The organism is Kitasatospora sp. NPDC101447, assembly GCF_044767225.1.
In the GTDB taxonomy this organism is placed as follows: Bacteria; Actinomycetota; Actinomycetes; order Streptomycetales; family Streptomycetaceae; genus Kitasatospora.
On the sequence record NZ_JBIWNL010000050.1, the window covers coordinates 1 to 56,854 of the forward strand.

Genomic DNA, 56,854 nt, shown 5'->3' on the forward strand with positions numbered 1-56,854 from the left:
ACTGATCCACCCCGAAGGGCTTCACCGTTCGACTTGCATGTGTTAAGCACGCCGCCAGCGTTCGTCCTGAGCCAGGATCAAACTCTCCGTGAATGCTTTCCCGGCAGTACCCAATTAAGAGCGCCGGTCCACACCCGCGTTGAGCGGCACGGCAACCACCGGAATAGGGCGGCCCCGCGCACTGCGTCCTCGCTAGTGTTTATTTCAAAAGGAATCTCCAACCCCGATCAAACGATCGAGGCCGGGGATGTCAACATATCTGGCGTTGACTTTTGGCACGCTGTTGAGTTCTCAAGGAACGGACGCTTCCTTCGGACCGCCTTCCAGCGGACCCTCCGGGCTTCGTTCTTTCGTGTTTCCAGCTTATCAGACGTTTTCCGCTCCGTTTACCGGGGCTTTTCACATCTGAAATCTGGAGTTAACCGCCGAGTTGCGGCGACTCGACCAACCATAGCGGGTCGGTGTCCGGAGCGCGAATCGAGGCGCGCCCGGTGTCACCCGGGTGGCGGCATGATTTGTTGCTCTCGCGAGCATATACAGCAATGGTCCCGATTCGCCAAGATGCCTGTAGAGTGCGGCGCATCGGCCGAGAGGACTAGACCACTCGCGGGCCGGTGGGACGCCGGCCGGTAGGTGGGCGGAGGGCGGGTTGTTCGCCCTGGAATGTCGACAGATGTCCGAAGTTGACATGATTTAGGCTTCAGCTGATCGTCGTGCCGCTCCTCGCGGCCGCTCGCTGTACTGCGCACTTGGGAGGCACAACCATGACCACTGTGACGTCACCGCTGACCGGTCGGGTCGTCGGGCTCGCCGGCGTGCCCGACCCGGTGTTCTCGGGCGCGATGGTCGGTCCCGGTACCGCGATCGACCCGGTCCGTCGGCCCACCGAGGCGGTCGCGCCGGTGGACGGGGTCGTCGTCTCCATGCACCCGCACGCCTTCGTCGTCGTGGACGCCGAGGGCCACGGGGTGCTGACCCACCTCGGGATCGACACCGTCCAGCTCAACGGCGAGGGCTTCGAACTGCTCGTCAACAAGGGCGACACGGTGACCCGCGGCCAGGCCGTCATCAAGTGGGACCCGGCCGCCGTGGAGGCCGCCGGCAAGTCGCCGATCTCGCCGATCGTCGCACTGGAGGCCGCTCCGGACTCGCTCGGAGGCCTCCGGGAGGACGGCGAGGCCGCGTCCGGCGACGCCCTGTTCAGCTGGAGCTGACCTCTCGACCACGGACACACACCCGCCCCGCAGGAAGTGACGGGGCGGCCCGGCACTCAGCGGTTCCCGGCGGGGCCGCTCCTCTCAGCGGAGACAGGTAGATGGAGAAGACACTGCGCGGCGTGGGTGTCAGCCACGGGGTCGCGATCGGCCAGGTGCGGCACATGGGAACGGCGGTGCTGGAGCCCCCGGCCACGCGGATCCCGACCGAGGACGCCCCGCGGGAGCAGGCGCGTGCCCAGGCCGCCGTGGACGCGGTCGCCGCCGACCTGATCGCGCGCGGCAACCTGGCGGGCGGCGAGGCGCAGGCCGTTCTGGAGGCCCAGGCGCTGATGGCGCAGGACCCGGAGCTGATGGCCGACGTGTCCCGCCGGATCGCCGTCGGCAGCAGCGCCGAGCGCGGTGTCTACGACGCGTTCGCCGCCTACCGTGCGCTGCTCGCCTCCGCCGGGGAGTACCTGGCCGGTCGGGTCGCCGACCTGGACGACGTGCGGAACCGGATCGTGGCCCGGCTGCTCGGCGTGCCGATGCCGGGTGTGCCGGACAGCGACGAGCCGTACGTGCTGTTCGCGCGGGACCTCGCGCCGGCCGACACCGCGCTGCTGGACCCGACGCTGGTGCTCGGGTTCGTGACCGAAGAGGGCGGGCCGACCAGCCACAGCGCCATCCTGGCGCGGGCGATGGGCGTGCCGGCCGTCGTGGCGCTGCCCGGTGCCACCGATGTCGCCGAAGGCACCGTCGTCGCGGTGGACGGCAGCTCCGGTGACGTGCTGCTGGAGCCGTCGCAGGAGAAGCAGGACGAGCTGCGGGCGATCGCCGCCGAGCGCAAGGCCGCGCTGGCCGCCTCCTCCGGCCCGGGGCAGACCTCCGACGGGCACCGCGTCCCGCTGCTGGCCAACGTGGGTGGCCCGGCGGACGTGCCGGCCGCGCTGGAGAACGGTGCCGAGGGCGTCGGCCTGTTCCGTACCGAGTTCCTGTTCCTGGACGACTCGGCGAAGGCTCCCGGCGAGGAGAAGCAGATCGAGGCGTACCGCAAGGTGCTGGAGGCCTTCCCCGAGGGCCGGGTCGTGGTCCGGGTGCTCGACGCGGGCGCGGACAAGCCGCTGGACTTCCTGACCCCGGCGGACGAGCCGAACCCGGCGCTCGGCGTGCGCGGTCTGCGAACCCTCCTGGAGCACCCCGAGGTGCTGCGCACCCAGCTGCGGGCGCTGGCCACGGCGGCCGAGGGTCTGCCGGTGCACCTTGAGGTGATGGCCCCGATGGTGGCCGACCGCAAGGACGCCAGGGACTTCGCGACCGCGTGCCGCGAGGCCGGGCTGCAGGCCAAGTTCGGGGCGATGGTGGAGATCCCGTCGGCCGCGCTGCGGGCCCGGGCGATCCTGCAGGAGGTCGAGTTCCTGTCGCTGGGGACCAACGACCTGGCGCAGTACACCTTCGCGGCCGACCGCCAGGCCGGTGCGCTGGCGCGGCTGCAGGACCCGTGGCAGCCGGCGCTCCTGGACCTGATCGCCGCGGCGGCCGAGGCCGCGCGGGTGAGCGGCAAGAGCTGCGGCGTCTGCGGCGAGGCGGCCTCCGACCCGCTGCTGGCCGTGGTGCTGACCGGCCTGGGCGTCACCAGCCTCTCGATGGGCTCGGCGTCGATCCCGTACGTGCGGACCGCGCTGGCCAAGTACACGCTGGCGCAGTGCCGGCGGGCGGCCGAGGCGGCCCGGGCCGCGGACAGCGCCGACGAGGCGCGGGCCGCCGCGCAGCAGGTGCTGTCCGGCGAGTAGGCCGCGGCGACAGGACGGACGAGGAAGGGGCGCTCCCACCACGGCGGTGGGGGCGCCCCTTCCTCGTGTGCGTCGGGGTCAGGCCTGGCGGTCGAGGCGGAGCTGCTCGAAGTAGCGCAGGTGCTCGACGTTGTCGACGGAGCCGGGGTTGACGGCCTGCTCCAGCGGGGTGCCGGCGAGGATGCGCTTGACCGGGACCTCGATCCGCTTGCCGGTGAGGGTGTGCGGGAGGCCGCGGACGGTGATGACCTCGTCGGGGACGTGGCGCGGGGAGAGTTCGGTGCGCAGCGAGGTGCGGATGCGGCCGATGAGGTCGTCGTTCAGCTCGGCGCCGGGGGCGAGGACGACGAACAGCGGCATCCAGTAGCCGCCGTCGGGCTCCTCCAGGCCGATGACCAGGGACTCGGCGATCTCGGGGAGGCGCTCGACCACCTCGTAGATGTCCGAGGAGCCCATCCGGACGCCCTGGCGGTTGAGGGTGGAGTCGGAGCGGCCGTGGATGACGACGGTGCCCCGGGAGGTGACGGTGATCCAGTCGCCGTGGCGCCAGACGCCGGGGTAGGTGTCGAAGTAGCTGTCGTGGTAGCGGGTGCCCTCGGGGTCGTTCCAGAAGCCGGTGGGCATGGAGGGGATGGGCTTGGTGACGACGAGTTCGCCGACCGCGTCGGTGAGCGGCTTGCCCTGGACGTCCCAGGACTCGACGGCGGCGCCGAGGCAGGGGGCCTGGATCTCGCCGAGGTACACCGGGAGGGTGGGGACACCGCCGACGAAGCAGGAGCAGACGTCGGTGCCGCCGCTGACGGAGGCGAGCCAGACGTCCGCCTTGACCTCGTCGTAGATCCAGCGGAAGCCGTCCGGCGGAAGCGGGGAGCCGGTGGTGCCGATGCAGCGCACGGCGGAGAGGTCGAGGTCGCGGCCGGGGTGGAGTTCGGCCTTGCGGCTGGCGATCACGTAGGCGGCGGAGGTGCCGAGGACGGTCGCGCCGGTGCGGGCGGCGACGGACCAGAGGGCGCCGGTGTCGGGGTGGCCGGGGCTGCCGTCGTAGGTGACGATCGTGGACCCGACGAGGAGGCCGGCCAGCAGGAAGTTCCACATCATCCAGCCGGTCGAGGTGTACCAGAGGAAGCGGTCCTGGGGGCCGAGGTCGAGGTGGAGGCCGGCCTGCTTGAGGTGTTCGAGCAGGATGCCGCCCTGGCTCTGGACGATGGCCTTGGGCAGGCCGGTGGTGCCGGAGGAGTAGAGGACCCAGAGCGGGTGGTCGAAGGGGACCGGCTCGAAGACCGGCTCCACGTCGTCGGCGACCAGGTCGTCCCAGGTCAGCGCGCCCTCGGGGGCGGGGCCGCCGAGCAGCGGGACGTGGACGACGGTGCGCAGGCTCGGGAGTTCGCGCCGCAGTTCGGCGACGACCTCGGTGCGGTCGTGGTCCTTGCCGCCGTAGTGGTAGCCGTCGACGGCGAAGAGGACGGCGGGCTCGATCTGCTGGAGGCGGTCGAGGACGCTGCGGGCGCCGAAGTCGGGGGCGCAGCTGGTCCAGATCGCGCCGACGGCGGCGGTGGCGAGGAGGGCGACGGCGGCCTGCGGGATGTTGGGCAGGTAGGCGCCGACGCGGTCGCCGGGGCCGATGCCGCGGGCGCGCAGGGCGGCGGCGAGGGAGCCGACCTGGCGGCGGAGTTCGCCCCAGGTGAGAACGACGGGCTGCTCGGTGGTCTCGTCGAGGTGGAGGATCGCGGGGCGGTCGGCGTTGGGCCCCTTCGCTCCGTCGGGGCCGGGCTCGGCGGCGCGCAGGGCGTGCTCGGCGTAGTTGAGGCGGGCGCCGGGGAACCAGCGGGCGCCGGGCATGGCCGGGTCGGCGAGGACGGCCTCGGGGGCCTGGGCGAAGCGGACGTCGAACCACTGGGTGACCGCTGCCCAGAACCGGTCGAGGTCCTCGGTGGACCAGGCGTGCAGGTCGGCGTAGCGCTCGGCGGCCTGCCGGTCGTCGGCGGCGGGGGCGAGCGGGGCGGCCGGGGCGCCGTGGTGTTCGGCGGCCCAGGCCTGGAAGGCCACCAGGCTGGTGGCGGCGGCGCGAGCGGGGGCGGGGCGCCAGAGCGGCTGGTCCTGGGGTGGGGTGCTCACGGTGGTGGTCTCCCGGCCGGTGGTGGGGACGGGAGGGCTTGTGGCAGACCCGTCCGGTTGGGCTGTCGGTGCAGACCATGCCATGTGAGCGGCCGTCGCGCCAGGGTCGGCCGGCGGGCGGTCGGGTGGTCAGCGGGGGGTGAACTCCCCGCTGAACCAGCGGCGCAGGATGCCGTTGTGGAAGTCCCAGACCAGCGGCGTGTCGGCGGTGGCGAGCAGCCAGCCTTCGGTCTCGTCGGTGGGGCGCGAGGGCGGGAGCTCGGCGAGCGGGCGGGCGGGGAGCAGGCCGCAGAGCATCACGAAGCGTCCGTTGGGGTCGGAGGCGGTGTGGATCAGGGTGACCTCGGTGGGGTCGGCCGCGATGCCGGTCTCTTCGTGCAGTTCGCGGACGCAGGCCTGCTGCCAGCTCTCGCCGTAGTCCATGTAGCCGCCGGGGAAGGCGAGTTCGCCGTAGCCGGGTTCGATGGTGCGGCGGATGACGACGAGGGCCGGGTCGGCGTCGGGCCGGGTGACGGGGAGGACGGTGACCGCGACCGGCAGCGGGTTGCGGTAGCTGATCTCGGCGCAGCCGGGGCAGGTGCGGGGCCAGGCGCGGGTGTCGGGCGGGTAGGGCGTGCCGCAGAAGTGGCAGTGGGAGAAGGGCCGGTGGACGGTCTGGGTCGCTTCGTCGGTGGTCATGGCCGGATGGTAGCCCGGTGGCCGACGGGGATCCGGGGGTGTCCGGTGAATCAGTGCGGTGGGATCGCCCCGGTCGGGCTCTCACCGGTGGGGCCCTCGCCGGTCGGGCCCTCGCCGGAGGGGCTCTCGCCGGACGGCCCGTCGCCGGGCTGGTCCTCGCGGGTGGGACGGAGCAGGGCGGGGTGCAGCAGGGCGGCGCCGCCGGCGTGGTAGGTGCGGGCGCGGGGGCCGCCGCGGGTGCCGCCGCGCTGGGTGGTGCTGCCGGTGCTCTCGACGAAGCCGGGGACGGAGAGGACCTTGCGGTGGAAGTTGCCGGGGTGCAGCTTCTCGTCCCAGACCGCCTCGTAGACGGCGCGGAGGTCGGGGATGGTGAAGTCGTGGGGCAGGAAGGCCGTGGCCAGCGGGCTGTATTCGAGTTTGGCGCGGACCCGGTCGAGCCCGTCGGCGAGGATCCGGGCGTGGTCGAACGCCAGCGTGAGCGCAGTGGTGGCGGGGGGGCCCCCGCCCCCCCCCCCCCCGGGGGGGGGGGGGGGGCGCGCCGCGGGGGGCCCCCCCCCGGGGCCGGGGGGCCCGGGGGGGGCGGGGGGGGGGGGGGGGGGGCCGGCGCGCCCCCCCCGCCCCCCCCCCCGGGGGGGGCGCCCCCCCCCCCCCCCCCGGCGGCTCGGGACCGGCCGCTGGGCCGGAGGTCCAGGTCGCGGACGGGGTGCCAGGCGGCGGCCGCGGCGTCCGTCCCGGCCCGGGGGTCGGGGAGGTCCGGTGCGAAGGCGAGGTAGGCGACGGAGACGACGTGCATCCGCGGGTCCCGCTCGGGCGCGCCGTAGGTGCCGAGCTGCTCCAGGTGGAGCCGGCAGAGCCTGGCCTCGGCGTCGGCGGCGCCCTGCAGGCCCGTCTCCTCGGCGAGTTCGCGGGCCGCGGCCTCGTCCAGGCCCTCCTCGCCGGCCCGCAGGAAGCCGCCGGGCAGCGCCCAGCAGCCCTGGTGGGGCGGGGCGCCGCGCTCGACGAGCAGGACGTGCAGGAGGCCGTCGCGCAGGGTCAGGGCGACGACGTCGACGGTGACGGCGATGGGGGCGTAGGCGCGCGGGTCGTACGCGGCGAGCCATTCCTGCTCGGCCGCGGGCCCGCTGCCGGGCCGGTCGTCCGCTGCCATCGCCCTGCCCTCTCCGTGCTCGCTCCGCTGATCGGTCGTGTCGTTCTCGGAATGAGCACAACGTAGCGATTGCGTTCCCCGGCGGCAAATGGTTTTCCCGGTCGGCCGGGGCGTCCGCCTTCTAGGCTGTGACCAGCAACGACCGCGCCCGAGGAGGCCGACATGCCCACTGCTCCCCCGCCGGACTTCGCCGCGGCGCTGGCCGCCGGTCCGTTGGTGCTGGACGGCGGGATGTCGAACCAGCTGGCGGCGGCGGGGCACGACCTCTCGGACGAGCTGTGGTCGGCGCGGCTGCTGGCGGACGAACCGGCGGCGGTGGTGGCGGCGCACCGGGCGTACTTCGAGGCCGGCGCGGACGTCGCCATCACGGCGAGCTACCAGGCGAGCTTCGAGGGCTTCGCGCACCGCGGCATCGGCCGGGCGGAGGCGGCCCGCCTGCTGGCGAGCAGTGTGGAGCTGGCCCGGGAGGCGGCGCGGGCCGAGCCGGGCGGGCGGCGGCGCTTCGTGGCGGCGTCGGTGGGCCCGTACGGGGCGGTGCTGGCGGACGGTTCGGAGTACCGGGGCCGCTACGGGCTGGGCGTCGCCGAGCTGGTGGCCTTCCACCGGCCCCGGCTGGAGGTGCTGGCGGCGGCTCGGCCGGACGTGCTGGCGCTGGAGACGGTGCCGGACGCGGACGAGGCGCGGGCGCTGCTGGAGCTGGTGCGCGGGCTGGGGGTGCCGGCCTGGCTGTCGTACAGCGTCGAGGGCGGCCGGACCCGGGCCGGGCAGCCGCTGGCGGAGGCGTTCGCGCTCGCGGCGGAGGTGGACGAGGTGCTGGCGGTGGGCGTCAACTGCTGCACGCCGCGGGACGCGGACCGGGCGGTGGCGGTGGCCGCCGACGTGACCGGGAAGCCGGTGGTGGTCTACCCCAACAGCGGGGAGCAGTGGGACGCCGCGTGCCGGGGCTGGCGCGGCGAGGCGACCTTCCGCTCGGCCCGGGTGGGCGGCTGGCTCGCGGACGGGGCCCGGTTGGTGGGCGGCTGCTGCCGGGTCGGACCGGACGGGATCGCGGCGCTCGCGGCGGAGGTGGCGGTGCGCCGGGGGCCGTCGAGCGGCGCGGAAGGTTAACACCCGGCCGAGGGCGGGTTACCGAGGGGGAAGGTGCACGGAGTCAGCACGGCCTGGCAGACTCGTGCCGTCACCACTGTGGTCGACATTGTCGACCGCCTGTCAGCGCGGAGGTTCTCATGCCCGGCCCGATCCAGTCGCTTTCCCGGGCCGCCGCGATCATGCGACTGCTGGCCGGCGGTGAGCGCCGCCTGGGCCTGTCCGAGGTCGCGACGGCACTGGACCTGGCCAAGGGCACGGCGCACGGCATCCTGCGCACGCTGCAGCAGGAGGGGTTCGTCGAGCAGGACCCGGAGAGCGGCAAGTACCAGCTGGGCGCCGAGCTGCTGCGGCTGGGGCAGAGCTACCTGGACGTGCACGAGCTGCGGGCGCGGGCCCTGGTGTGGGCCGACGACCTGGCCCGGGCGGCCGGGGAGACGGTCTACCTGGGGGTGCTGCACCAGCAGGGCGTGCTGATCGTGCACCACGTGTTCCGGCCGGACGACACCCGGCAAGTGCTGGAGGTCGGCTCGATGCAGCCGCTGCACAGCACCGCGCTGGGCAAGATGCTGGTGGCCTACGACCCCGTCGCGCGGGGGGAGTTGGGCGACGGTCCGTACGAGTCGTACACCGTGCGCACGCTCACCGAGGCGGCGGACGTGGACGCCGAGTGCGCGCTGATCCGCGAGCGCGGCTGGGCGGACTCGATCGAGGAGACCTGGGAGGGCGTGGCCTCGATCGGCGCGCTGATCCAGGACCGGCGGCGCAATCCGGTGGGTGCGGTGTGCATCAGCGGGCCGGTCGAACGGGTCTGCGAGGACGGCTTCGTGAAGCCCTCGCTGGTGGCCTCGGTGCGCAGTGCGGCGCGCGCGATCTCGCGCGACCTGGGCGCCGGCCGGTTCTGAGGGACACATTCATTTCGTCACGCTGAGGCGCGGACGGGCGGTCGGCCTGTCCGCGCCTTGGCGTTTTGCCCCGTTTCGGGGCGCTCCGCTCGGTAACTTCTGGGGACGGGCGGGGACAAGGGTCACAGCTGCGTAACCCTGCCTTGACGTGGAGGCGACCTGGGGAGGAAGCTTCCGCATGACGGTCGACATTGTCGAACGATGGCCGGGAGATCACTCCCACAGCGCGCTCACCCGCACAGCGATCGACCCGGCCGCCCACCCCCACCCGCACCTCCGGGCCATATGGACAAGGGAGTCTTTGTGTCCGCGTTCTCCAACGGCGACGTCTTCGTCGGCGAAACCCTCGGCACCGCCGCCCTGATACTTCTCGGCGGCGGCGTCTGCGCCGCCGTGACCCTCAAGAAGTCGAAGGCGATCAACGCCGGCTGGCTGGCGATCACCTTCGGCTGGGGATTCGCGGTCCTCATCGCCGCTTACATGTCGGCTCCGAAGTCCGGCGCGCACCTCAACCCCGCCGTCACCCTCGCGCTCGCGGTCAAGAGCGGCGAGTGGAGCCAGGTGCCGCTCTACATCGGCTCGCAGATGCTCGGCGCGATCATCGGCGCCGTCCTCGTCTGGGCGACCTACCTCGGCCAGTTCAACGCCAACGAGGAGCCCACCCTCGGCATCTTCTCGACCGGGCCCGAGATCCGGAACCCGTTCCAGAACGTGCTCACCGAAGTCATCGGCACCTTCGTGCTCTGCTTCGCGATCCTCACCATCGGCACCAACGCCGGCCTCTCGCAGTCCGGCACCGGCACCCTGATGGTCGCCTTCACCGTCGTCGGCATCGGCCTCTCGCTGGGCGGCCCGACCGGCTACGCGATCAACCCGGCCCGTGACCTCGGCCCGCGCATCGCCCACGCCCTGCTGCCGATCCCGAAGAAGGGCGGCTCCGACTGGTCGTACGCCTGGGTCCCGGTCGTCGGCCCGGTCATCGGCGGCCTCGCGGCCGGCGGCGTCTACAACGCCCTCTTCTAAGCGGCACGACGCCCTCTTCTGAAGGCTCCCCGCCGAACAGCAGAGTGGACCCCGCCGAACACGGGGACTGACCGAGAAGCGTGTCAGGCCCACCCACCCCGTACCCCTCAACCCGAGCCGAGGACCCTCCCCATGACCTCCACCGGTAACTACATCGCCGCGATCGACCAGGGCACCACCTCCAGCCGCTGCATCATCTTCGGCGCCGACGGCCGGATCGTCTCCGTCGACCAGCAGGAGCACCGCCAGATCTTCCCCCAGCCGGGCTACGTCGAGCACGACGCCGCCGAGATCTGGACCCGGGTGCAGTCGGTCGTGCGCGGTGCGCTGGAGAAGGCCGGCCTGACCAAGGACGACATCCGCGCCATCGGCATCACCAACCAGCGCGAGACCACCGTCCTGTGGGACAAGAACACCGGTGAGCCGGTGCACAACGCGCTGGTGTGGCAGGACACCCGTACCGAGGGGCTGTGCCGCGAGCTCGGCCGCAACGTCGGCCAGGACCGCTTCCGCCGCGAGACCGGCCTCCCGCTGGCCAGCTACTTCGCCGGCCCGAAGATCCGCTGGCTGCTGGACAACGTCGAGGGCCTGCGCGAGCGCGCCGAGGCCGGCGACATCCTGTTCGGCACCATGGACACCTGGGTGATCTGGAACCTCACCGGCGGTGTCGACGGCGGCAAGCACGTCACCGACGTGACCAACGCCAGCCGCACCATGCTGATGAACCTCAAGACCCTCGCCTGGGACGAGAGCATCGCCGAGTCCATGGGCGTGCCGATGGCCGTCCTGCCGGAGATCCGCTCCTCCGCCGAGGTGTACGGCGAGGCCGTCGGCGACCTGGCCGGCGTCCCGGTCGCCTCCGCGCTCGGCGACCAGCAGGCCGCGCTGTTCGGCCAGACCTGCTTCAACGAGGGCGAGGCCAAGTCCACCTACGGCACCGGCACCTTCCTGCTGCTGAACACCGGCGAGAAGATCGTCAACTCGTACCACGGCCTGCTGACCACCGTCGGCTACCGGATCGGCGACCAGGCCCCGGTGTACGCCCTGGAAGGCTCGATCGCCGTCACCGGCTCGCTCGTCCAGTGGCTGCGCGACCAGCTCGGCATCATCTCCACCGCCGCCGAGATCGAGACCCTCGCCAACACGGTCGAGGACAACGGCGGCGCCTACTTCGTCCCGGCCTTCTCCGGCCTGTTCGCCCCGTACTGGCGCTCCGACGCCCGCGGTGTGATCGCCGGTCTGACCCGGTACGTCACCAAGGGCCACCTGGCCCGGGCCGTCCTGGAGGCCACCGCCTGGCAGACCCGCGAGGTCGTCGACGCCATGCAGAAGGACTCCGGGGTCGAGCTCACCGCCCTCAAGGTCGACGGCGGCATGACCAGCAACAACCTGCTCATGCAGAACATCGCCGACGTCCTGGACGCCCCGGTCGAGCGCCCGTACGTGGCCGAGACCACCGCCCTCGGCGCCGCCTACGCGGCGGGTCTCGCCGTCGGCTTCTGGAACGACCTCGACACCCTGCGGGCCAACTGGCACCGCGCCGCCGAGTGGACCCCGCGCATGGACGAGGCCACCCGGGAGCGCGAGTACAAGAAGTGGCTCAAGGCCGTGGAGCGCACCATGGGCTGGGTGGAGGAGGAAGAGAACAACTGACCGACGAGCCGGTCGGGGCCGCTGGCCCCGGCCGGCCGCCCGCTGTTCCGGCAGCGGGTGTCACCGCGTTTCACCGGCCCGCCGCACCGGGCCGACCGGTCCCTCCCGCAGGGGCCGCACCGCACACGAGAGGAGTAACGGCGCGCCCGACCCGCGCGCCGTACACAATCACCATGGCAACCATCCCGACCCTGGGCGCCGAGCGCACCGCCGGCCGCACCGCCTCCCGCGCCGAGACCCGCGAACTGCTCGGCAAGGCCACCTACGACCTGCTGGTGATCGGGGGCGGCATCCTCGGCACGGCCGTCGCCTGGACCGCGTCCCAGGCCGGCCTGAAGGTCGCCATGGTCGACGCCGGCGACTTCGCCGGCGCCACCTCCAGCGCCTCCTCCAAGCTCGTCCACGGCGGTCTGCGCTACCTGCAGACCGGCGCGGTCAAGCTCGTCGCGGAGAACCACAAGGAGCGCCGCGCGCTCTCCACCGACGTCGCCCCGCACCTGGTCAACCCGCTGACCTTCTTCGTGCCGGTCTACAAGGGCGGCCCGCACGGCGCCGCCAAGCTCGGCGCCGGCGTCTTCCTGTACTCGGCGCTGTCCGCCTTCCGCGACGGCATGGGCCGGGTCTCCACCGCCGCGCACGCCGCCCAGCAGGTGCCCGCGCTGCGCACCGAGGGCCTGCGCTCGGTGGCCGTCTACGGCGACCACCAGATGAACGACTCGCGCGTCGCGGTGATGACCGTGCGCGCCGCGGTCGACGCCGGCGCCGTGGTGCTCAACCACGCCGAGGTCACCGGCCTGCGCTTCACCGGCAGCCGGGTCACCGGCGCCGAGCTGCGCGACCGCCTGGACGGCACCGAGTTCGGCGTCGACGCCCGCCTGGTGCTCAACGCCACCGGCCCGTGGGTCGACCACCTGCGCAAGATGGAGGACGCCGGCGCCGCGCCGTCGATCCGCCTCTCCAAGGGCGCCCACGTCGTGGTCAAGCGCCGCTCGCCGTGGCGCGCCGCGCTGACCATCCCGATCGACAAGTACCGCGTCTCCTTCGCCATCCCGTGGGAGGACCACGTCCTCCTCGGCACCACCGACGAGGAGTACACCGGCGACCCGCAGGACGTCCGGGCCACCGACGCGGACATCGACCAGATCATGGGCGAGGCCGCGCACGCGATCCGCGACGAGCACCTCGACCGCGACCTGGTCACCTACTCCTTCGCCGGCCTGCGCGTGCTGCCGGGCGGCCCGGGCGACACCGCCGCCGCCAAGCGCGAGACCGTCGTCACCGAGGGCCGCGGCGGCATGCTGTCGGTCTCCGGCGGCAAGTGGACCACCTACCGGCACATCGGCCGCGCGGTGCTGGAGAAGCTGGCCCACGTGCCCGGCACCGGCCTCGCCGAGGACATGTCCCCGATCGCCCCGACCGTCCCGCTGCCGGGCGTCGGCGCGCCGAACGCGGTGGCCCACCGCCTGCTGATCGACCGCGAGCCGGGCTCCCGGATGGAGCCGCTGGTCGCCAAGCACCTGGCCAGCCACTACGGCACGCTGTCCTTCGACATCGCCCGCATGATCGACGAGAACCCGGAGCTCGGCAGGCCGATCCACCAGGACGGGCCGGACGTCTGGGCGCAGGTCGCGTACGCGGCCGACAACGAGTGGGCGTACACGGCGGACGACGTGCTGCGCCGCCGCACCACGATGACGGTGCGCGGTCTGGACACCCCGGAGATCCGGGACGAGGTCGACGCCTTCCTCGCGAAGCGGGCCGGCAAGTAACGACTGTCGTACGAAGGGCGGGCGTTCGGGGTTTCCCCGGGCGCCCGCCCGTCGTCGTTCCTGCCGGACATTGCGCGGGCGTGGGGTCAGATCGGCGCGCCGGCCTTCACCACGTGCCTGAGGTGCCGCTCCGGGCGGGTGAGGACGGAGAGGTCGGCCAGCGGGTCGCCGTCGACGACGAGCAGGTCGGCGTGGGCGCCGGGCGCGAGGGTGCCGATCTCCCCCGCCATGCCGAGCAGCCGGGCCGCCGTGGTGGTCGCCGAGCGCAGCACGTCCGCGGCCGGCTGGACCTGCGCGCGGAGGGTGAACTCCTCCAGCTGGGCGGGGTGCAGCGGACCGAGCAGGTCACTGCCGTAGACGAGGTTGACGCCCGCCCGGTGGGCGCGCTCCAGGGCGTCGAGGCCCCGGTCGCGGACCTCGGCGAGCTTGCCGACGGAGGCGGGCGGCAGGCCGGAGGCCGCGCCCAGCTTGGCGGTCTGCTCGTAGGCGACGAGGGTCGGGACGAGGAAGGCGTCCTTCTCCAGCAGCAGGGCGATCGTGGCGTCGTCCAGCAGGTTGCCGTGCTCGACGCAGCGCACCCCGGCCCGCAGGGCGCGGTCGATCGCGCGCGGGTGGTAGGCGTGCACGGTGACGTAGCGGTTGTGGTTCTCCGCCTCCTCGACGGCGGCGCGGATCTCCTCCTCGCTGTACTGGACGGCGGCGATCTCGTCGTGCGGGGAGGCGACGCCGCCGGAGAGCAGCACCTTGAGGTGGCGCGCGCCCTTGCGGAACTCGTCCCGGGCGGCGGCCCGGACGGCGTCCACGCCGTCGGCGATCCGGCCGAAGTTCGGCCGGGACTCGCAACAGGGCAGGGCGTCGTCGCCGAGCGGGCGCAGGTCCCCGTGGCCGCCGGTCTGGGACAGCGCCTTGCCGCCGTGCAGCAGCCGGGGGCCGAGCGCCAGGCCCTCGGCCAGGGCTCGGGCCATGCCGTGGTCGGCGCCGCCGACGTCGCGGACGGTGGTGAAGCCGCGGCGCAGCATGCGCTCGGCCTCGGCGAGGGCGCGGACGGTCGCGTAGCCCGGGGTCCAGTCGGCGACGTCGTGCAGGTCGAGCGTGGTGACCAGCAGGTGGACGTGGGCGTCGATCAGGCCCGGCAGCACGGTGGCGCCGCCGGCGTCGACCACCCGGACGCCCTCGCTCGCGGCGGGTGGGCGGCCGGTTCCGGTGGCGGCGATCCGGCCGTCGGCGGCCTCCAGCCAGCCGAGGTCGGTGCGGGTTCCGTCCTCGGGGTGGAGCAGGTGGGCGTTGGTGATCAGCAGTCGGCTCACGGCGGTGGTCCCCCTCGGGTACGGCGACAGGTTCAGTACGGGTCGTATTGAATACGACTCGTACTGAATACACCATGTATCGTTCTCCTGTGAACCCACCCCCCGCCGATACCACCGCTCCCCGACCGCCCCGCCGCCGCGTCCACACCCGGGCCCGACTGCTGGCCGCGGCGAGCGAGCTGTTCCTCACCGTCGGCTTCGCGCGGACGAGCATCGAGGACGTCTGCGCCGCCGCCGGCTACACCCGCGGCGCCTTCTACTCGAACTTCGGCAGCAAGGAGGACCTGCTGCTGGCGCTCTTCGACGACCAGGCGGCACTGCGGATGGCCGAGCTGGAGCAACTCGCCACCGCCTGCGAGGAGTTGGCTCCGCAGGAACGGGCCCGGCGGCTGGTCGGGGCGCTGCTGCGGGTCGAGCCCGCGGAGAGCGGATGGATCCTGCTGTTCCTGGAGTTCCGCCTGGTCGCGGCCCGGACGGAGGCGCTGGCCGAGCAGGTCGCCGCGCACGACCGGGCGGTCGCCGGGGCGCTGGCCGACGTCCTGGAGCGGGCGCTGCCGGAGCTGGTGCCCCCGGGCGTGAGCGCCGGGCAGGCCGCGCTGGTGATCCTGGCCGCCCGGGAGGGGCTGCTGGCCCGTACGGCGGCGGGCGGGGTGGTCGCGGAGGACCTGCTGGAGGCGACGGCGGCGGTGCTGTCGGGACTGCTGGGCTGAGGAACGCCGAGGGGCGGCACCCGTACGGTCACGGGTGCCGCCCCTCGGCGGTGCTGCGGCGGCTGCGGCGCGCGGGCGCGGCCTGTGGCCTGCGGCTGTGGTGGAACCGGACCGGCCGCTAGACGACCAGGCTCAACGGCAGGATCAGGGCGATGGCGACGACCGAGATCACCGTCTCCATGACCGACCAGGACTTCAGCGTCTGCCCGACGCTCATCCCGAAGTACTCCTTCACCAGCCAGAAGCCGGCGTCGTTGACGTGCGAGAAGAACAGCGAGCCGGCCCCGATCGCGAGCACCAGCAGGGCCGCGTGGGTCGAGGACAGGTTCGCCGCGAGCGGGGAGACGATGCCCGCCGCGGTGATCGTGGCGACCGTCGCCGAGCCGGTGGCCAGGCGGATCAGCACGGCGATCAGCCAGCCCAGCAGCAGTGCCGAGATGTGCCACTCGCTCGACCACTCGCTCACCGCGTTGCCGACGCCCACGTCGATCAGGGTCTGCTTGAACCCGCCGCCCGCGCCGACGATGAACACGATGCCCGCGATCGGGCCGAGGGACTTGCCGACGGTCTCGGAGATCCGGGCCTTGTCGAAGCCGGCCGCCCGGCCGAGGGTCAGCATGCCGAGCAGGGTCGCGGCGAGCAGGGCGATCAGCGGGGAGCCGATGAAGTCGAACACCCGCTGGGCCATGGCCTTCGGGTCGTCGATCACCACGTCGGCCAGCGCCTTGCCGAGCATCAGGACGACCGGCAGCAGGATGGTCGCCAGCACCGCGCCGAAGGACGGGGTGCGGTCGTGCTCGGCCGTCTCCTCGGGGGCGGTGGCGGCCGGGATCTCCAGCGGGCCGACCCAGCGCTCGGCGACCCGCGCGAACAGCGGGCCGGCGATGACCAGCGTCGGCACGGCGATCAGCAGGCCGAGGGCCAGGGTGATGCCGAGGTCGGCCTTCAGGGCGTCGACGGCGACCAGCGGACCGGGGTGCGGGGGCACCAGGCCGTGCAGCACCGAGAGGCCGGCCAGGGCCGGTATGCCGACCCGCATCAGCGGCACGTTGCCGCGGCGGGCGACCAGCAGCGCGATCGGGATCAGCAGGACGACGCCGACCTCGAAGAACAGCGGCAGGCCGAGTACGGCCGCGATCAGCGCCATCGCCCAGGGCAGCGCCTTGGCGCCGGTGCGGGAGAGCACGGTGTCCGCGATGATGTTCGCGCCGCCGGAGTCGGCGAGCAGCTTGCCGAGCATCGCGCCGAGGCCGATCAGCAGGCCGACGCCGGCCACGGTGGCGCCGAAGCCCGTGGAGAAGCTGTTGAGCAGCTTGTCGAACGGAGCGCCCGCGACGGCGGCCAGCAGGCCGGAGCCGAGCGTGAGGGCGAGGAACGGGTGCAGCTTCAGCTTGGTGATCAGTACGACGATCGCACCGATGCTGAGCAGCACCGCGACCAGCAACTGGGAGTCGCTACTGGTGTGCGCCAGGGCCGGTGGGGCGGCCGCCAGCAGGGTGGGGGCAGTTCTCACGCGAGGTCTCCATTGACGGGCCGCAGCAGCGCCGCAGCCATCTCGACGAGTTCTTCGGGGGACGGGCCGACGTCCAGGACCGCGCCGCGCTCGTCCGCCCCCAGGGGCTCCAGGGTGGCGTACTGCGAGTCGAGCAGCGACGACGGCATGAAGTGGCCGGTGCGGTGGTTGAGCCGGCCCTCGACCAGCCCGTGGCCACCGCTGAGGTGCAGGAAGAAGGCGCCCGGGCAGGCCGCGCGCAGGTTGTCGCGATAGCGGTGCTTCAGCGCCGAGCAGGTGACCACGCCGCCGGTGCCGTCCTCGGTCCGCTCCTTGAGCCAGGCGCCGATGGCGCGCAGCCAGGGGGCGCGGTCCTCGTCGTCCAGCGGGATGCCGGCCGACATCTTGGCGATGTTGGCCGCCGGATGGAAGTCGTCCGCCTCGGCGAAGGGGAGGCCGAGGCGGTCCGCCAGCATGCGGGCCAGGGTGGTCTTGCCGACGCCCGAGACGCCCATCACCACGACGGTGAGGGGAGCCGTGGGGCGGTCGTGGTTCTCGACGCTGAGAGCCATGGTGGTGCTCCTTCGTTTCCTGGCCGCCACTATCGCCTCAAAGATATGACGTATTCAAGTGGCGGAAACCAAATCGTCATACTTTTACGGTGTGGGCTGGGTCGCAGGGCGGCGCGGCCGCCCTCGGGTCGAACGTCTAGGCTGGGCGGATGGAGATCCAGGGGCTGCCCGGGCGGCTGCTTGACGAGCTCGGGCCGGCGATCGCGTCCGGGGAGCTTCCCGAGGGTTCGGTGCTGCGCGGCGAGGAACTGGAGCAGCGGTTCGGGGTGTCCCGCACGGTCGTCCGGGAGGCGGTGCGGGTCCTGGAGGGCATGCGCATGGTGGCGTCCCGGCGACGGGTCGGGATCACTGTGCTGCCGAAGTCGCTCTGGGACGTCTTCGATCCGATCGTGATCCGCTGGCGCCTGGCCGGGGCCGACCGACCCGCCCAGCTGCGCTCGCTCGGTTCGCTGCGGATGGCCGTCGAACCCGCTGCGGCGGCACTCGCCGCGACCCACGCCACCGATGACGACCGGCGTGAACTCAGCTCGCTGGCCGTGGAGTTGACGGTCGCCGCGCGCGACGCCGACCTGACCACCTTCCTCCGGCACGACATCGCCTTCCACGCCCTGGTGCTGCGCGCCTCCGGCAACGAGATGTTCGCCCACCTCGGGGACACCGTGGGGGCGGTGCTCACCGGGCGGACCGAGTACCATCTGATGCCCCATCAGCCGGAGCCGTACGCGATCCGGCTGCACCGCGAGGTCGCCGACGCGATCTGTTCGGGCCACGCCGAGGAGGCCGAGCAGGCGATGCGGACGATCGTCACGGGCGCGCTGGAGGAGCTCAACCAGCAGCTGGGCTGAGCGCGCGGGTGGGCCGGGCCCCCTCGCGGCCGTTTCCCGGATGGCATGTTTTGAGGCCAGTTCGGTGGTTTCGGACGCATAGTCCCGGTTCGGCGGGGCAGAGTGAGCCTCGGGGGGCGCATTTCGTGTGCGCCCGGTCCGCACCCGTCATCGATGTCCGCGCCTGGGGGTCGCCCGATGTCCGTGCCACGCCGCCGTCGCCGCCTGCCCGACGAGGTGCGCGCCGCCGCAGTCCGGGCGGTGCTGTCCCTCGCCTTCACCCTGGTGGGCGTGGTCGTCGCGACGTTGGCCTCGTACGCGGGCAGTTGGATGCTGACACCCGCGCTGATGGCCATGGGGCTCGGGGTGTTCGCCACCATGTGGTGCCTGCTGGAGATCCTGATCTCCCGTCAGGTCGCCTCGCAGCGGATGCGGACGCCCGGATCCGCGCACCCGATGGCGGGCAGCAGGGTGCCGCCCGAGCCGTTGGCCGCCCGGCCGTTCCCCCGGCCCGGCTCGTCGGCCCCGCCGCAGCCGAGCCAGTCGGTCTACCAGCAGCCTTACCAGCAGCCCCACCAGTCGGTGTACCAGCAGCCCTACCAGCAGCGGCCGCAACAACCGCCGCACCAGCCACGGGTGTCGGCACCGCGGCCGTGACTCAGTCGACCGGGACGACCCGGTAGTGGGTGGTGATCCTGGCGTCCTCGTCCAGGACGTGGAAGGCGAGCATCGGCGGGTGGTCGAAGGAGATGCCGCGCCCGCCCTCGCAGGGCAGGGTGATGGTGGAGACCACGCCGGGCGCGACCAGCAGCGGCAGCCCGGCGAAGGTGGTCGCGGCGGGGGTGTGGGAGTGACCGCAGAGCAGGGCGGCCACCCGGGGGTGCCGGCGCAGCACCCGTGCCAGGCGCACCTCGCCGAACTGCCGGATCCCGTCGACCATCGGCATGTGCAGCTCGACCGGCGGGTGGTGGAAGGCCACCAGGGCGGGCAACCCGGTGCGCCCCTCCGCGAGTCGGGTGTCCAGCCAGTCCAGCGTCTCGTCGTCCAGCAGGCCGTCGTGCTGCCCGGGTATCGACGAGTCGAGCATCAGCACGTCGGCGCCGGGGAGTTCGTGCAGCCGGTTGACCGGGCCCGCCCCGCGCCCCTCCCCCGGCGCCTCGCCGAGCAGCACCTCCCGGTACGGCGCCCGTGAGTCGTGGTTGCCCGGGCAGGTGAGCACCGGGTGCCGGGAGCTCAGCACCTCGGCCACCTGCTCGTACTCGGCGGGCAGGCCGTGGTCGGCGAGGTCCCCGGTGGCCAGCACCGCGTCCAGCGGGCCGGGCAGGGCGTCGAGGTACGCCATCACCTGCTCGGCCCGCCGCCGGGCCCGCTTGCCGCGGTCCCGGCGGTGGTCCTGTCCGAGGTGGATGTCACTGAGGTGCGCGATCGTCAGCATGCCGATCACGCTAGCCAGTTCACGGCTGGGCGGGAACCTCCGCAGGGCGCTTGAACATCCGGGTGGCGGTGATCTCGCCGTGGATGGTCGGGCCGTCCGGGTCCTGGGCGGCGGGCAGGCCGGGGCGCAGGTGCTCCTCGACCGAGATGTACTTGAGGCCGGCCCGCAGGTCGGCGTCGTTGCGCAGGCGGATCACCAGGGGGAACTCGGCGAGCGCGGTGGTGTCGAACAGGCCGGTGGTGTAGATGAGCTGGACGCCGAGCGCGTCGGCGACGGCGCGCTGGAGCTCCAGCAGGTAGGTGGCGTTGGCACGGCCGATCGGGTTGTCCAGGAACAGCGTGCCGGCGTGCCGCAGCTGGGACTGGCCGCGGTCGTTGGCGCGCAGCGCGGCCATCGTGCAGTACAGCGCGATGGCGGCGGTGAGCAGCTGCCCACCGGAGAACACGTCGGACATCTGGCCGACGCCGACCCGCTCGGCGCGCAGTACCGCGTCCGGCTTGAGGATCTCGACGCTGACGCCCTTGGGGCCGATCGCGGCGGCGACCCCGCGCAGCAGCAGGGACATGCCGTCGCGGCGCAGATCGCTGTTCTTCCTGACGGCGGCGCGGGTGGCCTCGTCGATGACCTCGCCGAGGCGCTCGACCAGGGTGGCGTGGTCCGGGTCCTCGAAGCGGATCCGGAGGAACTCCTGGCCGGACCACTCCCCCAGGCCCTCGGGCAGCCGGGACAGCCGCTGGGCGGCGCGCAGGGTGGTGAGCGAGGACTCGACCAGGCCGCGCAGGCGGTCCACGATCGAGCCGCGGTTCTTCTCCAGCTGGGCGAGTTCGTCGGTGAGCACGCGCAGTCGGGGCGCGAAGGCGGCGGCCCAGGCGGCGGCGTGCTCCGGCAGCGCCGAGGCGGGCAGTTCGCGGATCTGCTGGCGGGCGGGGGTGCGGACGGCCTCGTAGCGGGCGGCGTTGGCGTGCCGGACGAGGGCGTCGGCGGCGTCGCGTACGGCGAGTTCGGCGCTGGACAGCTCGCCGGAGGCGGTGCGCAGGCCGCGGCGGGCGTCGGCGGCGCCGTTGCGCGCCTCGGCGAGGGAGCCGAGGTACGGCTCGACCGGGTCGTCCGGGTCCTCCTGGTGGTCGCGCAGGCCGTCGCGCAGCTGGCCGGCCAGCTCGTCGAAGTCGGCGGCGGCGGACTGGGCGGTGTCGAAGGTGCGCTGCAGGTCGGCGTGCGCGGTGCGGGCGGCGTCCAGGGCCTCCCGGCGTTCGGCGAGGCGGCTGGTGGCGGTGCGCAGCAGGGCCTGGGCGTGCTCCGGGTCGGCGGGGACGAGGTCCTCGGGCAGCTCGGTGTGCGCCTCGCCGTCGCCGGGCGCGGAACGCTCGGCGTCGCCGCGCAGGCGGCCGAGCTGCTCGCTGGCGGCGGCGGAGCGGGCCTCGATGGTGGCGACCAGTTCCTCGGCGCGGGCGGCGGCGGCCTGGCGGGCCGGGCCGTCGGCGCCGTCGGGGCTGCCGAGGAGCTCCTCGGCGCGGGTGCGCACCTTGTTGGTGAGGCGGTCGAGTTCGGCCGCGGCGGCGGCCTCGTCGCCCTCGGCGCGGGCCTGTTCGGCGCGCAGGTCGGCGCCGACGCCGACCTTCTCGTACAGCTGGGAGGCGGCGCGGTAGGCCTCGCGCAGGGCGGGCAGCGCGGCGGGGGCGGTGTCGGCCGGGTCGTCGGTCTGCTCGGCGGCGGGGATCTCGGCGCGTTCGGCGCGCAGCGCGCGGGTCGTGCGGCGGGCGTCGTCGGCGGCGCGCTGGGCGGCGCGGCGGTCCTCGTCGCAGGTGCGGGCGCGGTCGGCGCACAGGGCCTGGCGGCGGTCGCACTCGGCGGCGTCCTCGGCGAGTTCGCGCTGGCGGCGGGCCCAGTTGGAGCGCTCGCGCAGGCGGAAGGCGAGGCCGGAGAGCGCGTCGGCGCGGCGGCGGGCGCGCTGGGCGGCCTCGCGGTGCTCCTCGTGGGCGGAGGCCGCGGCGACGTGGTCGGTCTCGGCCTCGTCGTGGTCGGCGCGCAGGGTGGCCAGGGCGGCGGCGGACTGCTCGGCGTGCTCGCGGGCGGCCTCCGCGGCGGCGGCGAGTTCGGCGAGGGTGCCGGGCGGGCAGCTGGCGTGCCAGGAGGCGAGGCGGGCGGCGAGGGCGCGGTCGGCGCCGAGGCGGCCGGCGAGTTCGCGGATGTGCTCCTCGCGGGCGCTCGCCCGGGCGCGCAGCTCACGGCGCTCGCCGTCGGCGGCGGACTCGTCGTGCATGGCCGGGTTCGGCGGCACGAGGAAGAACGCGGGCTCGTCGGTGATGGGCGCGATCAGGGAGGCGGCGGCGCCGACGGCCACGGTGGAGCGCGGCAGCAGGGCGGCGGACTGCAGGGCCTCGCGGGCGCGCTCCAGCGAGGACGGGTCGGTGACCACGACGCCGTCGACGAGTTCGGGCCGGGCGGCGAGGATCGCGTCGTGGTCGGCCGGGTCGACGGACTGGGCGAGGTAGCGCCAGCCGGGCAGGGCCGGGATGCCGTGCTCGGCGAGGTACTCGACGGTGGCGAGGACGTCCGGGCCGGGCGGCAGCAGGCCGCCGTCGCCGAGGGCGGCGAGGATGCGGGAGTCGTCGGCGGCGGCCGTCCGCAGGTCGAACAGGGTGCGCTCGGCGGTGGCGATGGCCTCGTCGAGGAGTTCGCGCAGGTACTCGGCGTTGCGGTCGAGGAGCGCGGGGGTGAGGAAGCCGGCGTCCTCCTCGGCGTCCTCCTGGTAGGGGGTGAGGGAGAGCAGGTCGGCGAGGCGCTGCTCGGTGGCGAGCAGGGCGGCGGTGCGCTGCTCGCCGGCCAGGGCCCGGGCGGCGGCCTTGCGGGCGTCGCCCGCGCGCTCGGCGGCGAGTTCGGCGCGCGAGGTGGCGGCGGCGGCCTCGCGCAGCCGGGCGGCGCAGGCTTCGGCGGCCGTACGGGCCTGGGCGAGCGCGGCGGTGGCGGCCTTCTCGACGTCGGCGGCGTGCAGCGCGGCGCGGGCCGGGTCCACATCGCCGTCGGCGTCGATGAAGCCGGCCGTGACGGCGGCTTCGGTCTCCTGCTCGACCTCGGCGAGGCGCTGGCGCAGGTGCTCGGCCTCGCTGCGGGCCTTCTGGGCGGCGGTGGCGGCCTCGGTGGCGCCGGACTGCGCCTTGGCGCCGTCCTCCTGGAGTTCGCCCGCGCGCTGCTCCTCGGTGTCGGCGCGGGACTCGGCGGCCGCGGCGGCGGCCTCCAGGGCGCGGGCGAGGGCGGTCGCGGCGAGGGCGCGGGCGGCGAGCGCCGGTGCGGCGTCCAGCTCGGCCTCGCGGATGGCGGCGGCGACCCGGGTGACCCGGTCGGCGGCGGCGCGCTGGCGCAGCACCGCTTCGGCGGCCTGCCAGGCGGCGTGCAGGGTGCGGGCGTCGATCAGCTCGCGGCGCAGCGCGGCGGCTTCGGCGGTGGCCGCGGCGAGGCTGAGGGTGGCGTGCCGGTAGGTGAGTTCCTCGGTGATGAGGGTGTGCCGGGTGCGGTCGGACTCGGCGGCGGTGACGGCGCTCGCGGCGGCGGCGACCTCGATGGCGAGGTCCTGGGCGCGGTCGCGTTCGGCGCCGGCCCGGGAGGCGAGCGCGTGGGCGAGGCGGCGGGTGCGGCGCTCGGCGGTGCGGTGGGCCTCGCGGACGGTCTCGCGGGCGGTGGTGGCCTCGGCGATGCGCTCCAGCAGGTCGAGCGAGCCGGCGGTGAAGTCGCGTTCGGCGGTGAGTTCGGCGCGGCGGCCGAGCTTGGCGGCGAAGCCGTGGACGAGGTCGGCGAGGCCGTCGGTGTCCCGGGTGTCGGTGACGGCGCGCAGCAGGAGGTCGGTGAAGTCGCTGTCGTGCTTGACCGCGAAGAGGCCGGCGGCTTCGCCCTCGTCGGCGTTCATCTCGCGCTGGTAGCGGAAGAGTTCGGGGTCGAGGCCGAGTTCGCCGAGGTGCTCGGTCCAGCGGTCGTGGCCGTCCTCGAAGACCAGGTCGAGGTGCGGGTGGGCCTTGCCGGCCTCGGTGAGGGCGTCGCGGAAGCCCTTCATGGTGCGGCGGCGGCCGCGGGCCTTCTGGTCGCCGGCCAGGCTGACCCGCTCGGCGACCGGCAGGGAGTCGAGGGTGAGGCCGGGGCCGGGGCGGAAGGAGTACCAGGTCTCGGCGAACTTGCGCGGGTCGGAGGAGACCTGGCGGCCGCGCCACTCGCTGACCTTGCCGACCACGATCAGTTCGCCGGTGACGGTGTGCTGCCACTCCAGGGCGACGTGGCCGCAGTCGTCGGCGAGCAGGAACTTGCGCAGCACGCCGGAGCTGGCGCCGCCGAGGGTGTTGCGGTGGCCGGGGAGCATGACCGAGAAGATCAGCTTGAGCAGGACGGACTTGCCGCCGCCGTTCTCCAGGAAGAGCACGCCAGCGGGGGCGGGGCGGCGGACCGGGCCGTCGATGTCCTCGCCGAACAGGCCGATCTGCTGCGGGGCGGGGTCGGCGACGGGCTCGCCGACGCCGCGCAGGTCGAGCACCGTGTCGGCGTAGCGGGCGCCGGCCGGTCCGATCGAGTAGAGGCGGACCCGGTTGAGCTCGTACATGTGCGGCGGTTCTCCGTGCGTCTGTGGGGTGCGTCTATGGGGTTGTCAGAGCGAGTGGAACGGCAGGCCTGCGTCGGCGACCAGCTCGTCGGAGGTGTCCGGCGGCAGCAGGGTGGCGGTGCCGTCGGAGACCGGGACGACACCCAGGTCGAGCAGTTCGGCCATGGCCGCGCTGCCGGCCAGGTCGCGGACCTGGAGCTGGTAGCGGGCGGTGGTGCGGTAGGTGCCGCCGGAGTCGTCGGAGACCTTCTGCAGGAAGCCGGAGTCGACCAGGAACATCACGGCCTTGGCGACGATGCCGATGGTGGAGCCGGAGAGCCGGCGGGCGTCCTTGGTGGCGCCGGTGGCGGTGCGCCGGGCCCAGACCCGCCAGGCGGCCTCCAGGCCGGGGGCGTCGGACTGCGGGTCGGTGTTGGCGCCCTCGACGTCGGCCTGCTCCTCCAGGCGGCGGCAGGCCTGGCGGACGAAGGAGTCGACGCCGTTGACGGTGATCCGGCCGAGGTAGGCGTCGTCGGCGAGGTCCTCGGGGCGGGGGAAGGCCATCGCGGCGACGGCCAGGTGGGCCAGGCCGTGCAGGAAGCGGTCGGTGGACTCGGAGGCGGCGCGGCGCGAGTAGTCGCCCATCCGGACGGCGAACAGCGAGTCCTCGGCGGCGGCCACGGCCATGCCTGCGCGCGGCGAGACCTCCAGGACGACCAGGCCCATGCCGGTGGCGATGGCGTCGGCGAGCCGGGCGAACGGCGGGTCCTCGCGGTGGCGGCGCACGAGTTCGGCGTACTCGACGTCCCGGGCGGGCAGCAGCTTGGCCTGGAGGCCGAAGGAGACCAGCCGGGCGGCGTCGGCGACGTCGGCCGGGGTGATCGGCGCGGGGGCGGCCGGTTCGGTCTCGGTCGCCCAGGACGTGTCGTGGTGGGTCGTCACGGGCGGTGCTCCTCGGGGCTGTCGCTGCAGGTGTTCGGGGTGTCGCTGCGGGTGTTCGGGTGGTGCGTCACGTTCGGGGTTCGGGCGGTGCGTCACGGCGGGCGTTCCGGCGGTGCGTCCCGGCCGGTCAGCCGGCGTCCTTGCGGTCGGCGGCCATGCCGACCGCGTCGAGCAGGGCGCTGCCGACGATCAGGTCGGCGCCGCCGAACTCCGGGTCGCGCAGCGGGGTGCCGTCGTCCACCGCGAAGAGCAGCCGCTCCTCGCCCTGGCGGTAGGCGGTGCCGACCGGCGGGCTGGCGGCGTGCACGGCGAGCAGCGCGACCAGGTACGGCAGGTCCGGGTCCTGCTTGCGGGCGTCGGCGAGCAGGCCGGAGAGCCGGCGGGGGGCGTCCGCGGGCAGGTCGAGCAGGACCAGCGCGGCCTCCAGCTGGGCCTCGGAGAACCGGCTGTCGTCCGGGGTGGCGACGAGGTCCGGGTCGGGCAGCTCGGCGCCGAGGTGCTCGCGCTCGACCGGCGGGGTGAGCAGGAGGTCGACCAGGTCGGCGACCCGGACCGAGACCGGGGTGCGCAGACCGACGCCGCGGGCGAAGAAGGCGCCGGTCGGGCGGACGGCCTGCTCCACCGGCAGCCGCAGCACCGGGGCGAGCAGCTGCCCGTACAGGTCGATGCCGCTGCGGGCGCCGGGGGTGGCGAAGGCCTGGCGGTCCTGCTCGGCGCGGAACAGCGGGCCGGCTTCGAGCAGGCGGGTCTGCAGCTGGGTGTGGCGGCGGATGCAGTCCTTGACGATGTCGACCAGCTCGGCGGCACGGCGCTTGTGCTCCGGGTCCTCGGCCTCGTCGCGGGCCTTGCGGATGTTGGTGAGAATCGCGTTCTCGTGCCGGTAGCGGTCGGCGATGTGGTCCAGCGCCTCCTCGATGAGGTCCGGGACGGCGCGCATCCAGTCGACGGCCCGGACGTTGCGGCGGGTCGCGTCGAGGGCGCGGCGCAGCGTCTCGGCGTACTGGACGGTGCGGTAGCGGGCCTGCTCGGCGGCGAGCTGGGCGTCGGCCAGGCGGCCGCGGCGGATCAGCACCTCCAGCTTGACCTCGGCGGCGATCTGGGCCGAGGTGACGTCGGTGTCGAGCGCGCCGACCAGGACGTTGACCGCCTCGTCGGTGGTGCGCAGGTAGACGCCGCCGTCGGGGCCGGGGACCTCTTCGATCAGCTTGAAGTCGTAGTCGCGGCGCACGTACGCGCCGTCCGCGCCGAAGGTGCCGTAGACGGCGCGGAAGCCGCGGTCGACGCTGCCGACGTTGATCAGCGACTCCAGCACCCAGCGGGCGACCCGCTCGTGCTCGGCGGCGGGACGGCCGGCGGCCTGGGCGGCGACCCTCGGCAGCAGGCGGGCGAGGACGGTGTCGCGGTCGGCCCCGGTGTCGAAGTCCATGTTCAGGGTGACCAGGTCGATCGCGGCGAGGCCGACCTCGGCCATCGCGTAGCCGCCGTACTCGCCGGCCAGGTTGACCTTGCGGTTGTCCAGGTCGTGCAGCGGGGCGGTGCAGGCCAGCGCCTTGAGCCGGCGGGCCAGTCCTTCGTCGGCGGCGGGGCCGGGCGCGGGGCGCGCGACGGCCGGGCCGGCGGACGGACGGATGCCGGGCTCGGTGGACGGGTCTGCGATGGCGGTCACGGAGGACAAGGTTAGAGGTTCGCACCGACATCGACCGAAACGGACCTTGCGGCCGGACGCAGCGGCAGGTGGGCGGCGGTCCGGGGATCGTTTTCAGAACGAGGTTTCGACGGTATTCCGCCATTCTCGAACCGACATTCGAGAAACCCGTGGGGGCCGCGCAATGGTTCGGTGATGATCGACCTATGATCACCCGACTGGCCAAAGCCGGCCTCGCCGTCGCGCTGTCCGTGACCACGCTCACCACCGGTGCCGTCCTCACCGCCGGCGCCGCCGCGGCCGCGCCGGCAGCCAAGGCACCGACCACCAAGACGCCGGTCACCAAGACGCCGACCGCCGCGGCTTCGACCTCCGCGCAGCACGTGACCGTGTCGCAGAGCGGGAACTACCCCGGCGGCTTCTTCAAGACCGGCAACATGTCGGCGAGCTGGGTGTCCGCCGGCACCGCCGACCTCACCGGCCCGACGCACTTCACCGTCGACCTGCCGCCCGGCGTCACCACCGACGGCGCGATGTTCTACTCCACGCCGTACGACTACACCTTCACCACGACCCTCTCGCCCGACCACCGTCACCTGGAGGCCGTCCTCACCGGCACCCGGGTGGTCGGCAAGAGCGAGTTCATGAAGCTCAACCTGAGCACCACGCCCGGCGTCCCGATCACCGGCGTGATCACGGTGACGGCCGCCAACCCGAACGACACCGGCCCGACCGGCCACGTCTCCCGCTACGACCTCGGCACCGGCGGCTACCTGCCGGCGACCGTCCAGGCCGCCCCGGCCGTCACCGGCCTCGACACCACCACCGGCCCGGGCACCGGCGGCACCGCGGTGACCGTCAGCGGCAGCAACCTCGCCCACGGCATGGTGCTGGTCGGCGGCGTCCCCGCGCCCGGCACCTGCACCGACACCGCCTGCACGGTGACCACGCCGGGCGGCTCGGGCAGCGCTCCCGTCAGCGTGGTGACGCCCGGCGGCACCGCCGCCGCGCCGGCCGGCTTCGACTACACCGGGGCCGCTCCCCCGGCGCCGCCCGCGCCGGCGGTCACCAGCCTGAGCCCGGCCACCGGCCCGGTCGCCGGCGGCACCCGGGTGAACGTGATCGGCAGCAACCTGACGTACGGGACGGTCGCGTTCGGCGGGGTGCCGGCCACGCACGTGTCCTGCGGCCCGTCCTTCTGCACGGCCACCGCTCCGGCGGGCTCCCTGCCGGGGGCGGCGAACGTCACGGTCACCACGGCGGGCGGGACCAGCGCGCCGGTGACGTACACCTACACGGCGTAGCGACCACCGTCGGTGCCCGGGTGCCTCGGCACCCGGGCACCTTCGCGTTTCCGGACACTTCGCGGGCCTCCCGGGGGCGCCGGGCGCCCAGGGCCCGACCGGGGTCCGCCGGAGGTCCGCCAGGGGCCGCCGGAAGAGAGTTGAACATGTTCAAAAGGAGGGTCTAGAGTCGGTTCCGCGCAGACGGGACAAGGCTCCGCCTGCAGTTCGGAGGTGCAGAGGTGTACGAGACGGACGACGACCCCGCGGTCGTCCTTCGCAAGGTCCGGCGTTGGCTGTGGTTCTTCCTGGTCTGCCTGGTGCTCAGCGGTCTGACCGCCTTCCCGCTGGAGACCGAGACCCGCCTGCTGGTCGACTTCGTGACCGGCCCGGCCGCCCCGCTGGCCGAGCACTTCCCCGCCGCGACGGCCTGGTTCGTGCGGGTCCACACGGGCATCGTCGAGACCGACGAGCGCTACCCCTTCCTGGCCTACGGCACCGACTGGCTGGCCTTCGCCCACCTGGTGATCGGCGCCGCCTTCTGGGGGCCGCTGAAGGACCCGGTCCGCAACATCTGGGTGATCCGCTGGGCCGCACTGGCCTGCGGAGCCGTCATCCCACTGGCCCTGATCTGCGGGCCGCTGCGGGGCATCCCGCTGGTGTGGAGATTCATCGACATGTCGTTCGGAGTCTTCGGCGTCATCCCGCTGCTGCTCGTGCTGCGCGCCCTGCGTCCGCTGGAACGTTCCTTCGAGGAACCGGCGCCCGCGCGCTGAGCCGACCCGGCCCGCAGGCCCCGTGTGGCGCCGCCCCGGGGCGTGCGGGCCCGGTCGCACGCCGAGGGCCCGGTGGGGCCCGGGTCACGGACAACGGCCTTCACCCGCAGGCCCTACCATCTGGCTCAACAGCTGCTGGGAGGCGGACGGGCGTGGCCGATGCGGTGATCGATCTCAATGCGGACCTCGGCGAGGGGTTCGGACGCTGGACGCTGACCGACGACGAGGCCCTGCTGTCGGTGGTGACCAGCGCCAACGTCGCCTGCGGCTTCCACGCCGGAGACCCCTCGACGATGCGCCGGGTCTGCGCACTGGCCGCCGAGCGCGGCGTCCGGATCGGCGCCCAGGTCTCCTACCGCGACCTCGCCGGCTTCGGCCGCCGCGCGATGGACGTCCCCCCGGAGGAACTCGCCGACGAGATCGCGTACCAGATCGGTGCCCTCCAGGTCTTCGCCCGCGCCGCCGGCTCGAAGGTCTCCTACGTCAAGCCGCACGGCGCCCTCTACAACCGGGTGGTCGCCGACTCGGACCAGGCCGAGGCCGTGGTGGCCGGCGTGCTGCGGGCCGGCGCGGTCTGCGACGGTCCGCTGCCCGTCCTCGGACTGCCCGGCTCCCGGCTGCTCCAGGTCGCCGAGGGCGTCGGACTGCCCGTGGTCGCCGAGGCCTTCGCCGACCGGGCCTACACCCGCACCGGCACCCTCGTCCCGCGCCGCGAACCCGGCGCGGTGGTGCACGACCCCGAGTCGGTGATCACCCGCGCGGTCGACATCGCCCGGGACGGCGCGGTGGAGGCCGTCGGCGGCGACCGGATCACGGTCGAGGCCCGGTCGCTCTGCGTCCACGGCGACACCCCCGGCGCCGCCCAGCTCGCCTGGCGGGTGCGCGGCGCCCTGGCCTCGGCCGGGGTCCGGGTGGAGGCGTTCACGTGACGGCCGACGGCGACGCCGGCCCCGGCGACAGCGGCGACAGCGACAGCGACAGCGGCGGCAGCAGCGCCGAACCACGGCCTGACGCTGCGCGGCCGGGTGGATCGGGGCAGCCGCTCGGGCCGGTACGGCGGGTCGGCGAGCGGGCACTGCTGATCGAGCTGCCCGGCACGGCCGAGGTCACGTCCCTGTACGGCTGGCTGCGCGAGCAGCGGGAGGCGGGCGCGCTCGGCGCGGTCGAGGAGCTGGTGCCGGCCGCCCGCACGGTACTGCTGGACGGCGTCGCGGACGTCGACGCCGTGGCACGGCTGCTGCGCACCGCCCGTCCGACGGCGGCCGCGGCGGCCGGGGCGGAGCGCGGGCCGGCGCTGGAGGTCCCGACCGTGTACGACGGCGCCGACCTGGCCGAGGTCGCCGCACTGTGGGGGGTCTCCGAGGAGGCGGCCGTCCGGATCCACACCGAGCCCGAGTACGTGGTCGCCTTCTGCGGCTTCGCCCCCGGCTTCGGCTACCTCACCGGGCTGCCCGGCCGGTACGAGGTCCCGCGCCGGGCCACTCCGCGCAGCTCCGTGCCGACCGGCTCGGTCGCCCTGGCCGGCCCGTACACCGGGGTCTACCCGCACCCCTCCCCCGGCGGCTGGCAGCTCGTCGGCCGCACCGCGCTCCCGCTCTGGGACACCGACCGGGACCCTCCGGCCCTGCTGGCGCCGGGCGTCCGGGTCCGCTTCACGGCGCAGCGCGGGTGAGCGGGCCGGGCCGATGAGCGGGCCGGGCGGGCGGCGCCGGCTCGGCCCGCTGACGCGGCACCGCATCGGACCGACGGCCGGGAGGATGGGCGAAGGGCCGTTCGGAGCTCCGGCGGCCGACGGGAGGAGACGGCGATGAGCGAACTCGTGGTGGTGCGGCCCGGACCGCTGACCACGGTTCAGGACCTCGGGCGGCGCGGGGTCGCCCACCTCGGCGTGCCCAGGGCCGGAGCGCTGGACGAGCCGGCCCTGCGGGCGGCGAACCGGCTGGTCGGCAACGAGCCCGGGGCCGCCGGGCTGGAGACCACCCTCGGCGGGGTCGCACTGCGGGCCGTCGGGACGGTGGTCGTCGCGGTCACCGGCGCACCCGCGCCCGTCCGGGTGGACGGGCGACCGGCGGCGTGGGGCGCGCCGGTCGTGGTGCCGGACGGCGCCGTGGTCGAGGTGGGACCGGCGACGGACGGGGTGCGCGGCTACCTGGCGGTGGCCGGCGGGATCGCCGTCCCCCCGGTGCTCGGCAGCCGCTCGGCGGACCTGCTCTCCGGCCTCGGGCCTGCCCCGCTGGCCGCCGCGGACCGGTTGCCGGTCGGCGCCGCGCCACCGTACCGGGCCCGGGCCGAACTGGTGCCGCTGCCCGCTCCCCCGGCCGAACTGGTGCTGCGGCTGCGGCTCGGGCCGCGCGCGGACTGGTTCACGGCGGAGGCGGTGGCCAGGCTGGGCCGCGACGGGTACCGGGTCTCCTCGACGAGCAACCGGGTCGGGCTGCGCACCGAGGGCCCGGCGGTCGCCCGGGCCCGGGACGGTGAACTGCCCAGCGAGGGCATGGTGTCGGGCGCGGTGCAGATCCCGCCGGACGGGCAGCCGGTGGTCTTCCTGGCCGATCACCCGACCACCGGGGGCTATCCGGTGATCGGTGTCGTCCCGGCCGCCGACCTCGCGGCCGCCGCGCAGGCCCGGCCGGGGACGCCGGTGCGGTTCGTGCCGCTGCGGGAGCGCTGACGGCGCTCCTCGGTGCGGTTCGTGCCGCCGCGGGCGCGTCGACGGCACGCCTCGGTGCGGTCCGGTGCGGCTCAGCGTCCCAACAGCACCTCGGCGATGGCCCGTTGGGCCGGATCCAGCGCGGTCTCACCCTCCTCGGCCGCCCAGGCCGCGTTCTGCAGCACCCGAGCGAGCGTCCAGGCCTCCGCGACCTCGCGGTCCAGCTCCAGCGCCTCCGTCAGGAGGTCGAAGCGCCGCCGCAGCGCCCCTGCGAGGTCTCCGGTGGCCACCGCGTCGTCCCAGCGGTTGCGCAGCGCCGGAAGCAGCTCGAAGCCGGGGTGCCCGGCGAGCGGCTTGGGGTCGATGGCCAGCCAGGGGGCGCGGCCGCTGCCCGGGAGCGGGGCGAGGACGTTGCCGTAGTGGAGGTCCCAGTGGAGCAGCCGGTCGCCGGGTTCGGCGCGCACCTCGCGGAGGGCGGCCACGCAGTCGGCGAGCAGGCGGCGCTCCTCCGGGTGGTCGAGGGCGGCGACGGCCGCCGCGGCACGGTCCGACAACCGAGCCGCCAGGTCGGTCAACGTCCTCAGTTCCGGGGGCGCTTGACGTTTCGTCAATTCGCTGAGCAGATCGGCGATCACGCGCACGGCCGCGAGATCGTCGGGCAGCGCGAGGAGCGAGCGCGTCGGGTCCAGGCGCTCCAACAGCATGGAGCCCGAGTCGGGTTCGTGGTCCAGCAGTCGCACGGCGCCGCGCCCGCCCCAGGCCCGGAGGGCGAGCGGTTCGCCGGCCGTCTCCTCGTCCACGGGCTGGAGCTTGAGCACGGCACGCCTCCCGTCGGCGCACCGTACGGGCAGCACCAGACCGACGACGCCGTGCGAGGCCGGCCCGTCCGGGCGCAACTCCCACCGGTCGAGCAACTCGCGGGCCAGGGCGGGCAGTCGGAGCGCCCAGGCGCGGCCCGTCGCACCGAGGAACTCCGTCAGGGACGCGGCCAGGGCGGGCGGGACCTCGACGGTCATCGGACGGTCTCCTCTCGGGCGGTCTCACGGGACGGTCCGGTCAGCCTAGAACGGCCCGGCCGAGGCGGCGTGGTCGGCACGGGGCGGCCGGGGCGGCGTCCATCGCCCCCGGCCGACCAGGGTCAGGCCCCGAGCCCCTCCGCCGCGGCGGCGGCGAAGCCGTCCGGGTTGTCGAGCATGATGTTGTGCCCGCAGTCCGGGACGGCGACCACCCGTACGCCCGCCGCGCGGAGCCCGTCCGCACCCGCCGGCTCGCCGTCCGCCGCCGGGTGGAGGAAGGTGCGCGGGAGGTCGAGGCCGAGCAGCAGCTCGCGCATGGTCGGGACCGTCGCGCGGGCGACGTAGCGGGCGCTGCGGTAGAGCGCTTCCGGGCCGGCCAGCCGCATCGTGGACCACCAGAACCGGCCGACCCGCTCGGCGACCTCGGCCCGGCCGCCGGCCAGGAACTCCTCCTCGGTGTAGCCCGCGATGCCGCTGCTGCCGAGCCGCTGCCGGTCGGGCGCGATCGGGTCCAGGTTGGCGTCCACCAGGACGAGCCGCGAGACCAGACCGGGGTGCCGGTGCGCGAGGACGATCGCGACGGCGCCGCCCATGCTGTGGCCGACCACCTCGACCCGACTCGGCCCGGCCGCCCGCACCGCCGCCGCGACCGCGTCGGCGTGCTCCTCCAGCGTGTACCCGAAGTCCGTCGGGCGGTCGCTGATGCCGAAGCCGAGCAGGTCCATCAGCAGCGAGCGGCGCCCGGCCAGCAGCGGGTGGGCGGCGGCCGCGGCGAAGTAGACGGGCGATGTGGCGCCCAGACCGTGCAGGTAGAGCCGGGCCGGCTCGGCGCCGGGCAGTTCGACCCAGCGGATCAGGTCGCCGCCGGGGGTGACGGGGGCATGGCGCATCGCACGGACTCCTCTTCCGGAAGGGGAACACCGGGGGCTCCCGGGAACGTCGAGACCATACCTCGCCATCGAGGTACCCCGCATTCGATATACCCGCGGATCGAGGAATGGCCGTGAGAGGGTGGCCCCATGTTCAAGCTCGCGATCCTCGGGTTCCTGTACGACCGGCCCTTGCACGGCTACGAGCTGCGCCGCCACCTCTCCGCGCTCTCCGGGCACGTCCAGCCGATCAGCGACGGAACGCTCTACCCCGCGATCAAGCGCCTGGAGACCGCCGGACTCCTGACCCGCCGGACCGAGCCCGGCAGCGCCGCCGCACCCCGGCACACCCTGCACCTCACCGAGGCCGGCCGAGCCGCACTGCTCGACCAGTTGCGCGAGCCCGAGCAGTTGGACATCAGCGACGAGAACCGCTGGTTCACCCTGCTCGCCTTCCTGCGCCACCTCGACGACCCCACCGCCCAGGCGGCCGTGCTCCGCCGCCGGCTGGCGTTCCTGTCCGAGCCGGCGAGCTTCTTCTACGACGGCGACCGCCCGATGGGCGCCGAGGAGTTCCCCGACCCGTTCCGGCGCGGCCAGCTGCTGATCGCCCGCGCCACCACCGAGGCCGAACTCGGCTGGCTGCACGCGACATTGGCGGAGCTTGAGGGCCGCGAGGGATAACTGGGCGCACCGGAAGGCGCCGCTGCCCGCACCGGCCGGCGAGCGGTCGGTACGGGCAGCGGGCGGAGATCTCCGGCACGTATTCCGGAGTGCGATCGGCACCGGCTGGTGCGCAATCGGTGCCGGTGGATGGCCGACGGGTGCGCGATCGGCACCGGCGGGTGGCCGATCAGTGCTGGTGGTAGGCGTGGACCACGGCGTGCCCGCGCCCCCGGCCGATCATCCACCTGTTGACCGGCACGGTCAGCCCGAAGGCCAGGACGAGCGAACCCGCCAGTGACACCCAGAACAACAGGTCGCCGAGGCCCGCGTCCATCGCCCCGGGGACGGTGACCATCACGGTGTTGTCGATGAGCTCCATCACCAGGATCGACACCGTGTCGGCGGCCAGCGCGACCTTCACCGCGGCCCCGACGTCCAGACCGGCCTTCAGCACGCCGCGCATGGTCAGCGCGTAGCCGAAGACGAAGGCCAGCAGGATCGAGACCACCACGGTCGCGCCGTTGTGCAGGCCGAAGGCGGTGCCGAGGACCATGCCGAGGATCTCGCCGATGGCGCACCCGGTGAGGCAGTGCAGGGTCGCCTGCGCGGCCGTCCGCCAGCTCGTTCCGCCCCCGGCGGCGGCGTGGTGGTCGTGCCCGCCCTGCCCCTGGTGACCGTGCCCGCGATGGTCCTGCCCGGGCCGGCCGTCCTGTCCATGGTGGCCGTGCTGCTCGTGCTGCTCATGGTGACCGTGGTGCTCGTGCTGTGCGGGGTGTGCCATGTCGTCCTCCGCTTGCCCTGACGCCCGTCCGGCGCCGCTTCCCTCGCTCCGTCGGTGATCGAAGTTATACCCCCTAGGGGTATCTCGCAAGCCCCGGAGACGCCCCCTTCCCCCGCCCGCCCATCCGTGTTCGGATGAGGGGCATGACTGACGACCGCCGCACGGGCTACGACGGAACGGGCGAGGGCGCGATCACGCCGGACGGCTGCGCCGTCGAAGTGTGGAGCCGACTCCCCGCGGGCAACGCCCCGGACGTCATCGAGGCGGCGGTGCCGCCCGGCGCACACATCCTCGAACTGGGCTGCGGCGTGGGCCGGATGACGCACCCGCTGACCGACCGCGGCTTCACCGTGACGGCCGTGGACGAGTCCGCCGAGATGCTGGCCCGGGTCCGCGGGGACGTCCGCACGGTGCGCAGCCCGATCGAGCAACTGGACCTCGGCGAACGCTTCGACGTCGTCATGCTCGCCTCCTTCCTGGTGCACGCCGGTGATGTGACGGTCCGTCAGAGATTGCTGGAGACGTGCCGCCGCCACGTCGCCGAGGACGGCTGTGTGCTGGTGCAACGCGAGGGCGAGGACTGGCACCTGAACGTGCCGCGCGAGACCGCGATCGGCCCCGGCGCGTGGTCCCGGCTCGTCTCCGCCACTCCGGTCGGCGACGGCGTGAACTCCGTCCGCTGCGAGTACGAGTTCCCGGACGGCGTCTGGACGCAGACCTTCCTGTCCCGCCCGCTCAGCACCGAGGTGTTCGAGCAGGCCCTGGCCGAGGCCGGCCTGACGGTCGAGCACTACCTGACGGAGGACCGCACCTGGGTCCGGGCGCGCCCCTCGGAGCGGGTCCCGGCGCAGGCTTCCGAGCAGGCCGGGGAGCGGGCGTCGGAGTAGGAGCGGCCCGAATGTAGCCCCGGACGTAGCCCCGGATGCAGGCCCCGGACGGAGCCGCGGACCGGGGCGCCCCCGCTGCGCGGCCGGAAAGGGCCCTGCACGCAAAGGCCGAACAAAGGGTGAACAAAGAACTGTCACTTTCACCCCGTACCATCAGCCGCGCGCCGGGCGCGCGCGGCCTGCGGGCCGGGCGGGTCGCGGTCGTCCGCACGCCCCTTCCGACCCGCAAGGACCCGCCCATGCCGCCCCTGCCCACTACCCGACGGATACCCCCGGCGGGTGCCCGGTGATCGACTGGTTCCACGGGGCCGTCCTCGGCCTGATCCAGGGGCTCACCGAGTTCCTGCCGATCTCCTCCAGCGCCCATCTGCGGGTCTTCTCCGCGCTGCTGGGCTGGGACGACCCGGGCGCGGCCTTCACGGCCGTGACCCAGCTCGGCACCGAGACGGCGGTGCTGATCTACTTTCGCAAGGACATCGCCGCGATCGTGAAGACCTGGGCGCGGTCGCTGGTCCGCCCGGCACTGCGCTCGGACCCGGACGCCCGGATGGGCTGGTTCGTGATCATCGGCACCCTGCCGATCGGCATCCTCGGCAAGCTGTTCCAGGACACCATCGAGACCCACCTGCGCGACCTGCGGATCATCGGCACCACGCTGATCGTCTTCGGCCTGATCCTGGCCTTCGCCGACCGCACCCGCGCGGTCCGCCACGCCCGTCCGATCAGTGACCTCACGCTGCCGCACGCGGGCATCTACGGCTTCGCCCAGGCGCTGGCGCTGATCCCGGGCGTCTCCCGCTCCGGCGGCACGATCAGCGCGGGCCTGCTGCTCGGCTACAGCCGGGAGGCGGCGGCCCGCTACTCGTTCCTGCTGGCCATCCCGGCGGTGCTCGCCTCGGGGACGCTGGAACTGTTCAAGATCGGCGAGGGCCCGGCACCCGCCTGGGGTCCGACCGTGCTTGCCACCCTGATCGCCTTCGCGGTCGGCTACGCGGCGATCGCCTGGTTCCTCAAGTACATCTCGACGCACAGCTTCATGCCGTTCGTGGTGTACCGGGTGCTGCTCGGCGTCCTGATCGTCGGACTGGTGGCCGGCGGCGTCCTGACCCCGGACGCGGGCTCGGTGAAGTAGAACCGCGTTTCAGAACCAGCGCGCCGCAGGATCACCGCGGCTCGGAACCGCCACCTCCGAGGAGCGGCGCGGATCCGGCCGGACGGCTCCGGAGAAAGCAGTGGGCCGGGACACCCGACGGTGTCCCGGCCCACTGAAACGTCGAGGACCTAACGCCCGAACTCCCGGGCTGCGGTCAATCGGCCGCGCACGGCGGCGTGGACCTCGGCCTCCTCGGCCGGGTCGGCGGCGAGCCTGCGCAACCGCTCCAGCACACGCGCGTCGCCCGTGGTGGCGACATGGCGCGCGGCGAGCTCACGCGTGGACTCCTCGCAGTCCCAGAGGCACTCGACGGCGGGCCCCTCGGGGAAGTGCACGTCGGTGGTGGCGAGCGCCCGGGCGGCACGTCCGCGCAGCTCGGAGGAGGCCGCCTCCCCGTAGATGTGGCGCAGGACCGGTACGGCGTCGGCGGCGGCCAGCCGCCCCGCACCGTCCACCAACGATCCGAGCCCGGTACCGGAGACCCCCCGCACGGAGACCCAGCGGCGCAGCCCGGCGACCACCAGCGGCGCGTCCTGCGGCTCCCCGGCGTCGGCCAGCAGCTGGGCGGCGGCCTCGCCGAGCGCGCTGTCCGCGCCCCCGGTGGCCGGGTCGGCCCAGCGGCGGGCCTGCGCCAGCACCTCGGGACCGCGCATCCGGCCGAGCAGCTCCAGGGCGGCCCGGACGATCCGGTCGTCCACGTCGGCGGCGGCCGCCTCGATCAGCTCGACGGCGGCCGGGTCGCGTTGCTCGACGAGGTGACGCAGGGCCGCGCGGCGGGCGCCGGGCAGGCCGCTGCGGGCGGCCTCCAGCAGCAGCGGACGGTCCTCGGGCCGCACGACGGCGGTCAGGCAGCGGGCGGCCGCGGCGGCGCGGCGGTCCACTGCGTCGGGGCCGCTCGGGGAGTCGGTGTCGCGCGCGGGCTCCGGCCGGGCGTCGGGCCGGCCGAGGAAGGCGCCGGCGCCGAGGCCGCCCAGGTCGCCCTGGTCGGCCCAGGCCAGCACGTCGGCGGTGGACCAGCCGGGGGTGACCCCGCTGCGGTTGACCTGGCGCTGCCAGAGGTCGAAGGGGGACTGCTCGGCGGCGACCGCCACTCTCGGGTGGTAGGCCGCCCACAGCCGCCACGGCCGGGGCTCGTACGCGTTGCGGATGAACTCGCGCAGCTCGGCGTCGCCCTCGGGGCCCGGCGGGAAGTGGTCCAGCACGGCGGTGCCGAGCAGCAGCAGGCCGCGGTCGTCGTCGCGCAGGGCGAGCTCGTCGAGGGCCCAGGCCCAGTTGGCGCCCGTGGCGGCGTACTCGCGCAGCATCAGCAGCGCGTCGCGCCGGCCGTACGCGGCGAGGTGGCCCAGGACGGAGAGGGCGAGGCCCGTGCGGCCCTCGTCATCGGTGACGAGGTCCTCGGCGGAGTGGAGGTGGTCCTCGATGCCGTCGAGGGGGGCTTCCAGCTCCATGTAGAGGCGGGCGTAGTAGAGGGAGCGGCTCTCGACCTGCCAGTCGGCTCGCGGATCCCTGGTGACACACTCCTCCAGCGCGGCGATGGCCTCGGCACGGTCGGCGGCCAGCGCATGGAGCTGCCCGTCACCACGGCCTCGCTGCAGGAGGCCTAGGAGGCTGGCACTGGGTGCTATCACTGGCTCGAACATGAGGTCAGCATCCGTTGCGGCGGTCGTAGTGGCAACGGGATTTCCGTCGCCGGGGTCTCTGGTCGGTACTGCGGTGGGCGCCCGGGCGCCGGAATCACCGAAGGTTACCGCCTCGCGCCCGCTTCCGCACACAGGGCGACGGAGCCCGCTGCCACAGTGGCATATGCCAGGGGAATTTTGCCTGCGATCTGTCCAAATCGCCCACGAGGGTGAGGACGTTGTGCGACAGTCTTCTCACTACCCGAGGGACCCGCACAAAGCGGGCCGAACCGAGCGATGGACCCGTCATGAACATGCCTTTAGGCGCCGCCCGCCCGCCGGGCACCGCCACGGTGGACGGCGCCCCGGCGGGCGCGAACGGCTCCGGCGCGAACGGCTCCGGCGCGAACGTCTCCTGCGCAGCCGGCCCGGGTACGGACCGAGCGGAGCGCGCCGCTGACGGGACGGGCGACGACGGCAGCGGCGGCGACGCCGACAGCGGAACGGACGGCAGAGTGGACGGCACGGCGCAGGAGCCGTCCGGCCCCTACCTCGGCGGCGACGGCGAGGACGGCGTCCTCGGCTCCGCCGAGTGGGACCTGCTGACCGACGGCGTCCACTGGAACGCGGAGACCTTCCTCCTCCTCGGGTGCGACCCGGACCACGGCCCGCTCAGCCTCGACCGGCTGCCCGACCGCCTCCCCGAGGCGGACCGGCCGCTGCTGCGCCGGATGATGACCGACGCCCTGGTGCACGGCCGCATCGCCGCCGGCACCCTGCGGATCCGCCGACCCGGCGGACGGCACGACAGCGTCGAGTGCTCGGGCGAACCCGTCCTCGGCTCCGACGGCACCGTCACCGCGCTGCGCATGCTGCTCCGCCCGGCACCGCCGGACTGAGCCACGGCACGGCCGGGCAGACCCGGGCCGCGACACTGCCGGGCCACCGAGCCGCGCCGAACCGAGCCGAGCCGAAGCGAACCGAAGCCGAAGCGAACCACGGCACCCCGGTCTCCCCGGGGCCCCGCGCGTCGGCCCGGCCCCTCAGGTCAGCCGCGGCCGGTTCTTGGCGTCCGCCGCCCGCAACTGCAGTCCCAGCTCGGCCCGCAGCTCGTCCACCACCGGCAGCCCCCGGTACTCCGCGGTCAGCCGGTACATCTCCCGCAGCCGGTCCCACGTCCGGTGCGAGGAGTTCTGGCCGATCAGGTTCATCACCATCTTGGCCTGCAGCTCCGCTGCGTCCGGCTCACCCGTGATCAGGTGCACCGAGGCCAGCGTGATCCGGTCGAACAGCGCCGAGCGCAGCTGCCCGGTGCCCTCCCGAAGGGCGATCACCTGCTCCGCGCGCCTGCGCGCCGTGGGCGCCGCCGCCCGGTCGTGCTCGGCCAGCGTGCGCAGCACCAGGGCCTGCATGCCGCGCAGTTCGGCTTCGTCGAACACCTGCATCCAGCACGGAGGCGGCTCCGGCGACTCCTCGGCGAAGAGGTCCTCGGCCTCGCCGAGCAGCCGGTAGGTGTCCTGGGAGTGCCCGATCGAGGCGTGCGCCCAGGCCTCGACGGTGTTCAGCATGGCGCGCGTTCTGGGCGCCGGCTTCCCGCCGGCCGCCTTGGCCGCCGCCATGAGGTCGATCGCGTCGTCGGCCCGGCCCAGGTGGACCATCTGCCGCGCGGCCCGGGAGATCGCCTCGCCGGCCCGCGGCCGGTCGCCGGACTCCTTGGCCGCCTCGGCCGCGATCATGAAGTACCGCTGGGCGGTGGGCTCCAGGCCCACGTCGTGCGACATCCAGCCCGCCAGCACCGCGAGGTTGGCCGCGACCGCCCACAGCCGCTGCTCCACGCCGGGCGGGTGCCGGTGCGTCAACAGGCCGCCGACCTCGTTGAGTTGCCCGACCACCGCCTTGCGCTGCAACCCGCCCCCGCGGGCCGCGTCCCAGGCCCGGAACACCTGCACCGAGCGCTCCAGCGACTCCACCTCGTCGAGCCCGACCGGGCCCGCGTCGTACACGTCCACCACCGGGCGCGCCCCGCTCCCGGTGACCACCTGTCGCGGCCCGGGCACGGAGGCCGCGTACGCGACGGCGTCCCCGCCCAGCCAGCCCTTCAGCGAGTCGGCGATGACCGCCCCGGCCGTGAGCGCGGCTCCGGCGCCCACCAATCCACGTCGGTTCAGCATGAGGTCCATTCCCGTGAACTCGGTGAGGACCGCGGCTGTTCGATCCGGCGACCATGGCACTGCTGCGGACGGCTCCGCTCCGGACCTGGTGGGCCGGTGTCGTTCCAGACCGAGGTCCTCAGTGGTGACGACACGGCCGAGCCGCTCCGTGAACACGGCTGCCAGCACCCTCGGCACCGGATCGCGCGGGATCTCCCCCTGCTCGATCCAACGCCGTACCCTCGAAGTGTCGGTGGACAGTTGCATCTGCCCCATCGCGGCACCACGGCGGTTGACCAGCCGCGCGAGTTCGCCCTTGGACCATCCGGTCAGGACGAACAGATCGGCGAGTCGGGTGTTGGGTCCCCTGCTCAATGAAGCCCCCAGGTTCCTCGGCTCCTTCGAGGCTAGAGGCTCCGGCAAGTGCCAGGCGAGCATTCGCCACCGTTCGCCAGGGCCCGCCAGACTACTAAGCCAGTGCCCGACGGGTGTGTTGTAGGGGTGCGCCACCTCGCCCCCCGGGTCGGACGGCGTCCCACCGGCGTCGGAGCAGTCCCCCGACGGTGTCACGGGACGCTCCCGGCACTCACCCGAGGGGGTGGCGCGGCCGGGTGGCGCGGGAGCGCCGGGCACGGCCACGGCAGTCCGGCCGACCGCATTCCCCAGGGTGCGGACGGCCGGAGCACACGCCGAACAGGGGTTCCTGACCCCGCGTCCGTGCCCGGCGCCCGCGCACCACCCGCCGCACCGCACCACCCGCAGGGCCGCCGTCACGCCAGGAAGCACACGGCACCGGCCCTACCCCGCCCCCGCGGGGCCGCACCCCGCCGACGGACCGGAAGGGACCTCCCTCAGCCCATGTACTCCTCAGCGACGACCCCCACGCCGACCGCGACCCGCCCCGCGCTGCGCCCCCCCACCGCAGCCACCGGCCGACCCGGCCCCAAGCAGGTGCCCCCGGCCAGCCGCCCGGTGGCTCCGCGGGGCGTCGAGGGCCGGGCCACGGACACCCGGGTCGTCCCGACCGGCCGCACGGCACTGGGCCCCACCAGCCGTACCGCGCTGGGGCTGCGCGCACCCGAGACCGCTCCGCCGGTCGGCGGCCGGATCCCGCTCGCCCGCCAGGCCGACGGCCAGGTGCTGCGCGCCCGGCGGCCCGGCCAGCCCGGCGGGCCGGAGCGGATCGACCCGTCGGCACTGCAGACCCCGTCGGTCCGGGCCGCGCTGGCCGGCGTCGCGCGGATATGTCCCGCGTTCACCCCGCGCCAGGTCCTGCGCGAGGGCAGCCGCCACATCCTGGTGGCGGGCACCATCGGGCGGGCTCCGGTGGTCGCCAAGTGCCTGGCGCCGCAGGCGGTGCGGAGTGAGTACTTCGAGCAGCTGGTGGCCGACTTCCACCACGAGGTCGCGGTCTACCGGGCGTTCGTCCGGCACCGCCCGCCGGTGCGGCTGCCCCGGCTGGTCGCGGCCGACCACGACCGCTGCGTGCTGGTCATGGAGCGCGTCCCCGGCCGCCCGGCCGCCCGGGAGCGCCACCCGGTCAACGCGCCCACCCCGGGCGAGGTACGGGCGCTGCTCAACACCGTCCGGACGCTGAACCTGTGGCGGCCGCCGACGGATGTGTTCCAGCCGCGCCTGGACTACCAGTTGGAGATCGCCCGCTACCACTCGGTGGGCCAGCTCACCGACCGGGACGCCGGCGACCTGCGCGGCCTGCTGCACGGCCTCGGCCACACCCCGATGCAGCTGTGCCACGGCGACGCCCTGCTCAGCAACATGCTGCTGGCGCCGTCCGGCCCGGTGCTGGTCGACTGGGAACAGGCCGGCTGGTACCTGCCCGGCTACGACCTGGCGGTGCTGTGGAGCGTGCTCTCCGGGGACACCGCGGCACGCCGTCAGATCAGCCAACTCGCCCAGAGCGGCGGCACCATGGCCCGGGACGCGTTCCTGGTGAACCTGGTGCTGGTGCTGATGCGGGAGATCCGGCTGTACGACGTGCCGGGCGCCGGCGAGGAGCAGCGGATCATGATCCGCCGCCTCTACGACGACGCTGCGCTCGCCCGCCGGGCCGTCCGGGCGGCGGTCGGGACGCGCTGAACCGGCGTCCGCGCACGGCGGCCCCAGCGCCGCCGGCCGGGACGCCACGGACCGGGCCGCCACCGACGAACGGGCCCGTCACGGCCGGGCACCACGCTCCAGGGCGGCCCGGCCGGCGGCGTCCAGGACGACCTCCTCGGCAGCCAGGTGCACCCGGCTGCTGAGCACGTCCCGCAGGTAGCGCTCCAGCGGGTGGCGCCGGCTCAGGCCGGGGTTGCCGGCCAGGGCGACGGCCTGCTGGACCGCCGCCGTCGCGGCCCGGGTGGCCAGCAGGTGGGCCGGACCGGTCCTGGCGACGGCGTCCGGCTCGCCCCGGTCCACCCGGGGGGCCAGGCCCTCGACCAGCTCCTCGGCGCCGATCAGCTGCGCCTCGATCTCGCCGAGCGCACAGCGGTGGCGGGACGGGGTGCCGAACGGCCCGGTCGGATCGGCCGGGGTGCGCCGGCCGAGGAAGCGGACCAGCCAGGACTCGGCGGCCCGGGCCACGCCGATCGCCACGGCGGAGAGGGCCAGATCGTGCCAGGCGCGCGACAGTTCGGCCTCGGCGACGCTCCCGGCGCCGTGCTCGGCACGGCTCCCGGCACCGGCACCGGCGGCGTGCTCGCCGCCGCTCCTCCCGGCGCCCTTCCGCGGCTCGCGCGTGCCGAGGCCGAGCGCGAGGTCGGCCGGCACCCGGACCCGGTCCAGCACGACGTCGTGGCTGGCGCTGGCGCGCAGACCGAGCTGGTCCCAGGTGGGGTCGATCTCCAGGCCCTCGCTCTCCCCGCGCACCAGGAAGGTGCCGGTCCTCGGCTCCTCCTCGTCCGTCCGCGCGGTCACCGCCATCCAGGCCAGTGCCTCGGCGCCGGTGCAGTAGGTCTTCCGACCGGTCAGCAGCCAGCCGTCGCCGTCCCGCCGGGCGACCGTCTCCGGCAGTCCGCCCGGTCCGGCGCCGGGCTCCGCCCGCAGCGTGTTGACCAGCGCGGGGCCGCGTCGGGACTCCGTGAGCAGCCGCCGGTAGCCGGCCGTCGGCCAGTCGGCGCGGCGGGCCTGCTCGGCGTGCCGGAGCAGGGTGAAGGCGGTGACCACGGCCACCGAGGCGTCCCCGCGGCCGAGTTGGGAGAGCACCCGGACGGTGTCGGCGAGCGTGCCGCCCGGTCCGCCGTACGCGCGGGAGACCGTGAGGGTGAGCAGTCCGGCCTCGTGGACCGCCTCGATGCCCTGGTAGGGGAAGGTCGCGTCGCGGTCGTGCTCCTCCGCGCGGGCGGCGAGCAGGTCGACCACCCGGGGCAGCCCGGCCAGGGCGTCCTCGACCGCCGCGCGGTCGGACGGCGACGGCTCGGTCGACGGCTCGGTCGACGGCTCGGTCGACGGGGAGGCCGGCCCGGAGGCCGATCGGGAACCCGGGCGGCCGCCCGAGCGGGAACGGCCGGCCGGTCGGGAGGCCGGCGGGGAGGCCGGTTGGCCGGATTCGGCCTGTCCTGAAGTCGACGACGGCAAGGCGGCCCGGGAACGGGCGGCCGACGGACGGGGTGCCTCCGGACGGTCGGCGGGGGAACCGTCGGCAGGGCAACCCCCGTCGAGGGGGCCGTCACCGGGGGGCTGCCCCTCTGGCGCACGGTCGACGGGCGGACGGTCGGCGGCGCGGGTCGTCATGATGCGGTGCCTCCGGGCGGCAGCGTGGGCTCGACGGGCGGGCGGCACGCCCGTACGGGCGCGCGGTACCGACTGGCGGCCCCGGAGGTCGGTTCACGGCCCGCCCCCGGGTTCCGGCGCCGACCGGACCCGGCCGACACCCGCCGCCGGGGGACGGATCCCCCTCAGCGACCCGGACACGCCGCGCTGGCGGTGCGCCGCAGGTCCAGATGCCTGCGACGGGTCAGCAGCGGGAGACGGCACGGCATGTTCGCGACTGTACGAACCGTTGATCGATACCGTCAAGCGGCGAACCGGCACCGGGCGGGCGTCGGCCGACCGGCCGGAAATCGGTGCCCGGGCCCCTCGGCGGGGCCCCCGGGAATCAGCCCTGCTGGAACATGTCCGCCGGGAGCGGCTTCAGCAGCTGATACAGGTCGTCCGAAATCGGTCGGTCCCAGGACGCGATGGTGACCAGGACGCCGTCGCTGCGGCCGAACTGGGCGCAGAACACGCGCTCCTCGCTGACCTTGACCTTCTTCACGATCAGCAGGTCGTCGCCGAGCATGACCGGGAAGTCCTCGGCCGAGACGAAGTCGACCGGCTCGTCGTTCTCCAGCGCCGCGAGCAGCTGCCGCACCTCGAAGGGCACGTTGTCGCCGGTCTCCCGGGCGGGCGAGCCCTCGGGGAGGTTGCCGATGAACATCGCCGGGCCTCTGCCGCCGAACAGGTCGTAGCGCAGGAAAATCCCCTGGCAGGAGCCGTCCGGGCCGGTCATCATGGCCGCACCGAAGTCGCCGGGCCAGTCGCCCGGGTCCATCGCGAGCACGTCGAAGTCCGGGCCGGCGGGCTGTCCGGAGCGACGGCGGAGAAAAGACATGGGAACATCGTACGTGTCCGGCACACCGCGCTCGCGAGGTGGGTGGGACACCGACGGGGGACGAGCGGGAGATCGACGCTCAGAGACCAATGTTGACTCTGAGCAACCGTCCGGGCTACGTTCGGTTCAGCACGACAGCCGTTCTGGGTTTCACCCTCCGGGGGGACGGCATGTCGCAACGCGGCCCTACACGCGTATCCCTCACTGTGCACTCGTCGTGCCGAACTGCCGAGCACCCAGCTTCGTCATCGCACACAGCACGAACACACAAGCCAACAGTTCCATGCATCACAAGCCAGATCCGCGGGGCCCCGGCCCGTCGCTCCCGTGGATCTGCTCGGGACGCCGCCGCGTGGGGGCGTGCGGGTCCCGAGCATCGGTGCCGGCCTCCGAGTCGCTCTCGGATTCGGCGCCAGCCTCCCGGCGACTGCCGGCCCCTCGTGGGCCGGGACCGGCCGACGCACCCCGGTGCGCAGGGGATGACTGGGAGGATGGCCTGGCAGCGCTGCCGGGCCGCACAGCAGGCGCCGTGTCTGGCCGCGTGGGGGCGGTGGGCACGGCGTCTGCCTGTGCTCATACTCTGAGCTGCGTTTGTCTAACAGTCAACAGAAATTCTGACGGGGCACGCTCAATAGATCATCAGTTGTGATGTTCCGACCGGAAAACCGCCTGCGGAGCGGGTCCCCGGTCGTCATCCGGGGACCCGCTCCGCAGTGGCGAGGCGCTCGAACGAGCGGCTCAGGTGAGGTCGAACTCGCCGTCCCGGGCGCCGAGCACGAAGGCCCGCCACTCCGCCGGCGTGAAGACCAGCACCGGCCCGTCCTCCTGGCGGCCGTCTCGCATCCCGATGTACCCGTCCACGAACGCGATCTGGACGTCTCCGACCCCCTGGCTGCTGCACAGCCACTCCGCACCGGTGAAGTCCACCTTGGGCTTCCCGCTCGGCGCGAGCTCCGGCTGCGCGCCCACGGTCTCCGTGTCCGTACCGCTGTTGACTGCCACTGACCGATCTCCTCCCGACGGCGTTCCGGGGCCAGCCTAGCCACACCGCCCGGCCCCGGTCAGCGGGTTGACGAGGACTCCCCCGGCCCCGGTCGGGCACCGCCGGAGGGGCGGTGGAGCCGCCCCGCGGGGGGTCGAGGCGTGTCCCGACCGGCGGGGGCGCCGGGCAGCTGCCAGAGTGCTGCCAGGGCGCCGCCCGGGCCCGCAAGGGCGCGGGAGGGCACCCCCGGGCCGTACGGGGACCTCCGTGGCCCGTACGGGACCTTCCGGGGCCCCGCACGGGGACCGGAGCGCGCCTGCGGACGGTCCCGGCCCGCCCCAACCCCACGACCCGCCCAAGGGAGCAGCCGATGAGCCGCCGGGACGGCACCCGCGCCGACGTCATCCCCATCTCCGACGCACCCTCGGCACACCCCCCGGCACCCCGCACGCCCCCCTCGCCCATGCCCTTGCCCCGGCCGACCCCCGGCCGGCCCCCCGCACACGGGCGGGTCGGGATCGCCCTGGTCTCGCACAGCCAGGAACTGGCCACCGCCGTACGCAACCTCGCGCTCGCGTTGACCGGATCCGACTCCCCCGCCCCGATCTCGGCGACCGGCGGCGACCCGTCGGACGGGCCCGGCATCAGTGCCGTCCTGGTGGCTGCCGCGACCCGCCGGGTGGACCAGGGCCACGGCGTGGTGGTGCTCGCCGACCTGGGCGGCGCCGTCACCACCGTCCGCGCCCTGCTCTCCGAGGCCGACGAGCACGGCCTGCCGTTCCCGGTCCGGTTCGCCAACGCCCCGTTCGTCGAGGGCGCGGTGGCCGCGGCAGCGACCGCCACGGCGGGCGGCGACCTGGCGGCGGTGCTGGACGCGGCCGAGGAGGCCTACCGGCAGTACAAGGGCTGACCGCGGCCGGAGCCGGTGCGGGTCAGGGGCGCTCCTTGCCGTCCCAGGTGAAGACGGCCGGGCCCTCGCACTCCAGCGCGTGGCGCAGCCGCTCGTGCTCGGACTCCACCATCGGCGGCAGCTCGTCCAGCGCGAACCAGCCGACCTCCAGCGACTCGTCGTCGTTCACCCGCGCCTCGCCGCCGATCGCGCGGCAGCGGAAGGTCAGCACCAGGTACTGCGTCACGTCGCCGTTCGGGTACGTCACCTGCGGCGAGACCGTGACCGAGGCGAGCAGCTCGGGCACGGCCACCACACCGGTCTCCTCCTCGCACTCGCGCACCACGCCGTCGGCGGGCTGCTCACCGGGGTCGAGGATCCCGCCGACCGGCGCCCAGCGGCCGTCGTCGGCGCGGCGGGCGAGCAGCACCCGGTCACGGTCGTCCAGCACGACGGCGACGACGGCGCTCAGCCAGAGCGGGCGGTTGCCCACGAGGGCGCGGAGGTCGGCGAGGAAGGGAGGAATGGCCATGGGCCGCAGCCTAGTCGGGTGGTCCGCCGACGGCGCGGGGCGGCCGACCGGCCTGACGTGGCCCGATGGGCTCCTGCCGTGCCTGGGTGTGGCCTGCCGTGCCCCGGGCGTGCTGCCCGGCCCGGGTCGGCCGCCGGAGCACCGGACCACGGCCGGTGCGGCGCAGCAGGACGGGGGCCGGCGGGGCCGGCGGCAGCGTCAGGCGATCGCGGCCAGGGCGACGACGGCGAGATCGCCACCGCGTTTCACGAGACGGGCGCAACGTTATCCGGTCGGCCGCTCATCGCTCCCCTCCACGGCGTTTCGGCCGGAAGAAAGTATTCACAGTAAGGACGCGATGAGGACGTCGTCCGAGAATGGTGAAAGAAGGGGGATGAATTCTGTCCGGCCGGACGGTATCCGGTCGGCCTGACCAATTCCGCTCGATCTGCTGTTTCTGAATTCCGAACACCGTCGACACACGGCGGGCGGGTGAGGGTGATGTGGTGCGGCCGGGCCCGGTGACCCGCGGCCGATCCGGCCCGGTCTCGTCCGGTCCGGTCCCGGCCCCCGGCTCGGACCGGGCTCCGCTAGACCGCTGTGCGCCGCCGATCGCGGAGACGGCCGAAGGCGATCCGGCCGAGCAGCAGAACACCGGCCGCCAGACATCCGGCCACCGCCATCGCCCAGGCCGGGCCGCCACTGTCCGGAACGATCACTGCGACGACGATGCCCGCTGCCAGGCAGGCCAGGCCCACCACGGCCAACGGGAGCTGGTGGGTGACCAGGGCTCCGCCACTGCACGCGCGGGCCATCCGTGAGGCTCCGTGCAAGTGGAAGGGGTCACGGTCCGCATCTGCCATGAGCCCAAGGTACCCCCGCCCGACGCGGGAGGCAGCCCGCAGGGAGTGCAGCGCCCGACACGCTGCGCAACCGGGGCACCCGAGCCGGTTCGGGGTGTCACGGGGGTGGTCGCGGGGCGCAGCGGGGGCCGATCCGGCAGCCGATCCGGGGGTTGACCCGGGGGGCGATCCGGGGCTCGTCCGAAGGCTTCCGTCGGAGATGTCCGGGAACCGCGGATGCGCATTCCTACTCCACAATCAGTCCACGAAAAATCCTCGTCCCCCCGGTACAACCATCCCCGTGGTGCAACGGTCTCAATGGCATTGAGTGATCCAGGAGCCGTTCGAGGGGTGGGCGAGAACCCCCCACCGAGAACAGGAAAATCCAGGGGCGGAGCCGCCGACCCCTGGAGTCGGAGGCCGGGCTCCGTCCTCCGGCGGTACCGCCACGCCGCTCGGCGAACGAGGGGGAACCGTGCCGCAGTCCCAGTCCACAACATCGATCTCCATGGCCCGCGCCAGGCCCGCGCTTGGCGTGCGCGCACTTCCGCCGCCCGTCGGGTACGCGGCGGACCGGCACGAGGCCGGAGGGCACGGCGGGGGCCGTAGCCGTCCGACCGTCGAGGCGGAACAGCAGGACACGCGGGGCGAATGGCTGCGGTTCGCCCCCGTCCAGCCGCTGTTCCGGGCCCGGGCCGCCCAACGCCTCGCCGTGCTGGCGTACCACGGGGTCACCGACCACCGGTCGTTCGGCGCCCAGCTCGACCGGCTCCAACGGCTCGCCACGCCCGTCTCGCTCGCCGCGGTCCTCCAGGCCGTGACCGAGCGGCGGCCGCTGCCGCCCCGGAGCGTCCTGGTCACCTTCGACGACGCCGACCGGAGCGTCCTCACCCACGCCCTGCCCGCCCTCGACGCCCGTGGCATCCCGGCCACCGCCTTCGTCATCTCGGAGCTCATCGGCACCGAGCGGCCGTTCTGGTGGCACGAGGCCGACTTCCTCGCCCGACACGGCGGCCGCGCCCGGTCCCTCGACCGCGGCCACCCCTCCCAGCTGCTCCGCCGACTGAAGGCCATGCCCGACCCGGACCGCCGGCGCAGCCTGCACGAGCTGCGGGTCAGCGCCGACCGCCGGCCGCCCGGCCAGGAACAGCTCACCCCCGCCGACCTCCTCGCCCTGCGGGACGGGGGCGTCGCGATCGGCAACCACACCCAGGGGCACCCGTGCCTCGGGCGCTGCGACGACGACACCGTCCGCGCCGAGATCACCGGCGCGCACGAGGCCCTCACCCGCTGGCTCGGCGAGCCGCCGACGGCCTTCGCGTACCCGGACGGCGGCCACGACCCCCGTGCCGAAACCGTTCTGCAGGAACTCGGCTACCGCCTCGGCTTCCTCTCCGACCACCGCCTGGGCCCCCGCCTCCCCTCCCACCCCCTCCAGATCAGCCGCCTCCAGGTCGACTCCTCCACCACCACCCGCCGCTTCGACACCATCCTCTCCGGCCTCGAACCCGCCTACCGCCGCTGGCGCCGCCAGGCCGTCGCCTGACCTCCGACCCCCGGGGAGTCGGCCCGCGGGGTCGGCCTGCGGGGTCGGCCTGCGAGGAGTCGGCCCGTAGGACGTCGGTGCGCGGGAGGTCGGCGCGCGGGAAGTCGACCGGACCGACTTCCCGCGCAGGCCGCGGGAACGGGGCGATTGCCCGATTGCCCGGAAGTCACCCGAAATGCCACCAAGGCACAACATTGGCCCTCATGAGAAATCTACGCGAGTAGCTCTCCACAGGAAGTCGACGCGATCGACTTCCTGTGCGCACCACCCCTTCCGCCCGGACGGAAGGACGATCACGGATAGATCCCGGACATCACCGGACAGAGAAGTCCAATCGCCTGATATCCGCACACTGTCACGCCATCAAGGCACCACCGCGCGCGAGAAGTCGACAGAGCCGACTTCCCATGCGTCACATACATCTCAGCCGCACCATCTACGCGAGTAGATTCCGACCCCGGGCGACACAGCCGGCAGCGCGGACCGACCCGCTCGCGCAACGCGACATCCCCGCCCGCAGCCATCGGCCATCCGACGGCCACCCCCGCGCAGGAAGTCGACCCGGCCGACTTCCTGCGCGGGGCCCGCAGCCACGGACGCCGCACAGGCACCCATCTACGCGAGTAGATCGAGGCAGCGACCCGCACACCGCCCCACCGAGCACGGAAAGTCGGACCCGCCGACTTCCCGCGCGCCAAGCCGCAGCCCCACGCGCCACACGAACCCTCGATGCCGATTCACCCGCGGGAGGCCGCGCCGATTTCTTTCATGTTCACGACAGTAATGCCCTCAACTATCTACGCGAGTAGATCCACTCTGGGCCGGCACCCCTCAGGTGCAGGAAGTCGGATCGGCCGACTTCCGGTGCAACGCACTGAAGCCCAGGCCAGCGGCCTGATCATGGAATGCGGGCTCGCACCGAAGGTCGGCCGGGTCGACTTCCTGTACGCGATCTTCGGGGCCGGCCGCGGTGGGGGCCGCATATCCATGCGGACGCCGTCAGTTCATGCCGGACGTCATATGGATCACCCCTCCGAATATCCCCACCGGATTTCGCCCCCGGGCGAGGAAAATCGGATGCGAAGCTCGCCCGCGGGAAATCCGGAGTGCCGGATTCGGCATGGTGGGCGCACGGGGTGTTCCTCGTCCCGAGCGGCGATCGGGGCCGGTGCGGCGGCGGAGACGACGCGGACCTCCCCGGTGTGCGGGGAGGTCCGTGAGGGTGTGGCCGGTGGTGCGGGGATCAGCCGATGAGCGTGGCCAGCACGTTGCCCTGCGGGTAGAGGGCGGCGGCCGGCGGGAGCACCGCGGGGACGCCGGCGTGGAGCACGGTGAGGGTGCCCGTCCCCGTGCGCGTGGGGTCGCCGACGCGCCGGAGGGCCTGGGCGGCGACGGCGTCGGCGGAACCGAGCAGCGTGAGCGCCGGGGAGGCGGTCGGGCTGACGGCGGCGCGGATGCGGTCCTCGACGAGCTCGTAGTGGGTGCACCCCAGGACGAGGACGTCGGTGCCGGCCGGCGTACGGGCGGCGGCGTCGGCGATGGCGGCCGTGATGGCGTCGTCGTCGCCGTGCTCGACGGCGTCCGCGAGGCCCGGGCAGGCGACCTCCGTGATGTCCGCCGTCCCGCCGAAGTCGCGGATCAGCCCGCGCTGGTAGTCGCTCCCGGTGGTGGCCGGGGTGGCCCAGATCGCGACCCGGCCGCCCAGCGCGGCGGCGGGCTTGATGGCGGGGACGGTGCCGATCACCGGCAGTCCGGGCTCCAGCTCGGCGCGGAGGGCGGCGAGCGCGTGGACGGTGGCCGTGTTGCAGGCGATCACCAGCGCATCGGGTTCGAGCGCGGCGGCGGCCCGGCAGCAGCCGAGGGCCAGCTCGGTGACCTCTTCGGGCGTCCGCGGCCCCCAGGGCATCGAGGCCGGGTCGGAGGACAGCACCAGGTCCGCGTCCGGGCGCAGCTTCCGCAGGGTGGCGGCGGCGGCCAGCAGGCCGATTCCGGAGTCCATCAGTGCGATCTTCACGGGTCAAGACTTTAGTCGATCCACCCACCCGACCCCGTTCTGCGGCAGACTGCCGGGGTGACCGTCCTGCTGTGGATCGCCGCGTTCTCCCTGCTGGTCTGGGTCTGGCTGGCGTGCTGCCACGGCTCGTTCTGGCGCACCGACGTGCGGCTGCCGCCGCGCCGTCCGCCGGTCCGATGGCCGCAGGCGGCGATCGTGGTGCCGGCCCGGGACGAGGCGGGGGTGCTCCCGGCGAGCCTGCCGACGCTGCTGGCGCAGAAGTACCCGGGGCAGGCGCGGGTGATCCTGGTGGACGACCACAGCTCGGACGGCACCGGCCCGCTGGCCGCGTCGTTGCGGACGATCGACGGGCTGGACCTGACCGTCACCACCCCGCCCCCGCTGCCGCCCGGCTGGACGGGCAAGCTGTGGGCGCTGCGGCACGGCGTGGAGCTGGCCGGCCCGGACGTCGAGTACCTGCTGCTGACGGATGCGGACATCGCGCACGGCCCGGACTCGCTCGCCGAGCTGGTGGCGGCAGCGGGGACCAACGACCTGGACCTGGTGTCGCAGATGGCCCGGCTGCGGGTGGAGACCCGTTGGGAGCGCCTGATCGTGCCGGCCTTCGTGTACTTCTTCGCCCAGCTGTACCCGTTCCGCCGGAGCAACCGGCCGGGCTCCCGGACCGCGGCCGCGGCGGGCGGCTGCTCGCTGGTGCGGCGCGAGGCCCTGGAGCGGGCCGGCGGGGTGGCGGCGATCCGGGGCGCGGTGATCGACGACGTGTCGCTGGCCCGGGCCGTGAAGTCCACCGGCGGCCGGATCTGGCTGGGGCTCGCCGAGCAGGTGGACAGCGTCCGACCGTACCCGCGCCTGGAGCAGCTGTGGCGGATGGTGTCGCGCAGCGCGTACGCCCAGCTGAGGCACTCGCCGCTGCTGTTGCTCGGGACGGTGCTGGGGCTGGGGCTGGTGTACCTGGTGCCGCCGCTGGCGACGGTGGCCGGCCTGGTGGCCGGAGACCCGGCGGTGGCGGCGTCGGGCGGGGCTGCGTGGGCGCTGATGGCGGGCACGTACCTGCCGATGGTCCGGTACTACGGGCAGCCCGCCCCGGCCGTGCTGCTGCTGCCCTTCACGGCGGGCCTGTACCTGCTGATGACGGTCGATTCGGCGGTGCAGCACTGGCGCGGCCGGGGCGCGGCCTGGAAGGGCCGGACCTACTCGCGGGCGTGACCCCGGTACCCGGCCGCGAGCAGTCGGCCTCCCCCGCGGGCGGGGATTTCCCCGGCGCGGCACGCCGATCGGATCCATACTGCTCGGATGGACCGTCAGCAGATCTCCCGCCTCGCCCATGCCCACCACCCGATCGCGGCCCCGCTGGCGGACGAGTCGGTGGCCCGTCTGCTGGACCGCGCGACGGCGGGCCGTGAGGACGGCCGGGCCCTGGACCTCGGCTGCGGCGAGGGCGCCTGGCTGATCCGGGCGCTGGCCGCGCGCCCGGGCTGGCGGGCCGTGGGGGTGGACCTCGACCCCGGGGCCCTGACCCGCACCCGGGAGACCGCGACCACCCTCGGCGTGGTGCGCCGGATCGGCCTGCACCACCTGGACGCACGGGAGTTCACCGCGAAGGAGCCCTTCGACCTGGTGCTGTGCGTCGGTTCGACCCACGCGTTCGGCGGACTTCTGCCCACGCTCGCGGCGGCCCGCGAACTCCTGGCGCCGGGTGGCCGGTTGCTGGTCGGCGACGGGTTCTGGCAGCGCGAGCCGTCCCGGGCCGCCCTGGACGGGCTGGGTGCGACTCGGGACGAGTTCGCGGACCTGGCGACGACCACCGACCGGGTCCTCGCGGACGGCTGGACCCCGGTGTTCGGGCACGTCAGCACGGAACGGGAGTGGGAGGACTACGAGTTCGCGTGGACGGGCGCGCTGGCCGAGTGGGCGCTGGACCACCCGGACCACCCGGACGCGGCGGCCGCCCGGGAGGCGGCGGACCGGCACCGCACCGAGTGGCTGCACGGCTACCGGGGGACGCTCGGCTTCGTCACCTACCTGCTGCGCCGCGACTGACGCCCACCCAGCCGCCCGGGAGCGCGCCGAAGTTCCCGGGACGGCCGGCTACTTCTGAAGGTCCCCGGGCAACCGGCTACTTCTGAAGGTCCCCGGACGACCGGCTACTTCTGCGTGCGGGCGAGGAAGTCGTCGATCAGCGGGGCGATCTCGGGCAGCTTCTCCTCCAGCGCGAAGTGCCCGGTGTCGAACACGTGCAGTTCCGCCCCGGGCAGGTCGCGCAGGTAGGCGCGGGCGCCGGCCTCGGTGAAGAAGGGGTCGTTGCGCCCCCAGAGGACGAGCGTCGGCGGCTGGTCGGCGCGCAGCCAGGCCTGCCAGGCGGGGTAGAGCTCGACGTTGGAGAAGTAGTCGAGGGCCAGCTCGACCTGGATGTCCTTGCGGCCGGGCAGGTCGAGGAAGTGCTGGTCGAGGGTCCAGCCGTCGGGGGCGACCAGGCTCGGGTCCCCGGTGCCGCCCTCGTACTGGCTGCGGGTGATCTCCAGCGTGAGGATCGACCGCGCGGCCTCCCCGGCGCCCGGGACGCCACGCCGGTTGGCTATGAACTCCCTTGCCTGGTCGGAGAGTCCCTCCTCGTAGGCGTTGCCGTTCTGGACCACCAGGCCGGTGATCCACTCCGGGTGGCGGGTGGCCAGGCGCAGGCCGACGGGGGCTCCGAAGTCGAAGACGTACAGCGCGAAGCGGTCCAGACCGAGGGTGAGGCAGAAGCCTTCGATCACGTCGGCGAGGGTGTCGAACCGGTACGTGAAGGCGTCCGGCGCGGGGCTGTCGCTGTGGCCGAAGCCCGGATAGTCGGGGGCTATCAGGCGGTAGCGGGTGCCGAGCGCGTCGAGCAGCCTGGCGTACTGGTGGGAGGCGGACGGGAAGCCGTGCAGCAGCAGGAGGACGGGGGCGTCGGCCGGGCCGGTCTCGCGGTAGAAGATGCGCAGCCCGTCGACGTCGACGTGGCGGTGATGGACCTGCGGGATCGTCAGCTCGCTCATGCTAACCATTAAACAGCATCTGAATGGTTAGACAAGGGCTTTGGAGGCGTCGGGGGTGGTGGAGTTGCCACGGGCCGTCGAGCCTCGGCCAGGCACTCCACCTGATCCATCGTCAGTGACGCCGCAGTCTCACTTCTTCATCTGCTCCTGCTGCACCAACTCGTCGAGCACCCCGGGCATCGCCGAGACACCGCCGGCCCTGCTCGGCGAAGTCCGGTACTCGCCCTGGACGATGACCGTCGGGAGCTCGTTGATGCCGTAGCGGACGAACGCGGCGGCAGCGTCGTCGACCGACTGCCCCACCTCGGTGGACCGGTACGTCCGGCGGAAGAGTTGGGCGTCGACGCCGTGGCGGGCGGCCCAGTCGGTGGAGGCGGCCTCGGTGCTGAGGTCGACGTGCTCGCTATGAATGGCGCGGAACGCGCTGGTCTGCAGGCGTTCCACCAGGCCGAGGCGCTCCAGCGTGTAGTACAGCCGCGCGTGGCCGCGCTGCACGTTCTCCTCCGGGCTGCCCGGCCAGATCGCCGGGACGCGACTCAGCGAGACGTCCTCGCGGTGCTTCTCCGCCCAGGCCTGCAGGGGCTGTTCGAGCGACTGGGAGTGGCCGCAGTCGTACCAGAAGAACTCCACCGCCTCGGTCCGGGCGCTCTCGCGCACCGGCTGCGGGGTGTCGGACCTCGCGAACCGGGCACCCTCGGAGGGGAGTTGGTGGCTCGCAGCGCCGGCCTGGACGGGGGATGCGACGATCCCGGCGGCGGCGACGAACAGGACGGTGGACCGCAGCAGCGACTTCGAGTTCACACCGGGCAGTGTGCTGGCCGCGTTTCGTTACCGGCGAGTCCGTGCGCGGCGGCGTCCCGGGATTCGCCCGAACGGCGCAGCCGGGGCCCGGGGCGTCGGCCCGTCCCCCAGGGCGACCCGTCCGGAGCCGGTCGGTTCCTGGTCCGGCGGTCCCGAGTCGGCCGGTCCCTGGTCCGTCGATCCCGAGCCGGTCGATCCGCCCTGGCCCGACCGACCGGTCCCGCGTCAGTCCGCCGGAGCCGCGCCCGCCGTCCACACCTCGGCCACCAGCCGCTGCCAGGCGTCCACCACCGCGCCCACTTCGAAGTGCTCCAGCGCGTGCGCCCGGGCCGCCGCGCCGAGGCCCGCCCGGTTGACGGCCAGCACCTTGCCCAGCGCCTCGGCGAGGGCGAGCGGGTCGCCGGGGGCCACGAGCGCGCCGGTGGCGCCGTCCCGGACGACCTCGCGCACCCAGCCGACGTCGGTGGCGACGGCGGGCACACCGGCCAGTGCCGCCTCGATCAGCGCTCCGGGAACCCCCTCGCTGTCGCTGGTGAGCAGCAGCGCGTCGGCGGCGCGGTAGAGCGGGGCCGGATCGGGCAGGGGCCCGAGGAAGTGGGCGCGGGCGGCGGCCGGGTGGCGGGCCAGCGTCTCCAGCAGCGGGCCGTCCCCGGCGACGGCGAGCCGGACGTCGGGGAGGCGGTCGAGCACGTCGAGGGCGAGGTCGAGCCGCTTCTCGGGCGCTATCGCGCCGATCCAGGCGACCAGCAGGACATCGGCCGGCAGGCCCAGCTCGTGCCGGGCGGCGCGCCGGTCGTCCCGGCTGTCGGCGGGCGGATAGCTCTCGGCGGCACGGGAGTTGGGAATCACGTGCACCTTGCCCTCGGGCAGCGCGAACTGCTCCTCCAGGACGACCCGCGCCTCGTCGGTGAGCGTGGTGACGGCGGCGGCGCGGTGCATCAGCGCGCCGCCGCGCACC

At 74.2% G+C, this 56,854-nt stretch carries 48 protein-coding genes, 1 rRNA gene and 1 pseudogene (1 of these 50 cut by a window edge); 24 read left to right on the forward strand and 26 right to left on the reverse strand.

What is annotated here, in order from left to right:
• Positions 1–93, reverse strand: a 16S ribosomal RNA gene (locus ACIRST_RS38560); the annotation flags it as partial.
• A gap of 671 nt (positions 94–764) precedes the next feature.
• On the opposite strand from ACIRST_RS38560, the gene ACIRST_RS38565 reads away from it, so the two are divergent.
• Positions 765–1,214 carry a PTS glucose transporter subunit IIA gene (locus ACIRST_RS38565; RefSeq protein WP_396553065.1) on the forward strand — a complete coding sequence of 150 codons (450 nt, stop codon included), beginning with the start codon at positions 765–767 and terminating at the stop codon, positions 1,212–1,214.
• A gap of 101 nt (positions 1,215–1,315) precedes the next feature.
• Positions 1,316–2,986 carry a phosphoenolpyruvate--protein phosphotransferase gene (gene ptsP, locus ACIRST_RS38570; protein WP_402808740.1) on the forward strand — a complete coding sequence of 557 codons (1,671 nt, stop codon included), beginning with the start codon at positions 1,316–1,318 and terminating at the stop codon, positions 2,984–2,986.
• A gap of 78 nt (positions 2,987–3,064) precedes the next feature.
• Here ptsP and ACIRST_RS38575 read toward each other — a convergent pair whose 3' ends face one another.
• The 3 genes and pseudogenes from ACIRST_RS38575 to ACIRST_RS38585 all read right to left on the reverse strand — a co-directional run bounded on the left by ACIRST_RS38575 (position 3,065) and on the right by ACIRST_RS38585 (position 6,926).
• Complete coding sequence (locus ACIRST_RS38575; protein ID WP_402808743.1) at positions 3,065–5,185, reverse strand: acetoacetate--CoA ligase; 2,121 nt, start codon at positions 5,183–5,185, stop codon at positions 3,065–3,067.
• 45 nt (positions 5,186–5,230) lie between these two features.
• The gene (locus tag ACIRST_RS38580; RefSeq protein ID WP_350526308.1) at positions 5,231–5,779 is read right to left on the reverse strand and encodes an NUDIX domain-containing protein; all 549 of its coding nucleotides are present in this window, start codon (positions 5,777–5,779) and stop codon (positions 5,231–5,233) included.
• Positions 5,780–5,829: 50 nt separating this feature from the next.
• Positions 5,830–6,926: pseudogene (locus ACIRST_RS38585) on the reverse strand (NUDIX hydrolase).
• 162 nt (positions 6,927–7,088) lie between these two features.
• Between ACIRST_RS38585 and mmuM the strand changes: the two are divergent.
• The 5 genes from mmuM to ACIRST_RS38610 all read left to right on the forward strand — a co-directional run bounded on the left by mmuM (position 7,089) and on the right by ACIRST_RS38610 (position 13,362).
• A complete protein-coding gene (gene mmuM / locus ACIRST_RS38590) occupies positions 7,089–8,033 on the forward strand; it encodes a homocysteine S-methyltransferase (RefSeq protein WP_402808746.1) in 945 nt (314 codons plus the stop codon).
• Between the two features lie 119 nt (positions 8,034–8,152).
• Positions 8,153–8,917, forward strand: coding sequence for an IclR family transcriptional regulator (locus tag ACIRST_RS38595; RefSeq protein WP_350526305.1), 765 nt, complete (start codon positions 8,153–8,155; stop codon positions 8,915–8,917).
• Positions 8,918–9,202: 285 nt separating this feature from the next.
• The gene (locus ACIRST_RS38600; protein ID WP_396553072.1) at positions 9,203–9,940 is read left to right on the forward strand and encodes an MIP/aquaporin family protein; all 738 of its coding nucleotides are present in this window, start codon (positions 9,203–9,205) and stop codon (positions 9,938–9,940) included.
• 132 nt (positions 9,941–10,072) lie between these two features.
• On the forward strand, positions 10,073–11,593 hold the full coding sequence (gene glpK, locus ACIRST_RS38605; protein WP_350526303.1) for a glycerol kinase GlpK: 1,521 nt from the start codon (positions 10,073–10,075) through the stop codon (positions 11,591–11,593).
• Positions 11,594–11,766: 173 nt separating this feature from the next.
• On the forward strand, positions 11,767–13,362 hold the full coding sequence (locus ACIRST_RS38610) for an FAD-dependent oxidoreductase (protein WP_402808750.1): 1,596 nt from the start codon (positions 11,767–11,769) through the stop codon (positions 13,360–13,362).
• Between the two features lie 86 nt (positions 13,363–13,448).
• Here ACIRST_RS38610 and ACIRST_RS38615 read toward each other — a convergent pair whose 3' ends face one another.
• Positions 13,449–14,669 carry an amidohydrolase family protein gene (locus tag ACIRST_RS38615; protein ID WP_402808753.1) on the reverse strand — a complete coding sequence of 407 codons (1,221 nt, stop codon included), beginning with the start codon at positions 14,667–14,669 and terminating at the stop codon, positions 13,449–13,451.
• A gap of 89 nt (positions 14,670–14,758) precedes the next feature.
• Between ACIRST_RS38615 and ACIRST_RS38620 the strand changes: the two genes are divergently transcribed.
• Complete coding sequence (locus tag ACIRST_RS38620) at positions 14,759–15,379, forward strand: TetR/AcrR family transcriptional regulator (protein WP_350526300.1); 621 nt, start codon at positions 14,759–14,761, stop codon at positions 15,377–15,379.
• A 118-nt stretch (positions 15,380–15,497) separates the two neighbouring features.
• Here ACIRST_RS38620 and ACIRST_RS38625 read toward each other — a convergent pair whose 3' ends face one another.
• Positions 15,498–16,892, reverse strand: coding sequence for a gluconate:H+ symporter (locus ACIRST_RS38625; protein ID WP_402808756.1), 1,395 nt, complete (start codon positions 16,890–16,892; stop codon positions 15,498–15,500).
• Positions 16,889–17,443 (reverse strand): gluconokinase, encoded by a 555-nt coding sequence (locus ACIRST_RS38630; RefSeq protein ID WP_402808758.1) that lies wholly within the window; start codon positions 17,441–17,443, stop codon positions 16,889–16,891. The genes ACIRST_RS38625 and ACIRST_RS38630 overlap by 4 nt, the downstream gene beginning before the upstream one ends.
• Positions 17,444–17,592: 149 nt before the next feature.
• Here ACIRST_RS38630 and ACIRST_RS38635 point away from each other — a divergent pair, with 149 nt between their 5' ends.
• Both ACIRST_RS38635 and ACIRST_RS38640 read left to right on the forward strand, forming a co-directional pair.
• Positions 17,593–18,288: a FadR/GntR family transcriptional regulator gene (locus tag ACIRST_RS38635; protein WP_402808761.1), complete on the forward strand. Its 696-nt coding sequence runs from the start codon at positions 17,593–17,595 to the stop codon at positions 18,286–18,288.
• Positions 18,289–18,465: 177 nt separating this feature from the next.
• Positions 18,466–18,924 carry a hypothetical protein gene (locus ACIRST_RS38640; protein WP_402808763.1) on the forward strand — a complete coding sequence of 153 codons (459 nt, stop codon included), beginning with the start codon at positions 18,466–18,468 and terminating at the stop codon, positions 18,922–18,924.
• 1 nt (position 18,925) lies between these two features.
• Here the strand turns inward: ACIRST_RS38640 and ACIRST_RS38645 are convergent, their stop codons facing one another.
• The 4 genes from ACIRST_RS38645 to ACIRST_RS38660 form a co-directional block, all read right to left on the reverse strand.
• Positions 18,926–19,702: a metallophosphoesterase gene (locus ACIRST_RS38645; RefSeq protein WP_402808766.1), complete on the reverse strand. Its 777-nt coding sequence runs from the start codon at positions 19,700–19,702 to the stop codon at positions 18,926–18,928.
• A gap of 19 nt (positions 19,703–19,721) precedes the next feature.
• Positions 19,722–24,284, reverse strand: a complete 4,563-nt coding sequence (locus ACIRST_RS38650; protein WP_402808768.1) for a hypothetical protein — start codon at positions 24,282–24,284, stop codon at positions 19,722–19,724.
• 45 nt (positions 24,285–24,329) lie between these two features.
• Positions 24,330–25,205, reverse strand: coding sequence for a hypothetical protein (locus ACIRST_RS38655; protein WP_350526293.1), 876 nt, complete (start codon positions 25,203–25,205; stop codon positions 24,330–24,332).
• A 127-nt stretch (positions 25,206–25,332) separates the two neighbouring features.
• Positions 25,333–26,871 (reverse strand): hypothetical protein, encoded by a 1,539-nt coding sequence (locus ACIRST_RS38660; protein ID WP_402808770.1) that lies wholly within the window; start codon positions 26,869–26,871, stop codon positions 25,333–25,335.
• Positions 26,872–27,056: 185 nt separating this feature from the next.
• On the opposite strand from ACIRST_RS38660, the gene ACIRST_RS38665 reads away from it, so the two are divergent.
• The 5 genes from ACIRST_RS38665 to ACIRST_RS38685 all read left to right on the forward strand — a co-directional run bounded on the left by ACIRST_RS38665 (position 27,057) and on the right by ACIRST_RS38685 (position 31,580).
• A complete protein-coding gene (locus ACIRST_RS38665; RefSeq protein WP_402808772.1) occupies positions 27,057–28,154 on the forward strand; it encodes an IPT/TIG domain-containing protein in 1,098 nt (365 codons plus the stop codon).
• Positions 28,155–28,375: 221 nt separating this feature from the next.
• On the forward strand, positions 28,376–28,909 hold the full coding sequence (locus ACIRST_RS38670) for a hypothetical protein (protein ID WP_402808774.1): 534 nt from the start codon (positions 28,376–28,378) through the stop codon (positions 28,907–28,909).
• A 152-nt stretch (positions 28,910–29,061) separates the two neighbouring features.
• A complete protein-coding gene (locus tag ACIRST_RS38675) occupies positions 29,062–29,838 on the forward strand; it encodes a 5-oxoprolinase subunit PxpA (RefSeq protein WP_350526290.1) in 777 nt (258 codons plus the stop codon).
• Between the two features lie 146 nt (positions 29,839–29,984).
• Complete coding sequence (gene pxpB / locus ACIRST_RS38680) at positions 29,985–30,581, forward strand: 5-oxoprolinase subunit PxpB (protein ID WP_402808806.1); 597 nt, start codon at positions 29,985–29,987, stop codon at positions 30,579–30,581.
• A 135-nt stretch (positions 30,582–30,716) separates the two neighbouring features.
• Entirely contained in the window at positions 30,717–31,580 is an 864-nt protein-coding gene (locus ACIRST_RS38685; RefSeq protein WP_350526288.1) for a biotin-dependent carboxyltransferase family protein, read from the forward strand.
• Between the two features lie 71 nt (positions 31,581–31,651).
• Here ACIRST_RS38685 and ACIRST_RS38690 read toward each other — a convergent pair whose 3' ends face one another.
• Both ACIRST_RS38690 and ACIRST_RS38695 read right to left on the reverse strand, forming a co-directional pair.
• Positions 31,652–32,575, reverse strand: a complete 924-nt coding sequence (locus ACIRST_RS38690; RefSeq protein ID WP_402808777.1) for an aminoglycoside phosphotransferase family protein — start codon at positions 32,573–32,575, stop codon at positions 31,652–31,654.
• Positions 32,576–32,697: 122 nt separating this feature from the next.
• Positions 32,698–33,465, reverse strand: a complete 768-nt coding sequence (locus ACIRST_RS38695) for an alpha/beta fold hydrolase (protein ID WP_402808780.1) — start codon at positions 33,463–33,465, stop codon at positions 32,698–32,700.
• A gap of 129 nt (positions 33,466–33,594) precedes the next feature.
• On the opposite strand from ACIRST_RS38695, the gene ACIRST_RS38700 reads away from it, so the two are divergent.
• A complete protein-coding gene (locus ACIRST_RS38700) occupies positions 33,595–34,128 on the forward strand; it encodes a PadR family transcriptional regulator (protein ID WP_350526285.1) in 534 nt (177 codons plus the stop codon).
• A gap of 169 nt (positions 34,129–34,297) precedes the next feature.
• On the opposite strand, the gene ACIRST_RS38705 is transcribed toward ACIRST_RS38700, so the two are convergent.
• Positions 34,298–34,891: a DUF4396 domain-containing protein gene (locus ACIRST_RS38705; protein WP_402808781.1), complete on the reverse strand. Its 594-nt coding sequence runs from the start codon at positions 34,889–34,891 to the stop codon at positions 34,298–34,300.
• Between the two features lie 143 nt (positions 34,892–35,034).
• Between ACIRST_RS38705 and ACIRST_RS38710 the strand changes: the two genes are divergently transcribed.
• Positions 35,035–35,778, forward strand: a complete 744-nt coding sequence (locus ACIRST_RS38710) for a class I SAM-dependent methyltransferase (protein WP_402808784.1) — start codon at positions 35,035–35,037, stop codon at positions 35,776–35,778.
• Between the two features lie 289 nt (positions 35,779–36,067).
• Complete coding sequence (locus ACIRST_RS38715) at positions 36,068–36,910, forward strand: undecaprenyl-diphosphate phosphatase (RefSeq protein WP_396553102.1); 843 nt, start codon at positions 36,068–36,070, stop codon at positions 36,908–36,910.
• Positions 36,911–37,059: 149 nt separating this feature from the next.
• On the opposite strand, the gene ACIRST_RS38720 is transcribed toward ACIRST_RS38715, so the two are convergent.
• Positions 37,060–38,571, reverse strand: coding sequence for a HEAT repeat domain-containing protein (locus ACIRST_RS38720; protein WP_402808786.1), 1,512 nt, complete (start codon positions 38,569–38,571; stop codon positions 37,060–37,062).
• A 287-nt stretch (positions 38,572–38,858) separates the two neighbouring features.
• Between ACIRST_RS38720 and ACIRST_RS38725 the strand changes: the two genes are divergently transcribed.
• Entirely contained in the window at positions 38,859–39,449 is a 591-nt protein-coding gene (locus tag ACIRST_RS38725) for a hypothetical protein (RefSeq protein WP_402808789.1), read from the forward strand.
• Positions 39,450–39,593: 144 nt separating this feature from the next.
• Here ACIRST_RS38725 and ACIRST_RS38730 read toward each other — a convergent pair whose 3' ends face one another.
• Positions 39,594–41,075 carry a hypothetical protein gene (locus ACIRST_RS38730; protein ID WP_402808791.1) on the reverse strand — a complete coding sequence of 494 codons (1,482 nt, stop codon included), beginning with the start codon at positions 41,073–41,075 and terminating at the stop codon, positions 39,594–39,596.
• A 483-nt stretch (positions 41,076–41,558) separates the two neighbouring features.
• On the opposite strand from ACIRST_RS38730, the gene ACIRST_RS38735 reads away from it, so the two are divergent.
• Positions 41,559–42,797, forward strand: coding sequence for a phosphotransferase (locus tag ACIRST_RS38735; protein ID WP_402808794.1), 1,239 nt, complete (start codon positions 41,559–41,561; stop codon positions 42,795–42,797).
• Between the two features lie 78 nt (positions 42,798–42,875).
• On the opposite strand, the gene ACIRST_RS38740 is transcribed toward ACIRST_RS38735, so the two are convergent.
• The 4 genes from ACIRST_RS38740 to ACIRST_RS38755 all read right to left on the reverse strand — a co-directional run bounded on the left by ACIRST_RS38740 (position 42,876) and on the right by ACIRST_RS38755 (position 46,293).
• The gene (locus ACIRST_RS38740) at positions 42,876–44,060 is read right to left on the reverse strand and encodes an acyl-CoA dehydrogenase family protein (protein WP_350526277.1); all 1,185 of its coding nucleotides are present in this window, start codon (positions 44,058–44,060) and stop codon (positions 42,876–42,878) included.
• A 536-nt stretch (positions 44,061–44,596) separates the two neighbouring features.
• Complete coding sequence (locus ACIRST_RS38745; protein WP_350526312.1) at positions 44,597–44,680, reverse strand: putative leader peptide; 84 nt, start codon at positions 44,678–44,680, stop codon at positions 44,597–44,599.
• Between the two features lie 116 nt (positions 44,681–44,796).
• Positions 44,797–45,291 (reverse strand): hypothetical protein, encoded by a 495-nt coding sequence (locus tag ACIRST_RS38750; protein ID WP_350526276.1) that lies wholly within the window; start codon positions 45,289–45,291, stop codon positions 44,797–44,799.
• A gap of 738 nt (positions 45,292–46,029) precedes the next feature.
• The gene (locus tag ACIRST_RS38755) at positions 46,030–46,293 is read right to left on the reverse strand and encodes a DUF397 domain-containing protein (RefSeq protein ID WP_396553097.1); all 264 of its coding nucleotides are present in this window, start codon (positions 46,291–46,293) and stop codon (positions 46,030–46,032) included.
• Positions 46,294–46,736: 443 nt separating this feature from the next.
• Between ACIRST_RS38755 and ACIRST_RS38760 the strand changes: the two genes are divergently transcribed.
• Positions 46,737–47,183, forward strand: coding sequence for a PTS fructose transporter subunit IIA (locus ACIRST_RS38760; RefSeq protein ID WP_350526199.1), 447 nt, complete (start codon positions 46,737–46,739; stop codon positions 47,181–47,183).
• 22 nt (positions 47,184–47,205) lie between these two features.
• Here the strand turns inward: ACIRST_RS38760 and ACIRST_RS38765 are convergent, their stop codons facing one another.
• Entirely contained in the window at positions 47,206–47,694 is a 489-nt protein-coding gene (locus ACIRST_RS38765; RefSeq protein WP_350526198.1) for an NUDIX domain-containing protein, read from the reverse strand.
• A 569-nt stretch (positions 47,695–48,263) separates the two neighbouring features.
• On the reverse strand, positions 48,264–48,488 hold the full coding sequence (locus ACIRST_RS38770) for a hypothetical protein (RefSeq protein WP_350526197.1): 225 nt from the start codon (positions 48,486–48,488) through the stop codon (positions 48,264–48,266).
• Positions 48,489–49,023: 535 nt separating this feature from the next.
• On the opposite strand from ACIRST_RS38770, the gene ACIRST_RS38775 reads away from it, so the two are divergent.
• Positions 49,024–50,061 (forward strand): polysaccharide deacetylase family protein, encoded by a 1,038-nt coding sequence (locus tag ACIRST_RS38775; protein WP_350526196.1) that lies wholly within the window; start codon positions 49,024–49,026, stop codon positions 50,059–50,061.
• 1,243 nt (positions 50,062–51,304) lie between these two features.
• Here the strand turns inward: ACIRST_RS38775 and ACIRST_RS38780 are convergent.
• Positions 51,305–52,075: a glutamate racemase gene (locus tag ACIRST_RS38780; protein ID WP_402808797.1), complete on the reverse strand. Its 771-nt coding sequence runs from the start codon at positions 52,073–52,075 to the stop codon at positions 51,305–51,307.
• Between the two features lie 66 nt (positions 52,076–52,141).
• Between ACIRST_RS38780 and ACIRST_RS38785 the strand changes: the two genes are divergently transcribed.
• Positions 52,142–53,281 (forward strand): glycosyltransferase, encoded by a 1,140-nt coding sequence (locus tag ACIRST_RS38785; protein ID WP_402808809.1) that lies wholly within the window; start codon positions 52,142–52,144, stop codon positions 53,279–53,281.
• An 87-nt stretch (positions 53,282–53,368) separates the two neighbouring features.
• Positions 53,369–54,115, forward strand: coding sequence for an SAM-dependent methyltransferase (locus ACIRST_RS38790; RefSeq protein WP_402808800.1), 747 nt, complete (start codon positions 53,369–53,371; stop codon positions 54,113–54,115).
• A gap of 104 nt (positions 54,116–54,219) precedes the next feature.
• Here the strand turns inward: ACIRST_RS38790 and ACIRST_RS38795 are convergent, their stop codons facing one another.
• From ACIRST_RS38795 to ACIRST_RS38805, 3 genes are all read right to left on the reverse strand, one after another.
• Positions 54,220–55,095, reverse strand: coding sequence for an alpha/beta hydrolase (locus ACIRST_RS38795; RefSeq protein ID WP_350526193.1), 876 nt, complete (start codon positions 55,093–55,095; stop codon positions 54,220–54,222).
• Between the two features lie 129 nt (positions 55,096–55,224).
• On the reverse strand, positions 55,225–55,896 hold the full coding sequence (locus ACIRST_RS38800; RefSeq protein ID WP_350526192.1) for a thiol:disulfide interchange protein DsbA/DsbL: 672 nt from the start codon (positions 55,894–55,896) through the stop codon (positions 55,225–55,227).
• 225 nt (positions 55,897–56,121) lie between these two features.
• A protein-coding gene (locus ACIRST_RS38805) for a glycosyltransferase family 4 protein (RefSeq protein ID WP_402808803.1) crosses the window boundary here: on the reverse strand, positions 56,122–56,854 show its 3' portion. The gene runs 431 nt beyond the window's last position; only the last 733 of its 1,164 coding nucleotides appear in the window; its start codon lies beyond the right edge, outside the window; the stop codon is at positions 56,122–56,124.

Coding starts and splice junctions, on each gene's coding strand:
- ACIRST_RS38565 (WP_396553065.1), top strand. CDS start 765: ATGACCACTGTGACGTCACCGCTGACCGGTCGGGTCGTCGGGCTCGCC.
- ACIRST_RS38700 (WP_350526285.1), top strand. CDS start 33,595: ATGTTCAAGCTCGCGATCCTCGGGTTCCTGTACGACCGGCCCTTGCAC.
- ACIRST_RS38645 (WP_402808766.1), bottom strand. CDS start 19,702: ATGCTGACGATCGCGCACCTCAGTGACATCCACCTCGGACAGGACCAC.
- ptsP (WP_402808740.1), top strand. CDS start 1,316: ATGGAGAAGACACTGCGCGGCGTGGGTGTCAGCCACGGGGTCGCGATC.
- ACIRST_RS38765 (WP_350526198.1), bottom strand. CDS start 47,694: ATGGCCATTCCTCCCTTCCTCGCCGACCTCCGCGCCCTCGTGGGCAAC.
- ACIRST_RS38690 (WP_402808777.1), bottom strand. CDS start 32,575: ATGACCGTCGAGGTCCCGCCCGCCCTGGCCGCGTCCCTGACGGAGTTC.
- ACIRST_RS38775 (WP_350526196.1), top strand. CDS start 49,024: ATGGCCCGCGCCAGGCCCGCGCTTGGCGTGCGCGCACTTCCGCCGCCC.
- ACIRST_RS38665 (WP_402808772.1), top strand. CDS start 27,057: ATGATCACCCGACTGGCCAAAGCCGGCCTCGCCGTCGCGCTGTCCGTG.
- ACIRST_RS38705 (WP_402808781.1), bottom strand. CDS start 34,891: ATGGCACACCCCGCACAGCACGAGCACCACGGTCACCATGAGCAGCAC.
- mmuM (WP_402808746.1), top strand. CDS start 7,089: ATGCCCACTGCTCCCCCGCCGGACTTCGCCGCGGCGCTGGCCGCCGGT.
- ACIRST_RS38635 (WP_402808761.1), top strand. CDS start 17,593: ATGGAGATCCAGGGGCTGCCCGGGCGGCTGCTTGACGAGCTCGGGCCG.
- glpK (WP_350526303.1), top strand. CDS start 10,073: ATGACCTCCACCGGTAACTACATCGCCGCGATCGACCAGGGCACCACC.
- ACIRST_RS38610 (WP_402808750.1), top strand. CDS start 11,767: ATGGCAACCATCCCGACCCTGGGCGCCGAGCGCACCGCCGGCCGCACC.
- ACIRST_RS38745 (WP_350526312.1), bottom strand. CDS start 44,680: ATGCCGTGCCGTCTCCCGCTGCTGACCCGTCGCAGGCATCTGGACCTG.
- ACIRST_RS38595 (WP_350526305.1), top strand. CDS start 8,153: ATGCCCGGCCCGATCCAGTCGCTTTCCCGGGCCGCCGCGATCATGCGA.
- ACIRST_RS38735 (WP_402808794.1), top strand. CDS start 41,559: ATGTACTCCTCAGCGACGACCCCCACGCCGACCGCGACCCGCCCCGCG.
- ACIRST_RS38795 (WP_350526193.1), bottom strand. CDS start 55,095: ATGAGCGAGCTGACGATCCCGCAGGTCCATCACCGCCACGTCGACGTC.
- ACIRST_RS38770 (WP_350526197.1), bottom strand. CDS start 48,488: ATGGCCCGCGCGTGCAGTGGCGGAGCCCTGGTCACCCACCAGCTCCCG.
- ACIRST_RS38640 (WP_402808763.1), top strand. CDS start 18,466: ATGTCCGTGCCACGCCGCCGTCGCCGCCTGCCCGACGAGGTGCGCGCC.
- ACIRST_RS38720 (WP_402808786.1), bottom strand. CDS start 38,571: ATGTTCGAGCCAGTGATAGCACCCAGTGCCAGCCTCCTAGGCCTCCTG.
- ACIRST_RS38750 (WP_350526276.1), bottom strand. CDS start 45,291: ATGTCTTTTCTCCGCCGTCGCTCCGGACAGCCCGCCGGCCCGGACTTC.
- ACIRST_RS38575 (WP_402808743.1), bottom strand. CDS start 5,185: ATGGCATGGTCTGCACCGACAGCCCAACCGGACGGGTCTGCCACAAGC.
- ACIRST_RS38580 (WP_350526308.1), bottom strand. CDS start 5,779: ATGACCACCGACGAAGCGACCCAGACCGTCCACCGGCCCTTCTCCCAC.
- ACIRST_RS38790 (WP_402808800.1), top strand. CDS start 53,369: ATGGACCGTCAGCAGATCTCCCGCCTCGCCCATGCCCACCACCCGATC.
- ACIRST_RS38650 (WP_402808768.1), bottom strand. CDS start 24,284: ATGTACGAGCTCAACCGGGTCCGCCTCTACTCGATCGGACCGGCCGGC.
- ACIRST_RS38760 (WP_350526199.1), top strand. CDS start 46,737: ATGCCCTTGCCCCGGCCGACCCCCGGCCGGCCCCCCGCACACGGGCGG.
- ACIRST_RS38600 (WP_396553072.1), top strand. CDS start 9,203: ATGGACAAGGGAGTCTTTGTGTCCGCGTTCTCCAACGGCGACGTCTTC.
- ACIRST_RS38725 (WP_402808789.1), top strand. CDS start 38,859: ATGAACATGCCTTTAGGCGCCGCCCGCCCGCCGGGCACCGCCACGGTG.
- ACIRST_RS38695 (WP_402808780.1), bottom strand. CDS start 33,465: ATGCGCCATGCCCCCGTCACCCCCGGCGGCGACCTGATCCGCTGGGTC.
- ACIRST_RS38630 (WP_402808758.1), bottom strand. CDS start 17,443: ATGGCTCTCAGCGTCGAGAACCACGACCGCCCCACGGCTCCCCTCACC.
- ACIRST_RS38685 (WP_350526288.1), top strand. CDS start 30,717: ATGAGCGAACTCGTGGTGGTGCGGCCCGGACCGCTGACCACGGTTCAG.
- ACIRST_RS38710 (WP_402808784.1), top strand. CDS start 35,035: ATGACTGACGACCGCCGCACGGGCTACGACGGAACGGGCGAGGGCGCG.